Genomic DNA, 57,671 nt, shown 5'->3' with positions numbered 1-57,671 from the left:
ATTTGGCTGCTACGTATTAACCGAATGGCATCACAAAGCGCCGTTTATGAGACCGCAATTATTAGGCCGACGCAATCTAGGTATTGGTTCTGTACTGCTTACCATGTTGTTAGTGGTGTTGATGTCGGGCTCAATGTTGCCCTCAACCCATTTAGCCAGTTTGCATAGCTATAGAGCACTACAGCTAGCACCAGTAGGGTTATTAATTGCGCTACCACAACTTGTACTTGGCTCGGTAGTGGCACTGCTTTTATATAAAAAATGGGTAGATGCCCGCATTGTGATGTCAATTGGATTATTTTTAATTGCGCTGGCCTGTTTTAGCGGCGCACAAATTACGCCTTTATGGCATCGCGATCAATTTATCACAGCGCAGCTGTTGCAAGCATTTGGCCAGCCCATGGCTGTGGTCTCTATTTTATTTTTAATGACCAGTGTACTAGACCCAAGCGAAGGGCCGTTTTTTTCGGGAACCATAAACACATTACGTGTGTTTGGCTCGCTTATTGGCGGGGCTGTTGTGGGGCAGCTATTAACGGTGCGCAGTCATTTTCATAACGAAATGCTATTAGATCGCGCCTCACTGGTCGGTAACTCATTGGCAAACACCATACCTAATGATCAATTAGGTGGCGTTATTGCCCAGCAATCGTTAGTGATGTCGGTAGGTGATGCCTACTTGGTGCTTGGTGTGTTAGCACTTGTATTAATTCCGCTGGCGCTATGTATGAACTTTGTACCAGCCCCGAATCTTAGTAAATCTTAAATTTTAATCGTTGAGTAATATATTATGGCCTTACCAAAAGTAGTTAAATTAACCGTTGCAGCAACTATACTTGCCGTTGTTGCAGGCAGTATTATTTATCTTAATAAACCGGAGTCGCAAAGTGCAACTCAAACAACTGACGATGCCTACGTGCAAGCCGACTTTACCTTTGTGGCGCCTCAGGTATCTGGCACGGTAGATCAAGTACTCATTAAAGATAACCAGCGAGTACAAAAAGGCGATTTAATTGCCACCATAGATAATCGCGATTTTGTAGTGGCCCTAGATTCTGCTAAAGCCCAAGCTAATAGTGCTAAAGCAAGTGTAGCTAGCTTGCAAGCTAAGTTAACTTATCAAGATTCGTTGGTACAACAAGCGCAAGCTGCGGTAGAGGCCGACACTGCATCACTTAAATTAGCGCAGTTAAATTTAAAGCGTTATACCAACTTAGCAACCGATGGCTCAGGCACTGTGCAAGCACGAGAAGAAGCACAAGCAAAGCTGGCTATTCAAAAAGCAAACTTGCATAAAAACCAAGCAGGCCTTGCGGCAGCAAAGCAGCAGATTGAAATTTTACGTGCCGATATTGAAAAAGCCAAAGCTGTGCTTGTACAAGCTAAAGCACGTGTAGTAGATGCCGAACTTAAGTTATCGTACACCCAAATTACAGCGCCTATTGATGGCATAGTTGGCCAAAAATCGGTGCGTGTAGGGGCGTATGTAAACCCAGGCAGCCCGCTATTGGTTGTTGTACCCCTTGATAAAGTGTTTGTTAGTGCAAACTACCGTGAAACTCAACTAGCTAATGTAAAAGTAGGCCAAGAAGTTGAAATAAAAGTAGATGCACTACCAGGGCAAATTTTACGTGGCCACGTTGATAGCCTAAGCCCTGCCAGTGGCGTGAGCTACTCAGCCATTGGTGCACATAACGCCACGGGAAACTTCACCAAAATTGTGCAGCGTTTACCGGTTAAAATTAGCTTAGATGCAAACCAGCCGGCGCTTAAGCAGTTACGAGTAGGTATGTCGGTGGTGCCAAGTATTTCAATAACGCAGTAGCACATTGCGTTAATTACAGGGCCAGTAACCATGTTGCTGGCCCTTAAAATTAGTTACTCCTTCCTTTTGCATACAAAGCCAAGATATTTTTGAGTTAGATAGCACACTTTTATACCGACTCCTGTTACAATTGCCACTATTAAAAAATTAGCTATATGGCGTTAATTGTTGTCAATTTATTCACACTAAATTGCTCAAAGCCCAGTTAATAACGATCAACTTAACGGGTTGCCTTGCATACACTCAATGTTATGCATGTAACTTGGCATCAAACTAAAAGAACTTATTAATGGCAGACCAGAATATTATCAACGAAATTAGCAAGCGAAGGACTTTTGCAATCATATCGCACCCGGATGCTGGTAAAACCACCATCACCGAAAAAGTACTTTTGTTCGGACAAGCGATTCAAAAAGCCGGTACTGTAAAAGGCCGTGGCTCTAATCAGCATGCAAAGTCTGACTGGATGGAAATGGAAAAAGAGCGTGGTATATCGGTTACTACCTCTGTAATGCAGTTTCCGTATAACAATGCGCTGGTTAATTTACTTGATACCCCTGGACACGAAGACTTCTCAGAAGATACTTACCGTACATTGACCGCGGTAGATTCGTGTTTAATGGTTATTGATGCCGCAAAAGGTGTAGAAGAACGTACCCGTAAGCTAATGGAAGTTACGCGCCTACGTACCACGCCTATTGTTACCTTTATGAATAAGTGTGACCGTGATATTCGTGACCCAATGGAACTACTTGATGAAGTAGAAACAGAGCTAAATATTGCCTGTGCGCCTATTACTTGGCCAATTGGTTGTGGTAAAGAGTTTAAAGGTGTTTATCACATTCATAACGACGAAGCGGTTTTATACAAAACAGGCCAAGGTCATACTATTCAAGAAGTTCGCACTGTAAAAGGCCTAGATAACCCAGAGCTTGATACCGCCATTGGTGAAGAACTCGCTGAGCAATTACGTGAAGAGCTAGAGCTGGTAATTGGTGCCTCAAATGAGTTTGATCTTGAATTGTTTTTAGCGGGTGAGCTTTCACCGGTGTACTTTGGTACAGCCCTTGGTAACTTTGGTGTAGACCATGTACTTGATGGTTTAACGCAATGGGCACCAACGCCATTACCGCGAGAAACAGATGACCGCCAAGTAATCGCAACAGAAGAAAACTTTACCGGTTTTGTGTTTAAAATTCAGGCAAACATGGACCCTAAACACCGTGACCGCATTGCCTTTATGCGTATTGTGTCGGGCAAATACAGCCAAGGCATGAAAATGAACCACGTACGCCTTGGTAAGCAAATTAGTATTTCTGATGCGGTAACCTTTATGGCGGGCGATCGTGAGCGTGCAGCAGATGCATATGCGGGCGATATTATTGGTTTGCATAACCACGGTACCATTCAAATTGGCGATACCTTTACGCAAGGCGAAAAGCTTAAATTTAGCGGTATTCCTAACTTTGCGCCTGAGCTATTTCGTCGTATTCGTTTGCGCGATCCGCTTAAGCAAAAGCAGTTATTAAAAGGCTTAGTACAACTTTCTGAAGAAGGTGCTGTACAGGTATTTAGACCGCTTACTAACAACGATTTAATTGTAGGCGCGGTAGGTGTACTACAGTTTGATGTAGTTGTAGCGCGCTTAAAAGCTGAGTACAACGTAGATGCAATTTACGAAGGCGTAAATGTAAATACGGCACGTTGGGTAAGCAGCGACGATGTTAAAAAGTTTGAAGAGTTTAAACGTAAGTGCGAAAGCAACTTAGCACTCGATGGTGGCGATAACTTAACTTACATAGCACCGAGCCGTGTAAACCTTAACTTATCGGTAGAGCGTTACCCAGAGGTAACCTTTAACCATACGCGCGAAAACTAGAATCGACTGACTAAAGTTAACTGAAAGCCTGCTATGGCGGGCTTACAAAGGTAAATAATATAATGAACATTCGTACTATTTTAGTAGAAAAAGCCATTGCCGCCATGACCGCAGCAGGCCTACCAGAAGACACAAACCCAGCTGTTACACAAAGCACACGCCCACAGTTTGGTGATTACCAAATTAATGGTGCAATGGGCGCCGCTAAAAAAATGAAAAGCAACCCACGTGAGCTTGCGCAAAAAATTATTGATAACCTAGATGTAACCGACATCGCTGAAAAAACAGAAATTGCCGGCCCTGGTTTTATTAATATTCATTTAAAGCCTGAGTTTTTAGCCAACAGTGTAAAAGCAGCAAACAACGATGCAAAACTGGCTGTAAACGAGCACGCAAACCCGCAAACTGTCGTGGTAGATTACTCATCACCTAACCTTGCAAAAGAAATGCACGTAGGCCATTTGCGTTCAACCATTATTGGTGATGCCATTGTACGTGCGCTTGAATTTAGAGGCGACAAAGTCATTCGTCAAAACCACATGGGCGATTGGGGCACACAATTTGGTATGCTAATTGCGCATTTAGAAGATCAAATTAGCCAAGGCGTAGACTTAGAGTCGGTAGCGCTTGCTGATTTAGAAACGTTTTACCGCGATGCTAAAAAGCGTTTTGACGATGAAGAAGGCTTTGCCGATAAAGCCCGTGACTATGTAGTTAAACTACAAGGCGGCGACGCGCACTGTGAAAAGCTATGGAAGCTATTTATAGCGACCTCTGTTAAGCACTCTGAAGAAGTTTACAAACGTCTAAATGTAACGCTTACCCAAGACGATATTATGGCTGAAAGTGCTTACAACAGTGAGCTTAACGATATTATTAGCCTGTTAAAAGATAAAAACATAGCGGTAGAGTCGCAAGGCGCACAAGTGGTCTTTTTAGATGAACTTGCTAATAAAGATGGTGAGCCATCGGCGTTTATCGTGCAAAAATCTGGCGGCGGCTTTTTATATGCAACCACCGATTTAGCCGCGTGTAACTACCGCTCAAATACCTTAGGCGCTGAGCGTATTTTAATATTTGTTGATGCACGCCAAAGCCTTCACTTTAATCAAGTGGAGCTTACCGCACGTAAAGCAGGCCTTTTACGCGATGAAACCAGCTATGAGTTTTGCCCGTTTGGCACCATGATGGGCGCCGATGGTAAACCATTTAAAACCCGTACAGGTGGTACAGTAAAACTTGCTGATTTACTTGAAGAATCAATTAGTCGTGCAGCAACAAAACTTGCTGAGCGTGAATCTGATTTATCAGATCATGATCGCAGCGAAATTGCGCGTAAAGTAGGTATTGGCGCTGTTAAATACGCTGATCTTTCTAAGCATCGTACCAGCGATTACATATTCAACTGGGACACCATGTTAAGCTTTGAAGGCGCAACAGCACCTTACTTACAATATGCTTATACTCGTGTGCGCAGTATTTTCCGTAAATCAGGTGTCGATGCCGCTACGCTAAATGCAGATGTAGCTATAGCTGAGCCGCAAGAAAAAGCACTCGCGCTTAAACTGCTTCAGCTTGAAGAAGTCCTTGATTTAATGATCTCTGAGGCTACTCCGCACGTACTATGTAGCTACTTATACGAGCTAGCTAGCCTATACATGACATTCTATGAAGCCTGCCCAGTACTAAAAGAAGGCGTAGAGCCAAGCGTACGTGACAGCCGTTTAGTGTTATGTAATTTAGTGGCAGATACACTAAAAACAGGATTGGATCTGTTAGGCATTGAAGTCATGGAGCAAATGTAATCACCGTCGTATTTTAACCTAATACTGCGTTATCCACCCCAACTTACCCTAATCACATACAAATCGTATGCTCATAGGGATAAGTAGGAGGTGGATGCCTTGTCTTAGGCTAAACTACATAGGTGATCCTTCTGCTGCGTGTAGTTCGCTTTGACTGCGTTGTCGTGCTTTTTTAGCCTAAGTCACATACTAACTGTATGCTCCTTGGCATAAAAAAGCACTTCGCCTTGTCAGCACTCCTACACTTGCAGATATATAGGTTTGCACCGTAGGTTGGGTTGAGTGAAACGAAACCCAACATTAACCAAGCACTAACCCAAAATATAAAATTGTTCTTATTACTGATTACTATTGATTGCCTGACCTTAACTTACCCACATACGCTTTAATAAACAGAGAAGGATTTGTTTATGAAACTCGAAGACATCCGCCGTGAATACCTGCAAGACGCGCTAAGCGAAGATAACTTGCAAGATGATCCATTCAAACAATTTGAAACGTGGCTTGAGCATGCTGTGGGCAGTAATATCCCAGACCCAACGGCCATGGTTGTGGCAACGGTTGATGAAACCGGGCAACCTTCACAGCGTATTGTATTGTTAAAACATTTAGATGATAACGGGTTTGTATTTTTTACTAATACCGGCTCACGTAAAGCGCAAGAGCTAAAAGGCAATAACAAAATATCGCTGCATTTTCCGTGGCATCATATGGAGCGCCAAGTGATTGTATACGGCGAGGCAAAACCATTACCGACGGCTGCAGTCGCTAAATATTTTTTATCGCGCCCTAAAGAAAGCCAATTAGCAGCATGGGCCTCAGCGCAAAGCAGGCCAGTCTCATCGCGCAAAGTGCTTATGGAAACCTTTGCTAATATGAAGAGTAAATTTGCTAATGGTGAAATTCCATTGCCTGATTTTTGGGGCGGTTACTGCGTAGTCCCTTCTAAAATAGAGTTTTGGCAAGGTGGCGCACATCGTTTACACGACCGCTTTATATATCAGCGCCAAACCGATAATAGCTGGCAAATAACACGTTTAAACCCTTAACCGGTTTACGCTGTGAAGTTTATAGACTCCCACTGCCACCTCGATTTTACTGAGTTTGACGCAAAGCGCGAATCACTCATAAAAGAGTGTATGGCTAAAGGTGTTGAGCGCTTTGTTGTGCCAGGTATTAGCTTGGTGCAATCTCAGCAGCTAATTGAATTAAAAGCTAAATACCCACAAGTACATATTGCCGCAGGGCTTCACCCTTACTTTTTAGATGAGCATAAAGATGCTCACTTAGCGCAGTTATTCGATTTTGCAAAAACCAATAAAAAACAGCTGGTGGCAATAGGGGAGTGCGGGCTTGATAGAAGTATTCATGACCTTGAAAAACAAACCAGCCTATTTGAGCAACACATTACCCTTGCTAACGAGCTCCAGCTGCCGCTTATTGTGCATCACAGGCAAAGCCATGATTTAATTGCGCATGCGTTTAAGCGCTGCAAGCCAAAATATGGCGGGGTGATACATGCATACTCAGGCTCCATGCAACAAGCACAGTATTATATTAAACAGGGCTTTAAATTAGGCGTGGGTGGCGTTATTACCTATGAACGTGCAGCTAAAACCCGTGATGTAATTGCTCAAATAGAACCGCAGCATTTAGTGCTTGAGACGGACGCGCCCTCAATGCCATTAAGTGGCCATCAGGGAAAAATTAACACCCCTGCGCATATTCCTGCTGTATTTGAAGTTTTATGCAGCTTAAAGCCAAATACTAATAAAGCCGAGCTTGCTCAGCAGCTTTACGATTCTTGCTCTGAGGTTTTTTGCATATAGCGATTTACCTGCCAACGTTTTAGGCCTCGCCCTAGCTGCCATGTAAAAATACAGGCTATTACTAGCATTAATAAAACTTGCCTGCCTAAATCATGAAAGTGATTGTGGCTGTCAGATATCGCCGCGCGGGTTAAATAAGTAATAGATACAAAGCCTAAAGGCTTATCTATGTCGCTTACAACAGGCTCAACAAATGGGGTTTTTAGTTTACTAATCCCTGGGGTAGACTCTGGCAATTGGCCAAATATGTGGTGCGATTGCCAGTGATCGCTGCTGGCTATAAGTACGCCTTGCTGATCGTAAATTGTGGCTGAAAGTACAAACTCGTCTTTGCTTATATCATTACACAAAGCTCTAAGCTGTGGCTTATTTTTAGCAAGCAATGGCTCTTTAGCATTAAGTGCCATAAATGAGGTTAAGCTTTTGGCAGTATTATCGGCACTATTATAAAGTAGTTGGTGGCTTTCAAAGCTACTGTTAACACCTACAAAACTCAGTAATACAAAACAGCCCGCAGCCAATAACAAGCGAACGATTCGCTTTCTTTGTGATGCAGACAAAGGGCTTTTTATATGGTTATTTTTCATAGTCACCGTATATGCTACTGACAGCATTTTGATTTGATGTTACAACTACGCTAACTATAACCTTAAATCTACCCCGATGGCGAATTTAGCGTTATGAATACCCTAATTGATACGCCAAATTAGAAAAATAAATAACAAACACGGAGAACCCATGTCGCAAATGAACATGGCACAGCCAGCTGCTGAGCAAGCATTACATTCTTTAACGCTAAACACATGGTTTGATTACAAAGAAGGGAGTTTTACTCCTGCTCAAACAATACCAGATAAAACCGTTGGGTTATTTAGTATTGCGTTTGCGGGCGATTTCGAACTAAAGCATGTAACGAGCATTATCGACTTTTTAAAAACGCACGCGCTTAAAGTAACCGCTGTATGTCAATATCAGCCCGACTTAGGGTTAGCCCCAGCTCTGTGTTTTTATAGCCCAGAGGCAGAGCAAAAAATTAACCCGCTTGCACTAAGAGAGTTTGCAAACACGCTTGATTTTCAGCTAGTGCAAGTTACAACGCCACCCAACCTATATGAGCCAGGGCTGCTGGTTATGGATATGGACTCTACCGCCATCACCATAGAGTGTATTGATGAAATTGCACGTTTAGCAGATGTATATGACGATGTGGCTTCGGTGACCGCGCTTGCAATGGCGGGCAAACTAGATTTTAGCGAAAGTTTAAATCAGCGTGTAGCAAAGTTAGCCGGCATAGAGCAAAGCTTAATTGAAGATTTAAAAAACACCTTACCATTAATGCCTGGTATTAAAGCGTTATGCCAAATATTAAAGCAGCATAATTGGTATCTTGCTATAGCATCAGGCGGGTTTGTGCCCTTTGCCGAGCGTGTGCAGCAGCTGATTAATTTAGATGAAGTACATGCTAATGTGCTTGAATTTGCAAACGATAAACTCACAGGAAAAGTCTCTGGTGCCATTGTTGATGCGCAGCAAAAAGCGGTTGTTTTAGAAACACTGCAGCAAAAGCTGGGCTTAGCAAATACGCAAACGGTAGCCATTGGCGATGGTGCAAACGATTTGCTAATGATGGAAAAAGCAGGGTTAGGTGTTGCCGTACATGGTAAACCAAAAGTGGTGGAGCAAGCTCAAGCGGCTATATGTCAGGGCTCGTTACTGCAATTGTTGTATATGTTGGCTATTCCCTTAAAGAAGTAACCTGAGAATAACCACCAAAATAAGTTATACCAATCGGGTTAAGTTATTTAGATATTTATAGCGACAGATAAATAGCGTGATAACAAGGCATAAATTTCGACATGTAGTTGTTCTATTTGAGAAGTTTATAACGCCGCTAACGCTTTATTTAGCACGCTATAAACTTTTAAGTCGATTGGTATTAAGCCGCTTAGCGCAAGCGGTTTAACCATAACAGCTTTCTGCGGCCCATTTGAGCGACCTGCTTTTGATCTAACTCTAAATGGCTAAGCGCTTCGTCGGTTATATCTACAATATCACCCACCCCAGATACTGCCCACAGCGCTTCTTCTATGTCTTTTGCTTTGTGCATTGCATATTGGCTTACATATTTAAGTTCGTTTGATAGGTAGTCTGTATCTGGGCGACCCGTTCGCGATAAGTACAAGCGCATAACAAATACCAGCTCAGATTTAACGCCTGCGCTAATTTGCTCACTAAAGCTTGAATAGCTTTCCCCTAGTACGCATTGGCTCGTCACAGCCTTTTCAATGTTATCTTGTTTAGGGTCAAAATTAATTGCGAGTGTAAACGGCAAAGGCGGGTCTTGTCGGCTACGATCTTTAATGCTTGGGGTGATCACATCAATAATTTGTTGCTGCGTTAAAATATGGCTTAGGTCAGTTTTATTATTTAATAAGCCAAAATTTTGTAAAATCACGTGAATTGGGCTGGCATATAAACCAAAACCTATGGCACCTGGAATAAAGTGGCTTGCTTCTTTATGTAAATAAAGCGGGAATTGGCACACACTTTTGGTCACCATATTTCTCAGTGCGGTAGAAAGGCCTTCTATTTTAGGGGCTTCTTCAGACACTTTTAATTTATCTTTATTACTTTGAATTAATTGGGTAAAAAAGTTAACCCCTGCATGTGGTAAGTCAGCAACTCTGTTGGCTTTTAAATTAATGGTCGTTAACGACTTACTAATTGCCATCACTTCGTATTTAAGCTCACTTAAATTATGCTTTTTAGTTATTTTTTGTAAATCGGGGAAAGACAGTAAAACAATATCGCCTTTTTTAAAGCTAACCGGCGAGGCTGACTCTAATTGCAAGCCCATAACCGAAAAATCCCGAGTATGAGCCTGATACTGCTTATCCTCAAACGTAAGCTCGGCAGGTGTTTTATATAAGTAACGTTTGTGAGAGCGTAAATTTACATACTCTAGTGGCACAATATCTAAATAAGGAGGCTTATTATGCTTAGCGTGGCCAAAATGTTTAAGCTGGTTAACTAACGCCTTATCGTAGGGCTGCTTCTTATAGTGCGCTTGTTCTTCACTGTTGCCAATGGCGGTTAAAACCGCAATGTATTTTACATCTTTTATAAGGCCAGCCACTCTTGGAGAAGGTGGCTTATTTAGCTTTTCTATGTTTTTACCCGCCGAATTAGGCAACGATAATGGAATAAACGAATCATCAGGGTGGCTTGGCATAACTTGTAATTTAAAGCATTGCCAGCTGTCTTTTTGGCTACCAAACCCTAAAAATAGGTTTCTTAATTTAGGGTTGTTATTAAGCTCTGTACGCGTGGCTGAGTAGTAATAAATTTTTCCTGCAGAAACATGAGTAAACGTATATAAGTAATCTTCTTTTACTGCGTTTACTTGGGTAAGCATTTGGCTAATACGTTGATTATTTAAAATGCTATATAAGCAGGGCACTTTTCGTTCATCAGTAAAATAGCGCTGAATAAAAATATTATTTTCAGTGGTTAGGCTTAAACTAGGAACAATTTGTTCGCCTTTTTTACTTAAAAATAAGTATAAAGAGGTAACGCGCGGAATATAATATTGCTCATAACCCTTTGAAACAACAGCATCTAGGGTGTTATCTAAGTTCACTTTATAGCGGCGTTTATTACCGTTTATAAAGCTATCTAAAAAATTATCGAATGCTTCATTTTTTTCTATAAAAGTACGCTTTAAACGAATGTGGTTATATTCACGAGATATACTTTCAACTGCAACTACTTCATATTGAATGCCATTTTTAAGGCCTAGCTCAAAATCTTGCTCAAGCCCTACTAGCCGCATGGCAATTAGCTGCCCTTTTTTTATAATTTGGCGGGTAGGAAGCTTAATTTTACAACCACTCAAAGAGATATCTGAGGTACTCGCGGCAATGTTTTTCTTATCGTTGTACTCAATTTTAACTTTAATCGAGTAGTTCATTCGCTCCTCAGAGCGGCTTTCATAAGAGGCAAATTTTATTACGCTAGTAGTCAGAGTGTCGTTTTCAACTTGTGTATCACTTTGCTCTTGTGCTTGTTTTTGTAGTACGCGATGGTTGTTTTCGGTATTCATTACCGCTTCGTATACCGCTAAAGTATAGCCGCCGTGTTGTTTTAAGGCTGCCTCAAATACTTCTATGGCGGTGTCATCCATAAAGTGTTGTTTACCATTGTGCTCATACGGGCGAACTTGGCCCGTTACTAAACCTCGCAGGTCAACAAAACGGGCAACTGGCTGAGATAGGCGCGACATTTCCATTTTCATTAAAAACTGCTCAGGCTTTGTTAAACCTGCCGTTTTAGATTTAAAAATTAGGTCGAACTTTGCGTTACCTAAATAGGTTTTTAGCTCATTTACGAGGTCTTCGTGTTTGAGCAGTATGTCTTCAGCCATTTATAAATCGTCACCGTCTAATTGAAAAGTAGGTATACTGTAAAGTCCATTTATTTGAAAAATTCAATAAACGTAACATCGTGCTATGTTATTAATATAGGTACGATTTTTCGTGTAAGTACAGTTTAACTCTTGTTATTATGTGTTAAATGCCAATTTGTTGGCAAGTTACTTTAAAGTATTTAAAAGCAATAAGTATGCCCTAACTTAAAGTAAAAGAGAAAATTACATGTGTTTGTTTCTAATATAGATCCTAGAGTGGCTTTAGCAATGTAGCGCTGCTATGTCGTTCTCCCCATGATAAAATAAACAACTAAATGTATGCATTTTAAATTAAAGAATAGTAGGTAAGGTTATAAATGGCTAAGGCGGCAAAAGTAGAATTTGTTTGTACAGAGTGTGGTATGAACTACCAACGTTGGCAAGGTCAGTGTCGCTGTGGTGCGTGGAACACGTTGGCAGAATTTAAATCCTCTGCAGGGCAAAGTAAAAAAGCCGCTGCGCGAGCAACCGTTGGTGGTTATGCAGGTGGCATTGGTGGCGGCTCTAAAAAAATTGATGATGTAGCCACCACCGAGGCCGAAAAGCAGCTAACAGAAATAGGCGAGCTTGACCGTGTACTAAGCGGCGGCGTAACCACGGGCTCGGTTAATATTATATCAGGCGACCCAGGGGCGGGTAAAACAACGCTGTTATCTGATTTAGTAGCCAGAATGTCGCAGCGTATGCCATCACTTTATTGTACTGCTGAGGAGTCGTTGTCGCAGTTTAAAAACCGTGTAAACCGCTTAAAGCTTAACTATAACGCCGATGAGCTTTATTTACTTTCTGAAACTAGCGTAGAAACCATTATTGAAGAGCTTGATAAAAATAAAATTAAGTTTGCTGTTATCGACTCTATTCAGGCGGTTGTAACCGACACTGCAAATGGCAGCCCTGGTTCGCCTTCGCAAGTAAAAAGTGCCGCACAAGCGCTTACTCAGTATTGTAAGCAAAACGATGTCACTATGTTTATTATTGCCCATGTTAATAAAAATAACGAAATTGCAGGGCCGCAAACATTAGTGCATATAGTGGATGCCTTATTGCACATTGACACGAATGATGGACAGGTACGTACGCTTAGAGCTAACAAAAACCGTTTTGGTGATATTGATACCGTAGGCATTTTTAAAATGTGCGAACGCGGCATGCTAAGTGTTGATAACCCCAGCGAGATTTTTTTATCGGGATCAAGTACTGAATCACCAGGCTCTACTATTACGTGTATCCGAAAAGGTAACCGTAACTTATTGCTCGAAATTCAATGTTTAACCACCGAAACCGAAGCCGAATTTCCGCAGCGTGTGTGCGTGGGTTTAAACATGAACCGAATAAAAATGCTCACTGGTATTTTACGCAAACACACCAAAACTAAAATATTTCACGATACGTTTTTTAATATTGTGGGCGGCTTACGAATCGATGAAACCGAAACCTGTATTGATTTAGCGTTAGTAACTGCGCTTTTAAGCAGCTTAAACGAGTTTGTTGTACCGCGTACAACCTGCATTATGGGTGAGCTTAGTTTAAACGGCGATGTGCGCCCAATCGACAGTGGTGTACCACGGGTTAAAGAAGCGGCTCAGCATGGGTTTACTGAAATATTTATTCCGTTTCGTAATTACCATAAATCGATGGAAGGATTAGGGGCTAAAATTACGCCAGTAAAAACCGTGCACGAGTTACTGAGTTTAATTAATTAACGCTTACAGCGGCTGCTGTGTAATGTTACTCTTGAGCAAACACAATTTATATACAGATCAGAATAAGGAAATAGCATGAAAAAACTCGTAATAGCCATAGCCATTGTTGCAGCTGGCGTAGGCGGTGTTAGCTACGCAAACTATGTAGCAACTCAAGAAGTACGTACCGAAGTAGACAAGCAGCTTGCTTTAGTGAGCGATCAAACCGGTGCAACATTTAAATACGCGGGTTTATCGGCAAGTGTTATTTCTCAAAGTGTTGAAATTACTAACATGGAAGTAATTAGCCCTGAAGGTGATAACGTAGCGCATATTCAAAGTATTGAAGTAACCGGTTACGAAACCGATAAAATATCGCCACATACATCGTTTACAGTAAAAAGCTTTCAGTTTGATAAGGACTTTGTAGCAAAACTACCTGCTGATACAAACGAAATGCTTGCCTCTGCAAGTTACGACTTAAGCTCATCGCTCGATTACGATGAACAATCTGGCGACAGCGACGTAGTTTTAAAGCTTGATGCAAAAGATATTGCTAGTTTTAATATGGATGTAGGACTTGCTAACTCTAAAGCATTAATGGACGCATCCCTTGCTATAAGCAAAGCGCAGCAAGAAGCAGGTGACACGCCACTTACGTACGAGCAAGAGTTACAACAGCAAACCTTAGTTATGCAAGCTATGAGTAAGCTTGAGCCACGAAATATTAATTTAGTACTTAATAACCAAGGCAAATTAAAAGAGCTATTTGTGAGCGAGCTTGAAAAACAAGGTATGACGCTTGAGCAAATGCAAATGACGCTACAGCAACAGTTACAGCAAGCTCCCGTAACTGAAGAAATAGCACATGCGCTGACTGATTTTGCCAAAGGTTTAAACTCATTAAGCATATCGGCAAAATTGCCTGAAGGTAAAACCATGATGGAAGTTAACCAGCAAATAATGATGTTAGCTGGCCAGCCAGAAGAGCTAGTTAAATTTGTTAATTTAGAAGTTAAAGGCGAGTAATTGCGAACAGCTCTTAGTAGCCAGTTTAATACAAAAAAGCCGTACTTGATTAATCAAGTACGGCTTTTATTATTTTAGCTGATAGCTTAGTGAAGAATACGCGCTCTAATTGTACCTTCTACTGCGCTTAGCTCTTTAAGTGCAACTTCTGACTGATCGGTATCTACGTCAATAACTACATAACCAATTGATTCATCAGTTTGTAAGTACTGAGCGGCAATGTTAATACCGTGCTGGGCAAACGCTTGGTTAATTTGTGTAAGTACGCCAGGGCGGTTGTGGTGTACGTGCAATAAGCGGCTACGGTTAGCAAGCTCTGGTAGCGAAACCTCAGGGAAGTTAACAGCTGTAATAGTTGAACCATTATCTGAGTATTTAGCTAATTTACCGGCTACTTCAATACCAATGTTTTCTTGCGCTTCTTGGGTTGAACCACCAATGTGCGGCGTTAAAATAACGTTGTCGAATTCACGCAGTGGCGATACAAATTCTTCTTCGTTAGATTTTGGCTCAACAGGGAATACATCAATAGCTGCGCCGCTTAGCTTTTTCTCGCTAAGTGCTTCAGCAAGTGCATCAATATCCACTACAGTACCGCGTGAAGCGTTAATTAGTATTGATCCTTGCTTCATTACGGCAAGTTCTGCTGTGCCAATTAGGTTTTTAGTTTGCGGTGTTTCTGGTACGTGTAAACTAATAATATCAGCGCGCTGTAAAAGCTGTGTTAGGTTATGAATTTGTGTTGCATTACCTAAAGAGAGCTTATCTTCAATGTCGTAATACTCTACGTTCATACCTATGTTTTCAGCCATAATACCAAGCTGTGTACCTATGTGGCCGTAACCAATAATCCCGAGCGTTTTACCGCGCGCTTCAAACGAGCCGGTTGCTGTTTTTAACCAGCCGCCACGGTGCGCTGCTGCATTACGCTCTGGAATACCACGTAATAGTAATAGTATTTCGCCAAGTACAAGTTCAGCCACTGAACGAGTGTTTGAAAACGGTGCATTAAATACCGCAATACCGCGCTCGCGAGCTGAGTTTAAGTCAACTTGGTTAGTACCAATACAAAAACAGCCAATGGCTACTAGCTTTTCAGCTGAGTCTAAAACTGCTTGGTTAATATGAGTACGAGAACGAAGCCCTACAAAGTGCACATCTTTAATACGCTCTTTAAGTTCGTCCTCAGGTAGCGATGTTTTTACGTAGTCGATGTTGCTGTAACCATTACGTTTAAGCGTTTCTACTGCGCTTTGGTGAACACCTTCAAGCAAGAGAATTTTAATTTTGTCTTTTGCTAACGATACCTTACTCATAACCTCATCCTATTTAATTTGTGGCCCATTTTTAGTGCCGATAATCACTTTATCAGCGCCGCGCATCGCAAATAGGCCGTTGGTAACTACGCCAACAATTGAATTAATTTGTGTTTCAAGTTGTTTGGCATTACTAATACTTAAATTGTGTACATCTAAAATAACGTTACCGTTATCGGTTACTACGCCTTGGCGGTACACAGGGTCGCCACCAAGTTTTAATAATTCACGCGCTACGTAGCTGCGTGCCATTGGTATAACTTCTACCGGAAGCGGAAAATCGCCCAATGTATCTACTAATTTTGTGTCATCAACAATACAAACAAATTGTTTTGCAACGGCTGCGACTATTTTTTCGCGGGTAAGTGCTGCGCCGCCGCCTTTGATCATTTCGTTTTGGGCATTAATTTCATCTGCGCCGTCTACGTATACATCAAGAGCATCTACATCGTTTAGCTCAAACACTTCAATACCTAACGCGTGTAAACGCGCTGTTGAAGCCTCAGAGCTAGATACCGCACCCGTTATGGTGTCTTTTACTGTGCCTAGGGCATCAATAAAATGATTTACGGTAGAGCCTGTCCCTACACCAACAATGGTGTTTTCTTTTACAAACTCGAGTGCAGCCCACGCAGCTGCTTTTTTTAATTCGTCTTGCGTCATTGTTATGCTCATATTTCAAATGTGTAGTGGGTGTTTATTACCAGTGATAAATTTTATCGGGAGTAATAATGGTTTTAAGTGGAACATCCCACGATTCAATTGGCAGTGCATCTACTTTTTGGCAGCTATGTGCTAAGCCTATAAGTTGCGGTTTTTGCCAATTGTAAGCGTGTAATTGCGCCAGTGTTTTATCGTAAAATCCACCCCCCATTCCTAATCTGTTACCTTGATTATCAAATGCTACAAGTGGCATCAGTAAGTAATCTAAATCAGTTAATGGGCATATTTGAGAGCAGTTCAGCTTAGGCTCCAAGATACCATAGCGATTTGCCCTCATGGGTGAGTTTTTTTCATAGCGTTGAAACAGCAAAGTAGCCCCATTAAATGGGTGTATAACGGGTAAGTAAAGGGTGTGGCCTTGTCGCCATAACTCATTAATTAACAATGATGTATCTAATTCTCCATCGTTACTAAAGTAAATGGCTATATGTTTTTTTGAGGCTGTTTTATCGCTATTTAGCTGTTGAGTAAAATTCAACTTTAACTGTGCTGCGGCTTTTTCTTGCTGTTTTTTTGATAGATTATTGCGTAATTGGCGAATAGATTGGCGTATGTGTGTACGTTTATTGCTCATTGTAATTACGCACCTTTGATTAAATAGACACTAAATCAGGAAAAGCTAAGTAAACAGCAAGCACAATAAGTAGTAAAACGGCAGTGGCAATCAGTGAATATAACAAAGTATTGCTACGCGTTTTAACGGGTTCATCGAGCTGCTCGTCAAGCATTAGATCATCTTCTTGCCACTCATCGCTTTCGTCTGTAGGGCTTTTTAGCTCATTGGTTGGAAGTCTTTGTTCTAGCTCTTCTAGCTTTTCTTCTAGGCGGATCAGGCTGCTCGTTATGTAATCAAGGGCATCAAAAATCCGTTCATCACGCTGACTAGCTGCGCTAGGGCTTTGAGTGGGTAGTTCACCTGTGGCTTGTAACTTACTTTTAATGCCTAGGCTTGCCAGTAATTTGGCCTGCTTTAAGGCTTTGTCTTTATTGCTAGGTGCAAAAAGTGCTTTGCCATTAAAAAACTGAGTTACTTTATCTTCAGACGTTTTTAGCTTACTTGCTAAATTTACGCAGGCCGTTTTAGCCTCAGTGCCCTCGGCGAGCCCTACAAACATAACGCGAAAATTATTGGCCATTTACTTATCCCTTAAGCTTTTATTATGCAAAGAGTATATACCTAAAACCGTACGAAATTCGAGGGCTAGCTAATACCAATTTAATTCAAAACACGATTAGTTTAGCGTATTAAATAGCGCACTGACTGCGTTAAAATTATTTATATAAAATAACTGTACGCCGTAAATTCCTTTGTTATTGCACTATTTACTGGGTGCTATGATAAATAACTAAATTAATGCAATTGATATAAATAGTATAATTAGCCTTTGCTTTAGATATAAAAACGGCCCTTAAAAGGGCCGTTTATTATTTAATGCATTTTGGCTTAAAGGCCAGCAGCTGCGCGAAGTGCGTCTGCTTTATCTGTACGTTCCCATGGGAATTCGTCACGACCAAAGTGACCGTATGCCGCTGTTGGTTGGTAAATTGGGCGCTCTAAATCAAGCATTTGAATTAAGCCGTAAGGGCGTAGGTCAAAGTGCTCACGAATAAGCTCAATTAAACGACCTTCTTCAAGCTTGCTTGTACCAAAGGTTTCAACGCTGATAGAGGTAGGCTCTGCTACACCAATTGCGTAAGATACTTGTAGCTCACACTTATCAGCAAGGCCTGCAGCCACTACGTTTTTAGCTACGTAACGTGCAGCGTATGCAGCTGAGCGGTCAACTTTTGATGGATCTTTACCTGAGAAAGCACCACCACCGTGACGTGCCATACCACCGTATGTATCTACGATGATTTTACGACCCGTTAAACCACAGTCGCCCATTGGTCCGCCAATTACAAAGCGACCCGTTGGGTTAATGAAAAATTTAGTCGCGCTAGTAATAAGCTCGGCAGGAAGTACTGGCTTAATGATGGTTTCCATCACGGCTTCTACTAAGTCATTTTGCGAAATTTCTTCTGCGTGCTGAGTAGAAAGCACAACTGCATCAATACCTACTGGCTTGCCGTTTTCGTATGCAAAAGTTACTTGAGATTTTGCATCTGGGCGTAACCAGTTAAGCTCGCCGCTTTTACGTACTTGCGCTTGGCGCTGTACTAAACGGTGTGAGTAAGTAATTGGCGCAGGCATTAGTACTTCTGTTTCGTTACATGCATAACCAAACATAAGGCCTTGGTCGCCAGCACCTTGTTCTTCTGGGCTAGTACGGTCAACACCTTGGTTAATATCAGGAGACTGCTTACCAATTGTGTTTAAAATTGCACACGAGTCTGCATCGAAACCCATGTCTGAATGCGTGTAGCCAATTTCACGTACTGTTTTACGTGTAATTTCTTCAATATCAACCCATGCGCTAGTGGTAATTTCACCACCAACCATAACCATACCGGTTTTTACGTAAGTTTCGCACGCAACACGGGCATGAGAGTCTTGCTCTAGGATAGCATCAAGTACCGCATCAGAGATTTGATCGGCGATTTTATCCGGATGACCTTCAGAAACAGATTCAGAAGTAAATAAATGTTTTGCCATTGTATTTCTGCTCACAAATATTGCGCTTCACAAACGTCGGTATTAGCGCTAAAAAATTAAGGGGCGTATTTTATCTAAAACAAAACACCTTGCATAGTGTTTTTACGCCTAGACGTCTAAATAAAATGAGTAATAACTTTTTGGTCTTAAAAAATATTCATAATAGCCCATTTTTATAGGGTTTTTAATTGCACACTGCACCCACATTAAGTAAGAATGGTTGCTATAACAGCTCTTAAGTTACTTAAGGGTATTAACGAACACATAAGTACCCGCGCAAATACACATAAAGGTAGGAGAATTCATGCCATCTCGCAAAGAACTTGCAAATGCTATTCGCGTCTTGTCAATGGACGCAGTACAAAAGGCCAAATCTGGCCACCCTGGAGCCCCAATGGGCATGGCCGATATCGCAGAAGTATTATGGCGCGATTATCTAAAGCATAATCCAACTAATCCAGAGTGGGCTGACCGTGACAGATTTATTCTTTCAAATGGCCACGGTTCAATGCTTATCTATTCTCTATTGCACCTAACTGGTTACGACTTACCACTTGATGAAATTAAAAACTTCCGTCAAATGCATTCTAAAACGCCAGGCCATCCTGAGTACGGTTATGCACCAGGAATTGAAACTACTACGGGCCCACTAGGTCAGGGGATCACAAACGCGGTAGGTATGGCGATTGCTGAAAAAGCGCTTGCTGCACAATTTAACCGTGAAGGCCACGACATTGTTGATCACTACACGTATGCATTTATGGGTGATGGTTGTTTAATGGAAGGTATTTCTCATGAAGCATGTTCACTTGCTGGCACATTAGGCCTTGGCAAGTTAGTGGCTTTTTGGGATGACAACGGTATTTCAATCGATGGTGAAGTAGAAGGTTGGTTTAGCGACGATACACCGGCACGCTTTAAAGCATACGGCTGGCATGTAATAAGTGACGTTGATGGCCACGACAGCGATGCTGTTAGTGCTGCAATAGCAGAGGCTCAAAGTGTTACTGACAAACCATCACTAATTTGTTGTAAAACAGTGATTGGTTACGGTTCACCTAATAAATCTGGTAGCCACGATTGTCACGGCGCGCCATTAGGTGATGACGAAATTACAGCGTCTCGCGAATTTTTAGGCTGGTCTGGTGGTGCATTTGAAATCCCTGATGATATTTACGCACAGTGGGATAGCAAAGAAAAAGGTCAACAGCTTGAATCTAGCTGGGACGAAAAATTTGCAGCATACGCAAAAGCATACCCAGAGCTTGCAGCTGAATATAAGCGCCGTATTAACAACGAACTTCCAGGCGATTGGGCTGAAAAATCTCAAGCATACATAGAGCAACTACAAGCAAACCCTGCAAATCCTGCATCTCGTAAAGCGTCGCAAAATGCATTAAATGCATTTGGCCCGTTATTACCAGAATTCATGGGTGGCTCAGCCGATTTAGCTGGCTCAAACTTAACAATTTGGGATGGCTCTAAAGGGCTAACTGCAGACGATGCAAGCGGTAACTACGTTTACTACGGTGTACGTGAGTTTGGTATGTCGGCAATTATGAATGGTATTGCCCTTCATAAAGGCTTTATTCCTTACGGTGCAACGTTCTTAATGTTTGTTGAATACGCAAAAAATGCGGTACGTATGGCTGCACTAATGAAGCAACCAAGCATTTTTGTTTACACGCACGATTCAATCGGCCTAGGTGAAGACGGTCCAACTCACCAACCGGTAGAGCAAATTGCGAGCATGCGTTTAACGCCAAACTTATACAACTGGCGCCCGTGTGACCAAGTTGAGTCGGCAATTGCATGGCAACAAGCTATTGAGCGTAAAGACGGTCCTACGTCACTTATCTTTACTCGCCAAGGTCTTGAGCAACAAGCGCGTGACGCTCAGCAATTAGCAGATGTTAAAAAGGGTGGTTACATCCTTAGCTGTGACGGCGAGCCAGAGCTAATTATTATTGCAACAGGTTCTGAGGTGCAACTAGCACAAGACTCTGCAACAGAGCTACGCAGCCAAGGTAAAAAGGTACGTGTTGTATCTATGCCATGTACTGATGTATTTGAAGAGCAAAGCGCACAGTACAAAGAAAGCGTACTACCGGCAGCCGTTACACGCCGCGTAGCAGTAGAAGCAGGTATTGCTGATTACTGGTACAAGTACGTGGGCCTAAATGGCGCAGTAGTAGGTATGACTACCTTTGGTGAGTCGGCACCTGCTGGTGAGCTGTTTGAGCACTTTGGCTTTACAGTAGAGAACATTGTAAATAAAGCAAACGAACTGTTTTAATAGTTAGCTTTAATATTTAAAAGCCCGCCCTGTGTAAAACAGGGCGGGCTTTTTTGTTTGCTAACTGAGTTATAAAGTGGCGTAGTAGCCTTAAGATACTTGAATCACACTGCTTGAAATACGTAGTACTTTTTTGGCTTAAAGCCTTTTGAGTTTTAATTTCAGATGAGTAATTTTCACAGCGCTTTTCTTGCAAGGCTATGACCTATCAGGCAAGGTGGTGGCCGATTAAATAAAATAATACAACAGGAGTGAGGATGTCTCAGTTTGAAAATGTAAGCGTAATTAAAAAAGCGAACGTGTATTTTGACGGTAAAGTATCAAGCCGTACCGTGGTATTTAACGATGGCACAACCAAAACGCTAGGTTTTATGCAACCAGGTGAATTTGTATTTGACACCAGTAAAAAAGAATTAATGGAGCTATTAGGCGGCCAGTGGGACATTTTATTACCTGGAGAAACGCAGTGGAAAACATTTATCGCAGGCGAATCATTTAATGTTGATGCCAATGTGAGCTTTAAAGTAAAAGTGAGTGATTTTGCTGACTATTGCTGTTCGTACACAGACTAAACGCTAAAGGCTAGACGTCTGAAAGCCCATACTTTATGGGCTTTGCATAAACTTTGCACAACTTATAATTTAAATCAGTTTAAGTAACAAATTAATTTCAAAAATCAGTGCTTTTTCCTTGTGTTAATCTAAATAGCCCCCAATACTATTTATGAGGTAACAAATAAAAGGATACCCTATGAAAATTAATCTTTCTGGTCACCATGTAGACGTTACTAACTCTATTAGAGAGCATATCAACGAAAAGTTTTCAAAAATCGAGAGCCACTTTCCATCACTTATCGCACTCGACATTATATTGTCTAAAGAGCATCACAAAATCCAAGCAGAAATTAGCACAAATTACGAAGGTGCGCGTATATCGGTAAAAGGGGAAAACGAAGTTATGTACCCGGCGATTGCAAGCGCAGCTAAAAAACTCGATGCAGCACTAAAACATCGAAAAGGGCAAATAAAAGCAAATTTACACGAAAAGCCTGTAAGCACAACGCCAGAGATAGCGCACGAAATCATCCAAGAGATGGAACTAAAATAAGATTTAGTCCCAAAGTACTATAAAAAAGAGCCTTACGGCTCTTTTTTATTGCCTTTAATTTAGGTAAGTTATGCAGCCTTCGGTGTTATTAATTATGAAAATTAATAACCAGAGCGAATAACACACATAATTTGAGAAGTTAATGCAGCAAACACACACCTCTTGGAAATCTCGATTGGGCGCACTAGGCCCTGGTATCTTAATGGCAACCGCAGCAATTGGCGGCTCTCACTTAGTTGCATCTACTCAAGCTGGCGCGCTATTTGGCTGGCAACTGTTTTGGCTAATTCTCGTTGTTAACGTATTAAAGTACCCATTTTTTCGTTTTGGTATGGAATACACCCTAGCAACCAAAAACAGTTTAGTAGAAGGCTATAAAAATAAAGGCCCTGTCTATTTTTATAGTTTTATTGGCTTAAATATACTTGCCGCCATAGTTAATACCGCAGGGGTGCTATTACTGACTGCAAGCTTGCTGCATTATGCACTGCCAATAGTGATAGAAGTCACGCTACTGTGTTGGATATTGCTCGGTGTGTGTTTAGCTATTTTATTACTTGGGCACTTTAAAGCGCTCGACAGCGTTGCTAAAGGCATTATGGGACTATTAACGCTTGCTACTGTTATTGCACTGGTTATCGCGTTTAGTAACGGCCCAATGGCGCCAGCTGATTATGTTGGCCCGTCTCCGTACGAGCTGGCTATGCTGAGCTTTATGGTCGCGTTAATGGGCTGGATGCCGGCACCCATTGAAATTTCAGCCCTTAGCTCGCTATGGCTCAAAGAAAAACAAACTCAGCAAACGGTTACTAAAAGCCAAGGCTTATTCGATTTTAACGTAGGCTATTGGCTAACAGCCTGTTTAGCATTGGTATTTTTTAGCTTAGGTGTGCTGGTGCAATATGGGCAAAGCAGCAGTATTGAGCTTGGCGGTGTTGCCTTTGCTAAACAGCTTATTGATATGTACGCACTGACTATTGGCGAGTGGGCAAGGCCACTTGTATCAGCCATTGCTTTTTTATGTATGTTTGGCACTACACTCACCGTGCTTGATGGCTACGCCCGTACACTTAACGAGTCACATAAATTACTTGGTTTTAAGCAATCTAAACACAGTTTAAATATTTGGTTAGTACTGCAGGCTTTTGCCGGTATGGCCGTTATTTTATTTTTTAAATCGGCCCTGGGACCAATGCTTACCTTTGCCATGACACTTGCTTTTGTAACCACCCCCGTTTTTGCATGGCTTAACTTTAGTTTAGTGCGCTCAGAGCCGGCCATTAAACACAGCGTACTATTGCGCAGCTTAACGTGGTTAGGCTTAGTGTACTTAGTTGGTTTTGCTGTTGCGTTTGTGGTTTGGAAACTAGCAGCCTAAAAATAGCTGTTTATTTTAGGGCTTTAATTAAAGCCCTAAAGCATTAAATTCAAGAATTAAATGGGGTGTAAGTGGATATTAGAACAGACGCGCTTTCAAACCCACACATTATAAAGTTACTACAAGCGCATCATAACGATATGCTAAAACACTCACCTCTTGAAAGCGTACATGCGCTGGATGTAACTAAACTCACAAAGCCCGATTTAACTTTTTATAGCTTATCGATTGATAATAATTTAGCGGGTGTTGGCGCATTAAAAGCGCTCAATGCCACGCATGGCGAAATTAAATCCATGCGCACCTCAAGCAACTATTTACGCCAAGGCATAGCCGCTAAGTTACTCACGCATATTATTGAGCAAGCAACACTGCGAGGGTATAAAAAGTTAAGCCTAGAAACTGGAACAGCAAAAGCATTTTTACCTGCGCAAAAGCTTTACACTCAATTTGGTTTTAAAGAGTGCGAGCCGTTCGGTGATTATCAGCTAGATCCGTATAGCTTGTTTATGAGTAAAGTGCTTTAGCTAAAGCAAAAGATACCAGCTGCCGCCCATTTAAAATCTTTAATTGAATTTGTACGCTATCTGCGTATACTTCTATGTATGAAAAGCCTATTTGTTGAATCAAGCATATTTGAAAAGTACCGAGAGCTGTACTTGAGTGATGACGAATATCGTTTATTTCAAGCAGACCTCATGGTTAACCCAAAGCAGGGCGATGTGATTCAAGGAACAGGCGGCTTACGTAAAGTTCGAGTTGCGAGCAAAGGAAAAGGTAAGCGTGGCGGTTCAAGAGTTATATATTATTACTTGGACGACAAAAGACGTTTTTATCTACTCACTATTTACAGTAAAAACGAAGTAACCGATTTAACAGCAGATCAGAAAAAGCAATTAAAAGAATTCTTAGAGGTATGGCGCAATGAGCAAACGTGATTTATTTTCAGAATTAACGACAGCACTTGATGATGCTAAAGCGCATTCACAAGGAAAGCTTACGTTACGTACTCATGCGGTAAATGATATTAACGATCTTGCTATTTCACCCGATGAAATAGTAAATATTCGAGAAACATTTAATATGTCGCGCGGTGTATTTGCAAACATTCTACATACATCAGCAAGAACACTCGAAAACTGGGAGCAAGGGCGTAGTGCACCGAATGGGCAAGCAATTACCTTGTTAAAGCTTGTGCAGCGACATCCTGAAACATTGAATCATATAGCTGAATTGTAGGCCTCTAGCTGCTCTTTTTCTATCATTCTAAGGGACTAAAATGGATAACACTAACTTTATAATACGTGTGCTAAAGTGGGCAACACTACAAGAATAGTTTACTTTTCAGCAACTATGTAAAGCTGTCCAGCTAAATGAAAAAGAGCAGGAGCAGTTAAAACGGTTAATTCATGATAAATCACTTTTGTTTCACTCACACTCATCATTCTATAGTTCGGTAGCTAGACCTGGGTCGGATATTAAATTATTTGCAAGCGCAGAAGATCACTTTAGATTTTTAGAGTATGTAGAGCTTAATGAAGCTAGGGAATCAGCAAAAGGTGCGAATAGGAAAGCTTTATTTGCGATATGGATAGCTATTTTATCTACGGTCGTATCGATTTTTCTATCTATACTGTCAATCAAATCGGATTTAAATATACCGGTTAAGCTATATTCAACCATAAATAAAACAAATAAAAGTGTTTTGGGAGAGCTGACAGAAATTAAGAATGATAATTACGAGCTAAAGGAAAAGTTAATCTCGAATTCTGTTTGTTTAATTAATTCTGACCCTACCTATAAATAACAGGGTAAGTCGGGTTGTTTCTAGTTAATTCATCATTTTTGTCGGATGGCGTGGCTTCGCCACTTATCCGACCTACGTCAAAGGTAGGTTGGTTAAGCCAAAGGCGCCACCCAACAACGTTATAGGTTCACGCCTGAAGCCCCGCTGCTAGTTCTAAGCCTTCGTAAATTAATATTCTAACTCAGCTCTTTTATCGCGTTACTTATTCCATCTAAACTCAGCGGGTACATTCTGTTATCCATCAGCTGCTTTATAAAATCAATGGATTGATAGTAAGGCCAGTGTTCAACGGGTTGTGGGTTGAGCCAGGCTACTTTATCGAAGTGATTGGTAATTCGTTGTAACCATGCACTGCCGGGCTCTTTATTGTAGTGCTCTACTGAGCCGCCGGGGTAGGCTATTTCGTAAGGGCCCATAGTGGCATCACCTACAAATATGACCTTGTAGTCGCTGGTAAATTTATTAATCAGCGTCATGGTGTCGATGATGTTTGAATGGCGCCGCGCATTGTCTTGCCAAACGTGCTCGTATAAGCAGTTATGAAAGTAGTAAAACTCTAAATGTTTAAACTCGCTGTGGGCTGCGCTAAATAGCTCTTCGCAGGTATGAATGTAGTCATCCATTGAGCCGCCAATATCAAACAGCATTAATACTTTAACGGCATTGTGGCGCTCGGGTGCCATTTTTACATCCAGCATGCCGCCTTGTTTTGCAGTAGCGCGAATGGTCTCGTTTAAATCCAGTGTGTCGCTTGCGCCAGTGCGGGCAAACTTACGTAACTTTTTAAGGGCGAGTTTAATAGTACGCGAGCCAATTTCTCTGTCGGTGTCGAGGTTTTTGTATTCTCGTTTATCCCACACTTTTACCGCTTGGCGATTACGGTTACCCTCTTGCCCTATACGCACGCCCTCTGGGTTATACCCATATGCACCAAAAGGTGATGTACCACCAGTGCCTACCCATTTATTGCCGCCAGCGTGGCGTTTTTGTTGCTCTTGTAAACGCTCTTTTAGGGTTTTCATTAGCTCGTCGAGCCCGCCCATGGCTTTTAGCTGGGCTTTTTCTTCATCGCTTAGGTGTTTTTCAAACTCTTTACGCAACCAGTCTTTAGGTAAGTTGTGCTGTTGTTTTAAACTTTCGAGCAAATCAAGGTCGGCAATACCGCTAAAATAGTCGCTGAAGGCTTTGTCGAACCGGTCAAAATGGGTTTCGTCTTTTACCATTATGGTGCGCGCTAAATGGTAAAAGCCATCTACATCGGCAAATATAACGCCTTTTTTTAAGGCGTTAATTAAATCGAGTAGTTCGCGTAGGCTTACAGGTAAACGGTATTTGCGCAGCGTGAAAAAAAACTGTACTAGCATGTTAGCGACGGCTCATAAACGCAAGTTTTTCGATGAGGCTTATGTCTTGCTCATTTTTAAGCAGTGCGCCAAACATCGGCATTAAGCCGCCTTTTTGGGCTTTATCGTGCAGTGTTTTAGCGTCTATATCTTCGGCCATTAAAAGCTTTAACCAATCCAGCAGTTCGCTGGTGGAAGGTTTCTTTTTAAGACCGTTGGCTTCACGTAAGTTAAAAAATACTTCGAGTGCTTGGCGTACTAAATCTTGTTTAACGTTAGGGTAGTGCACATCAACGATTTGCTGCATTTCCTCGCTGCTTGGAAAATCAATATAGTGAAAAAAGCAGCGGCGTAAAAAGGCATCTGGCAATTCTTTTTCGTTGTTTGACGTGATGATCACAATAGGGCGTTCTTTCGCTACAATGCGCTCGTTAGTTTCGTAAACATGAAACTCCATTTTATCAAGTTCGAGCAGTAAGTCGTTTGGGAACTCGATGTCGGCTTTGTCTATTTCGTCGATTAAAAGCACTGGGCGTTTGCCGTTAAGTTCAGCGTAGTTAAACGCTTGCCACAGCTTACCTTTAACAATGTAGTTGCCAATGTTATGTACGCGCTCATCGCCTAATTGGCTGTCGCGTAGGCGCGATACCGCGTCGTATTCGTACAAGCCCTGTTGTGCTTTGGTGGTTGATTTAATGTGCCACTGAATAAGCTCGGTATCTAAGCTTTTAGCAAGCTCTTCAGCCAGCATGGTTTTACCTGTACCTGGCTCACCTTTAATTAATAAGGGCTTTTCAAGCATAATAGCGGCATTTACAGCCTGTTTAAGCGAGCTGCTAGCGATGTAGTTGTCGGTAGAATTAAATTGCACGGGTTCCCCTTGCCTGGTCTGATCAGTGTTGTATGTGATTATAATGCCATAGTTAATCTGCAGCTCCAAGGTAGGCAAAGCGTGGAATAGTGTGTCCATCTTTTTCAACGGTTTCTAAAAACATACTTAGTGGACGTGCCCACATGCCGTACTCGCCATACAGGGCTTGGTATATAACAAGTTGTTCGTCGGTTTCGCTGTGTGTTGCTACGTAAAATACTTTGTATTGTGGACCTTTGTAGTGTTGATATATGCCTGGTTTGAGGGAAAGCGGTTTTATTGCTGTAGTCATGTTTTGATCTCTTGTATAATTGCGTTTGCTTTTTATTATGCCAAAGAATACACCAACACTATGAATTATATTTCGCTCGATGATCACAAAAAAGCCTGGGTTTTTCGTCATAAAGACCTCCTTGTATCTGAAGAAGACGCTGCGCGTATTAAGCCAATGACCAGCGAACGTGCTGCGGTGCTTTGGAGCACTATGGTGAGCCGCGAGTTCGACCACCCCGATTTTTTTGATAAAACTGATTGGTGCGGTAAAGAAGAAAGCTTTAGCGATGAAGTAAATTGGGAAGATGCGTGGGAAAATGGCGACGAAAGCTTACCGCAAGCTATTTTGGATCATTTAGATTGGCAGGCTAATACCACCGTTTATTTTTGTATGGCACGCGATAACGTTATAGAAACCACCTTTGATGTATTTAAACGTAATTGGCAAAACTTTATGTTTTTAGCTGATGGCAGTTTATTAATAGGTAAAAAGCGTAATACCGTGGTGCAATTTTTAGAAAGCGGCATTGCTAAATTAGGTGAAAAGCCAAGTGCTTAAATTGCCAAGTGCGCTTAAAAAATAGCCGCTATTGTGCTATAAAACAGCTACCTAATTGTTTTTTGAGTATAACTATTGGTAGCGAAGAGTCAGCCACTTGCAGCTCAGCAGCAAGAAATATGGCAAAGTGATGCGCAAAAAGTGCTGTATGCACAATTGTGCAATGCGTTTTATCAGCGAGAGGTACAGCGCTTAGTTGCTGAGCCTAATGCCGATAAACTACGCCGCCAATTAAAAAGCTTACCGTATTATATAGAACGGGCGGCGACTTTGGTTGCCAATGGGAGTTCGCCGTTTACGCTCGACTCACAAAATGGCTCTTGGCTTGAAAAACAAAAGCCAACACCGCCAGAGGTTAACGCTCAGGCAAATGAACTTTTTTATAAAAAATATGCCCAAGTGGGGCTAATAGTGCCGGTGTTAATAAATAGCCATGATCAAGTGAGGCTAAGAATAGACAGCATAGATCAAGTAAGCGACAATAAACTGCACTGTAATGAACTAGGCTGGTTTGATTTTTTTGGCAAGGGCCTAGAGCAAGCAAATGCGCAGTTGGTAAAACCCAGTAAAATGAGTTTAACAGCGGCGTGTTGCGGGCATCAGTGGCAATTTTCAAAACGCTGCGCACCTAGGTTGCTTTCACTTAGAGAAATGCTATTAGCGGGTAATATTAATTGGCGTAATATAAAACGCCCACGAGCCTAATTTTATTTAAAAACGAATAGGGAGTGTTAAATGCGGTTTTTTCAGCTTGGCCTGTTGTGCTTAGCACTGTTTATACAATACCGACTTTGGTTTGGTCATAACGGGGTGCAAGACTATACGCGTTTAAAAGCAGCCGTGGCTTCTCATCAACAAACTAATGAAAAACTAATTAAGCGCAATAAAGTACTTACCGCCGACATAGAAGATTTAAAGCTTGGTCAAGAAGGCATAGAAGAGCGCGCTCGTAACGAATTAGGAATGATTAAACCGGATGAAACATTTATACGTGTTTTACCGGGCAAACAACATGAAAAATAATAATTCAATAGCTGCCATTGTACCCGCTGCCGGCGTAGGCAGCAGAATGCAGCACAGTGCACCTAAGCAGTATATTAAATTGGCAGGAAAAACTATTTTAGAGCATACGCTCTGTAAGCTTTCGCAATTACAAAGCTTAAGCCAAATAGTTGTAGCCGTTAGTCAAACTGACCCTTATTTTGACTCGCTTGCGCACATAGACTCGCGAATTTTACGCGCCAACGGCGGGCAAGAGCGAGCAGACTCAGTGCTTAATAGCCTATTATTTTTAGAAAATAACCCTCCTGAATGGGTGCTTGTGCACGACGCAGCCCGCCCCTTAGTCACTATTAACGATATTGAAACCTTAATAGCGCATTGTATAGCCGACGACGAAGGCGGTATTTTAGCAAGCAAAGTAAAAGACACCATAAAGCGTGGTAACACGCATAGCGAGCAAACCGTGCCTCGTGATGATTTATGGCAAGCGCTTACGCCGCAGTTTTTTAAATATGACGAACTTAAAAATGCGTTGCAACGTGCGCTTTGTGAGGGCGTAACTATTACCGATGAAGCCAGTGCCATTGAGTGGGCAAATAAACCCGTTAAGCTAATTGCAGGGCGCAGCGACAATATTAAAATAACCACGCCGGAGGATTTAGACCTAGCGGGGTTTTTATTAAACAAACAACAAAACGAGCAAGCATTATGATTCGAATTGGCCATGGTTTTGACGTACACAAATTTGGTGGCGAAGGCCCAATAACAATTTGCGGCGAAAAAATAGATTACCCGCAGGGCTTTTTAGCACACTCAGATGGCGATGTTGCTATTCATGCATTATGCGATGCTATTTTAGGCGCTTTGGCAATGGGCGATATTGGTAAGCATTTTCCGGATACGGCGAGCGAGTATGAAAATATCGACAGCCGTATTTTACTTCGCCATGTTGTAAGCCTTGCCAAAGAGCAAGGTTATGTACTGGGCAATGGCGATGTCACTATTGTGGCGCAGGCTCCTAAAATGTTGCCACACATTCACGCTATGCGCACTAATTTAGCCAGCGATTTAAATTGCGAGCTTTCACAAATCAATGTTAAAGCGACCACCACTGAAAAGCTTGGCTTTGAAGGGCGTAAAGAAGGTATTTCTAGCCATGCGGTGGTTATTATGAGCAAAGCGCTTGAGAGTACAGCAAGCGCATGAGCGATTTAAATTACCTATACGGTGCACCGCTTTCAAAAGCAGACTTTAAAACCGTTGCTGAAGATTTTATGGTTGATGAAGATCTGGGCATAGAATTTACCGGCAGTGGTGAGCATGTATGCTTACAGGTCGTTAAAAAAGGTGAAAACACGCAATATGTGGCCAAGTTAATTGCACAAAAGGCTGGAGTGTCACCGCGCGAAGTAAGCTATGCCGGCATGAAAGACCGCCACGGCGTGTGTAGCCAATGGTTTAGCGTAAAAGTACCTATTAAAAAGCACATTGATTTTAGTGAACTCAATAGCGACAGCATTTTTGTGGTTTCGCAACAGCGCCACGAACGTAAATTACGCACCGGTTGCCACAAAGGAAACCGATTCACTATTACGCTTCGTAATGTAACCCAGCCGCTTGATATTTTATGCCGCATTAATGCCGTGCGTGCGGGTGTGCCTAACTACTTTGGCGAGCAGCGCTTTGGCCGCGATGGGCATAATTTAGTTATGGCCGAAAAAATGTTTGCCGGCGAGCGCATTCGCGATAAAAAACTACGCGGTATTATTATCTCCGCTGCCCGTTCACATGTATTTAATCAAATAGTGAGCTTACGTGTTAAAGAGCATGGGTTAGCTAAAACCATGCACCGTGAAGTATTTATGCTAAGCGGTAGTAACGCATTTTTTGAAGATGCAATAAGCGATGAAAACATAGCACGTTTAGCCTCTGGCGATATTATGATGTCGGCCCCTATGGTTGGTAAAAGCGAAAAGGGCTTAACTGATCAAGAAAAAATATGGTTAAAACCATACCAAGCATGGTGTGAGGGCTTAGGCGAATTAGGCCTTAAAAATGAGCGCCGTATGCTGCGCCTCATTCCCCAAGATTTAACCATAGAAACACTAGACGAAACGACTTTAAAATTAAGCTTTGGATTGCCTAAAGGGTGTTTTGCTACCGCACTTTTACGTGAGCTGGTGGATTACACCGATGCAAGCCCTAATGAGCGAAAAGAAAAGGATAGTCAAAATGAAGATACTGCTAAGTAACGACGACGGTGTAAACGCTAAAGGGATTGCTGTTTTATACCAGGCTCTTACGCAAATTGCCGATGTAACCCTTGTAGCCCCTGATCGTAACTGTAGTGGTGCCAGTAACTCGTTAACGTTAATAAATCCACTGCGCTCTACCACGCTTGAAAACGGCTTTATATCGGTTAATGGCACGCCTACTGATTGTGTTCATTTAGGGGTTAATCAGTTAGTTGATGAAACGCCTGATTTAGTCGTAGCAGGTATTAACCACGGCGCTAATTTGGGCGATGATACATTGTATTCAGGCACTGTGGCTGCGGCGACCGAAGGGCGCCATTTAGGCTTGCCTGCTATTGCCGTGTCGCTTTGCTCGCACCATGGTGAGCACTTTGAAACCGCAGCAGCTGTGACCGTTAATATAATTAAAGGGCTGGCATCGCACCCACTGCCTAAAGATCAAATTATCAACGTAAATGTACCCGATATTCCTCTAACTGAGCTAAAAGGGGTGCAAGTTACGCGTTTAGGTGCTCGACATAAAGCCGAAACCATGACCAAACAAACGGACCCATGGGGGCGTGATATTTTTTGGTATGGCTCGCTTGGTATTGAAAGCGATGCCGGAGAGGGCACTGATTTTTACGCTGTTAATAATGGCTATGCTTCAGTTACACCGTTAAGCGTTGATATGACAGCAAAAGAAAGTATTGAAGCGGTTGGGCAGTGGTTAGCTGAAATGGAGATAAACCGTGCTGGCTAATTACTCGCGCAGTGCTATTGCGCTTTCTAAGCTATTAGAGCAAGAAGGGGTAGAAGACAAACAGGTATTAAAAGCCATTGCAGATATACCACGTCATGCCTTTATTGATGATGTACTAAAACACAAGGCGTACGAAAACACGGCGTTGCCAATAGGGCAAGGGCAAACTATTTCGCAGCCTTATATTGTGGCGCGTATGACCGAGCTGCTTCATTTGGCTGGCGTACGCGACAAAGTGTTAGAAATTGGCACAGGCTCTGGTTATCAAACCGCAGTGTTAGCCAAGTGTTTTAATAAGGTGTATTCGGTCGAGCGTATAAAAGCACTGCAATGGCAGGCTAAACGCCGTTTACATCAACTAGATTTATACAATGTAACCATGAAACACGCCGATGGCTGGCAAGGCTGGCAATCGCAGGCCCCGTTTAATGGTATTATAGTTACCGCGGCCGCATCAAAAGTGCCCCAAGACTTACTTGCACAACTAGCTGATGGCGGTGTACTCCTTGCCCCCATTGGAGAGCAAAAACAAAAATTAACCATGGTTATTCGCCAAGGCGATAGCTTCACAGAGCATGTTATTGCACCAGTTCGGTTTGTCCCTCTCGTCCCTGGTGATATTGAATAGGAATTCACGTTGAAATTGTTTACTAAGTTATACGATATGGCCCTAGTATGGGCAAAACACCGCTTTGCTGAGCGCTATTTAGCAGCCATGAGCTTTGCTGAGTCCGTTTTTTTTCCGGTACCACCGGATGTAATGCTTGCTCCTATGTCGCTTGCTCAGCCAAGTAAAGCGTGGCGCTTTGCAAGCTTTGCAACAGTTGCTTCAGTACTTGGGGGGATTGTAGGTTACTTTTTAGGTTACTGGTTATTTGAGCCTGTTGTACAGCCCTTTATTGAGCAGATGCACTGGCAAGAAAAGTTTGAAACAGCGCTTACATGGTTTAAAGAGTATGGCGTGTGGGTGGTATTTTTAGCGGGCTTTTCACCTATCCCTTATAAGGTATTTACTATTGGTGCAGGGGTATTACAAATGGCATTTTTACCATTTTTAATAGCGTCTGCCGTTGGCCGTGGTGCGCGTTTCTTTTTAGTTTCTGCTTTAATGAAGTGGGGCGGGGTTAAAATGGAGCAAAAATTACGTCAATATGTTGAAGTACTTGGCTGGGGTTTAGTTATATTAATAGCGGTTGCTTACTTTTTATTACGCTAACTAGCAAAAGTAGTACTTTTTAAATTTCGGAGCAAAACACCTTGAATAGTCAGTACGTATTATATGTAGTTGTATTTATTGCTGTTTTGCTTTCGGGGTGTTCATCTCGCCATATTCCTGCTCCTGTTAGTAGCCTCAATACTAATGTTAATGATTTTCAAAAAGGCATTAACATTAATGGCAATAAATACACAGTACAAAAGGGTGATACTTTATATTCCATTGCCTTTAGTGCAGGCAAAGATTTTAGAACACTTGCAAAAAACAACTCAATTCCATCACCTTACGTTATTTATCCTGGGCAAGTTATTTCGCTTGTAGCCACCAGTAGTCATGCGATTGCTAGCAATTCACCCGTTAAACAAAAAATAACACCCACTAAAATAAAACAAAAAACTAACAAAAAATTAAAGAAAAATCTTGATCAGCCGAAACAACGAGAGTATGTTCAAAAACAAGCCAATAAAATAGTTAGTAATGCTAAACCTTCGTCGAGCAGTAAAGTAAAGTGGTTTTGGCCTGCAAAGGGCAAAGTGACTAAACGCTTTTCTAATAAGGAAAACGGTTACAAGGGTTTACAGATTGCTAACCGTACAGGGGCTTCAGTTTTAGCCGCAGCACAAGGAACGGTGGTGTATGCGGGTAATGCGCTTCGAGGGTATGGTAATTTAATCATTTTGAAACATAATGATGATTACCTAAGTGCTTATGCACATAACTCGAAACTACTTGTTAGAGAAAAGCAGAAAGTTAAGGCAGGACAAAAAATAGCAGAAATGGGCAAGTCAGAATCTTCGGTCACTGCGCTTCGTTTTGAAATTCGCTACCGTGGGCAAGCTGTCAATCCTGCTAAATACCTTCCCTAATTTTTAGGTATTGATAATTGCTCGGGAGAAGGCTTATGGCTAACGCAGCAAAACTTGACAAAAACACCACCGACGAAAAATTTGATGACACCGCAGTAGAAGAAACTGCAGCATTACTTGAAGAGGTTGATAACGAAGAAGAGATATTTGCAAAAGAGGAAGTAACTAAAAACCTTGATGCAACCCAACTTTATTTAGGAGAAATTGGTTTTTCTCCCCTACTTAGCGCTGAAGAAGAAGTCTTTTTTGCCCGCAAATCGCTACGTGGATGTGAAGCATCTCGCAAGCGTATGATTGAAAGTAACCTACGTTTAGTTGTAAAAATTGCCCGCCGTTATAACAACCGAGGATTAGCACTTCTAGATTTAATTGAAGAAGGTAACCTAGGTTTAATTCGCGCTGTTGAAAAGTTTGACCCAGAGCGCGGTTTTAGATTTTCGACTTATGCAACGTGGTGGATACGCCAAACAATTGAACGCGCCATTATGAATCAAACGCGCACAATTCGCCTGCCAATACATGTAGTTAAAGAATTAAATGTTTACTTGCGTACAGCACGCGAGCTGACACAAAAGCTAGACCATGAGCCAACTGCTGAAGAAATTGCTGAAAGCTTAGGTAGACCCGTAGAAGACGTAACTAAAATGCTACGCTTAAACGAGAAAATTGCCTCAGTTGATATGCCAATTGGCGGTGAGAACGACAGCGCACTGTTAGACATTATTGCCGATGAAAAAAGCGCAGGCCCTGAGGGCGAAGTTCAAAACAATGATATTAACAAACATATTGTTGATTGGTTAGGTGAGTTAAACCCTAAACAACGTGAAGTATTAGCGCGTCGCTTTGGTTTACTTGGCTATGAGCCATCAACACTTGAAGATGTTGGCCGTGAAATTGGTTTAACGCGAGAGCGCGTAAGACAAATTCAGGTAGAAGCATTACGTCGTTTAAAAGACATTTTACAACAAGAAGGGTTAAGCACAGAAAGTTTGTTTGACCAGTTCTCGTAACTCCCTTTTATATGTCTATGTGTTTAAAAGCTGAAGGATAAAACCTTCAGCTTTTTTTATGTCTTACGACCCCCAAGAAATACTATTTACAGTGTTATCAGCCTCTTAACCACCGCTCAAGTTACCTATATTCAAAGTAGTGCTTTTAATTTATAAAGAAGTTCGTGTGCTTGACGCGGCGATAGGTTATCAGGGTCAATGGCACCGAGCTGCTCCTCAACTTCAGAAGGCTCAGGCGCAGGTAACTCATTAGCAAATGAAAACGCCTGTTGCTCAGCATTAGGCGCTGTTACACTTTGGTGGTTTTCGAGCAGTTTAAGCTTTTGTTTTGCTTGGGCTATCACGGCTTTAGGCACGCCGGCAAGCGCTGCGACCTGTAAGCCAAAGCTTTTACTTGCTGCACCATCAAGCACAGTATGCATAAATGCAATGGTGTCGTTGTGCTCTATGGCATCTAGGTGTACATTCACCAGCCCGGTTTTTTGCTCGGCAAGTTCCGTTAATTCAAAGTAGTGCGTAGCAAATAATGTTTTAGCAGATATTTTTTGTGCCAGATGATCAGCCGTTGCATAAGCAAGTGACAAGCCATCGTAGGTACTGGTACCTCTGCCAATTTCATCCATTAATACCAAAGATTGCGCAGTTGCATTATTTAATATTGTGGCGGTTTCTGTCATTTCTACCATAAAAGTAGAGCGACCAGAGGCTAAATCGTCGCTTGCACCAATGCGAGTAAATATACGGTCAATATTACCAATTTTTGCACTATCAGCAGGGACATAACAGCCAATATGCGCCATCAATACGATAAGTGCTGTTTGGCGCATATAGGTTGATTTACCACCCATGTTTGGACCGGTAATAATCAACATTTTACGCTGGCTATTTAGCTCCACAGGGTTGGCAATAAAAGGTTCTTTCATTACTTGCTCTACCACGGGGTGGCGACCTTGTTTAATGCTTATATTATCATCATCGCATAGTTGCGGTTTAGCATAGTTAAGCGTTTGTGCTCGCTCTGCTAAGTTATTCAATACATCTAAATCGGCTAATGCGCCAGCCATTATTTGAAGCTGTTCAATATGCGGGGCTATAAACTCAAATAGCTCTTCATATAATTGTTTTTCAAGCGCAAGAGCTTTTGATTGGCTGCCAAGCACTTTGTCTTCGTGCTCTTTTAGTTCAGGTATTATGTAGCGTTCATTATTTTTAAGCGTTTGGCGGCGAATATAATCAGCAGGTACTAAGTGTGAGTTTGCACGACTTACCTCGATAAAAAAGCCATGTACCTTGTTATAGCCAATTTTTAATGTGCTGATCCCGGTGCGCTCGCGCTCTCTAAGCTCTAGTTGCTCAAGTATATCGGTAGCGCCTTTACTCAAGTTTCGCCATTCATCGAGTTCGCTGTTGTAGCCTGGTGCAATAACGCCCCCATCGCGAATTAGTACTGGTGGGTTATCAATAACAGCACGCTCAAGTAAAGCTTGTAGTTCAGGCAGCTCTGGAGAATGGCGAACAATGCTAGCGATACGCTCATCATTAGCATCGTTTAATAATGCGTGCAGTGGTGCGAGTGCTTGTAGGGCACTGCGCAGTCGGGTTAAATCGCGCGGGCGTGCCGTGCATAAAGCAAGCCGTGCTATTACGCGCTCTATATCACCAATTTCTTTTAATGAATCGTGTAACTCGCCATATAACTGCACATCTAAAATAGCGCTAATGGCATTTAAACGTGAGTTAAGCTCATTTTTATTACGCACAGGTGTATGAATGCGGCGTTTAAGTAAACGCGACCCCATGGCCGTAGCGGTTTTATCAAGTACCTGCGCTAAAGTGTTTTCAAATCCGCCCGATAAATTAACGGTTAGTTCTAAATTTTTGCGTGTTGCCGCATCTAATATAACTGCGTGCTCGTTATGCTCAAGCGTAATAGCGCGAATGTGGGGTAGCGCAATACGTTGTGTATCTTTTACGTATTGCATTAAACAACCCGCAGCGACCAAAGCAGCATGCGCTTTATCTACACCAAAACCAACTAAATCTTTGGTGCCAAACTGCTCGCACAGTAAGTGTTGCGCGGTGTCTAGGTCAAACTCCCACTCAGGGCGTCGCCGTGCCCCTTTTATATGCTCAATTAAATGTGTGTTTTCAAAGCTTTCACAGTATAAAAGCTCAGCGGGTGCTAAGCGCTGTAAGGTTGAAGTAAATGCTTCGTCGGTGTTAACTTCAACTACGTTGAAGCGCCCTGAATTTATATCAAGGTAGGCAATACCGTATAGCCCTTTTTTATTTTGCCATACGCTAGTGAGTAAGTTATCTTGGCGTTCTTGCAATAGCGCTTCATCTGAAATAGTACCCGGTGTAACGATACGTACGACTTTGCGCTCTACTGGCCCTTTACTGGTTGCAGGATCGCCAACTTGCTCACATATAGCAACCGATTCGCCCATTTGCACTAAACGAGCTAAATAGTTTTCTACTGCATGATAAGGGACACCCGCCATAGGGATAGGATCGCCGCCGGCTTTACCGCGATGCGTTTGCGAAATATCGAGTAGTTGGGCCGCGCGCTTAGCGTCGTCAAAAAAGAGTTCATAAAAATCCCCCATACGATAAAACAATAAAATATCGCGATGCTCTGATTTTATTTTTAGATACTGCTGCATCATAGGGGTTTGTTGTTTTATAGTGTGCGGTGCATAAAGATCAAACGACATGTATTTACCCAAAGGCTGAATATGGAATTACATCAAGAGATTAAAACACTTGCTGCGCAATTGGGCGTTATTTTAACGGATAAACGCTTATGGATCACTACCGCTGAATCATGTACTGGTGGCGGAGTGAGTTATGCGCTTACAGATACGCCAGGTAGCTCAGGTTATTTGGGCCGCGCATTTGTTACTTATAGTAATGAAGCTAAGCATGAACTGCTTAATGTGGCCAATACTACGCTAGAGCAATTTGGTGCGGTGAGTGAGCAAACAGTAAAAGAGATGGCTTTTGGTGCCGCAAGCGTTGCCAAAGCTGATGTTGCCGTGGCAATTTCGGGCATTGCTGGGCCAGGTGGCGCTACGTCCGATAAACCAGTTGGCTTTGTGTGGTTTTGCATACAAATTGCCAATGAACAATTTACGTTTAAGCAAATATTTAACGGCGATAGAGCGCAAGTTAGAATGCAAGCTATTGAATTTGCATTGAAAAGCACTATCGAGAAGATAAAATTATAAATTTCACTTGATACTGTGATTTCATACAGTATACTTGTTCGCATTAGCCGGATTTGGAGAACAGAATGAACGATAATAAACAAAAAGCGCTGGACGCTGCACTATCACAAATTGAGCGTCAATTTGGTAAAGGATCAATTATGAAACTGGGCGATAACAAAGCCCTAAATATTGATGCTGTATCTACTGGCTCACTTGGGATTGATATTGCTTTAGGCATAGGTGGTTTGCCTATGGGGCGTATTGTTGAAGTGTATGGCCCTGAGTCTTCAGGTAAAACAACGCTTACTTTGCAAGTTATCGCGCAGGCTCAAAAAGAAGGCAAAACATGTGCCTTTGTTGATGCTGAGCATGCTCTTGATCCGGTATACGCACAAAAGTTAGGTGTTAACATTGATGAGCTGTTAGTTTCTCAGCCAGATACCGGTGAGCAAGCACTAGAAATTTGTGACATGTTAGTACGTTCAAGTGCTGTAGATGTTGTTATTGTCGATTCTGTTGCTGCGCTTACACCAAAAGCTGAAATTGAAGGCGACATGGGCGACTCGCACATGGGCTTACAAGCACGTTTAATGTCGCAAGCACTACGTAAGCTTACAGGTAATATTAAACGCTCAAATACGCTATGTATTTTCATTAACCAAATTCGTATGAAAATTGGTGTAATGTTTGGTAACCCTGAAACAACAACAGGTGGTAATGCACTTAAGTTTTACGCCTCAGTACGTATTGATATTCGTCGTATTGGCTCTGTTAAAGAAGGCGATGAGGTAGTCGGTAACGAAACCCGCGTTAAAGTAGTTAAAAACAAAGTTGCACCACCGTTTAAACAAGCTGAGTTCATCATTATGTATGGTGAAGGTATTTCTAAACAAGGTGAGTTAATTGATTTAGGTGTTAAGCACAAAATTGTTGAAAAAGCAGGTGCTTGGTACAGCTACAATGGCAATAAAGTAGGCCAAGGTAAATCAAACTCTATTAAGTTTTTGAAAGAAAACGTAGAAATTGCAGATGAAATTGAAGGTAAGTTACGTGATATGTTGCTATTAAAAGCAACGGTTGAGCCAGAAGATGGCGAAGACGTCTTAGGCGCTGAGTCTGACCTTTAAGTGTAAACGTTCTCTAAGCTTGATTTGACCCGAGCTTTAAAAGGCGCTAACCAGCAATGGTTAGCGCCTTTTTGTGTTTAATGCACGCTAAAACTATAACCTTACAGGCTTTAATAGATGCAGTTTAAATAGCACTTAGCCATATTTATAGTGATGCTGGCTAACAAGTTCGCTTTTTAATTGAGGCGCGTAATAAAAGATGGTATTGCAATTACTTTGCATAAGATAGATAGCGCAAGGAGGGTGATAAGCACTTTAACTTAAAGGGGCTTAAAACAAAAACGGCACTAAAAAGTGCCGTTTAAATTTAAAAGCCGTAATTTAAAAGAGCGACTTATAGCTGCCAGTTTACCGATAGCGCGTAGTTACGCGGCGCACCGTAATAACCTTGAGCCCAGTATAGGCTGTGTAGGTATTTTTCATCTGTGGTGTTATTAACGTTAAAAGTAACCCCAACGTTTTCTGTAATTTTGTAGTTAGCCATTAAATCAAGAATACCGTAAGCATCTTGGTTCGTGGTTACAAGTGCAGCGCCGGTTGCATCTTCAACTTGTACGCGGCTAACCGAGTCTTGCCAACGATAATTTGCACCAAAAGTTAAGCCTTCAACAAATGGTACTTGGTAAGTTGCAGCCAGTTTTAGCTGGTTCTCTGGCGTGTAATCTTCAACTAAATCATCACCATCAATACTTAAATTACTAAAGCTGATGCTTGCACTTAAATCCTCGGTCACTTTACCACTTAATTCAATTTCAAAACCGTCGCTGGTGATACCATCAGCACCATAATAACGAGTATCGCTTGGTAATGAATCAGGTAATGCAACAGCTAGGTTTTCTTGTTTTGCATCAAAGTAAGCAAAGGTTACAAATACTTGGTCGTCTAAAAGCTGTGCTTTTAAACCAATTTCGCTACTTTTACCTGTAATTGGGGCCAATTGCTCAGCATTAATATCAAGCTCTTTTTGTGGCACAAAGGTCTCTGTGTAACTTGCATAGGCTGAAAGCGATTCGTTAAAGTCATACACAGCCCCCACATACGGGATAATTTCGCTGTCGTTACGTGTTTGTTCTACACCATAAGCAGTGCCGGATGTTTCCCAATCAGTGTAACGTACACCTGCTAATACGCTTAGCGGTGCGCTTAATTTAATGCGAGTAGACATATAAGCTGATTGCTGTTTGTTTTCTATGTCACTGCCATTTAAGCCATCAGCAAGGGTTGCTTCAGGTACTACGCCATCCCACGTATCAAGCGAAGGCATTGCTGGGAAGCCGTTGCCCGTGGTGTAATCGTAAAGCGACTGCTCGTTATAGTCCATTTTTGCTTGGCTAACACCAAATGACAGGTCGTGTTCTTGGCCAAATAAATCAAATTTACCGCTGGCGTATAAATCAAATAAATCGTGCTTATCTTCGTAGTCGTAACGGCTTGCGTAACCGGTTAAACCAAGGCCAGTTTCGCTATCTGGTGTGCCATATACGTAAAATAGTTCTGAGTCTTGCTCGTTTTCTATGTGTGCGTAACGCGCTGTTGCAACCCACGTAGCCGATAGGTTTTGCTCAAGTGTTACATATACTTGCTCAGCGCTGTTATCCCAGTAAGACCAATCAGATGCCGTACTTGTAGAGGCGTCGTAGTTTGTTGCTGTGCCATCGGTGTAATAAAGAGGGAGTGCGCCCCAAAGTGGGCTATCGGCATCTTTTTGTTGGTTAACATAGTTGATGCTTAATGTCGTGTCGTCGGTTAGCTTGCCTTCGTAAGCAAGATAAGCAATTGTTTTATCTGTTTCGTAACGATCTAGGTATGACTCCGCTTTTTGCTTGGTAAATACGGCGCGCACAGCGTGGTCGTCGTTAATTGGCGTTGAAACATCTACCTCTAAACGCTTGTTGTTCCATGAACCATACGATGCAGATGCATGCGCTTGAGTAATGTAAGTTGGTTTTTTTAATACCATATTTACGGTTGCAGAAGGGTTACCTGCGCCAGTCATCAGGCCGTTTGCACCACGTACAATTTCTACACGGTCGTAAATAGACGTATCTAAAGTGCCCTGAATAGAGCCTGAGCTTTGAGGGATGCCTAAACCATCAACCTGAAAGTTTGTTATTTCAAAGCCACGGGCTTTAAAATAAGTACGGTCAGTTTCTATTTGCTCTACAGTTACACCGGGGGTGCTCTCTAGCACTGAGTTAATATCATCTAGTGAAAAATCATCCATTAAAGCGCGAGAAACAACAGAAATACTTTGTGGGGTTTCTTTGATTGTTAGGCCTAATTTTGTAGCAGATTGCGCATCTTCTGTGATGTAGTTTTTATGATGCTGGCCATATACTGCTATTTTTTCTAATGAGTCATCTGTATTTGTTGTAGTTTCTTGTGCAAATGCATGACCAGATAAAACAAGTGAAGTAATAAGGCTTAGCTTAGATAAACGCAAAATTTGTTGGGACGACATGTGTTTTTCCAATAGGTTCAAAAAAGAAGTGCATAACATAATCTAAATGAGAGTGATTTTCAATAACATGTTTGTTGTTTGTGCAAAATAATTAGTAGTTATCCGAAATTGTGGGGATTTAGTGGATTTTAGCAACTAAATAACCGCTTAGTTTAGCGCTAAGGTAATATCCCTTAATCGCAAAGAGAGTGTTATTTCTGTGCAAACTTTTATCTGAGCTCTTCCAAATGCTGCTATTTAAGCTTGTTTAAGCGCTAACCGTGTTTAATTTACTGAAAATCTCAGACAAAAAAGCCCCCTTAAGTACCATTACTATCACAGTACTATTAAACCTTTTAAGCAGAGTTCAAGTTGTATAGCTAAAAAAAGCGGCCTAAGCCGCTTTATTGTGATCACTATGTTTAATTAAAAATTGTATTTTACAGAAAATTGTAAGCGCTCTAAATCGCCGTCAATACCACTTTCTGTTTCGCGCTCGGCATGTTTAAACTCTGCACCAAATGTTAAACGCTTAACCGGTGAGTATAAAATGTTTGCACTAAAGCTTTGGCTTGATTCAACAGGGTCGCCTGATATTGTTAATAGATCGGTGTTGTTGTCAGCACTAAAGAAAGAATATAAGAAAGTTGAGCGCCACTGGCTTGTCCATTTATGTTGATAAGCAACAAAACCAGATGTTGAGTCTATTGCATCTAGTTCATCGCCATTAAGCACTGCACCATGGGCAACATTTAAGCCCACGTAACGGCCAAGGCCTTTACCTTGAGTAAGCATAAATTTAAGGTAGTCTTCGCCAAAATTTACACGGCCCGAAGCGCTAATACCAAACGAGGTTTCATCAGCGTCAACATCGCCTACTTTATAAGTAAGTTGGCGAGCAAGTGCGGCAACTACAAAGTTACCCCAATCGGCATTGTGTGTGTAGCGCGCAGTAAAATCAGGAAGTGACGCATCATCTGTTTCTACGCGAGCGCCACCTTGAGTGGTAATTGTGCTTTCTGGGTTTTCTAGTGAGAACGACCAAGCACCGGTTGTGTACTTAATTTGTGTTTGGCGAACAAAAACAGTGCCTTCAGCAGGGCCTACAAAATCAAGTGTTTCTGCAAGTGCACCCACGTTTTGAAAGTTTGACCATGTTTGACCAAATAACCAGCCATCGTAAGTTACAAATGCATGGCGAATACGTGGCGCATAAGAGTTTGATACGCGCTCGTTACCGCCAGGGGCTGAAGCTAAAAAGTCTAACTCAATTTTAGTTTTAACTGTTTTACCGTTATCCATTAACGTTGACGTACCAAAGTTAAAACGTGACTCACGTGCATGCATATCAAATACGGCATCCGAATCATCGTCATCGCCTACTGGCAGTGTACTTGGTACGTAAAAATCACGCCCTACATTTGAGCCATCAGGAGCGCCTGCAGAGTAATCACTCCACATTGTATCTAGCTTAATGTATCCGCCGTAAGTAAATTCGGTGTTACCTACTTTAGCTGCAGTTGCCGCATAAGCTGTGCTTGTTAAAGCACATAATACAGCACTCGCTGCAAGAGTTTTTAATGGGGTAAATTTCATTGTGGTGTCCTTTAAAGGCTACTTGTTGTTTGTTGCTTTTTAAACGTTCAAATGTATTACTTGCTACAGGTATTACTTACGAATAAAAATTTATTTATCTTGCATCACGCTACGAGTTCGTTAAATAAGTGTTTAACTTGCATGGCTGCATCATTATTTTAATGTCCGAAAACCACTTTTAAATATGTGCAAAATTTACTCAATTACCTATTGGTCTATAAGACGAAGGTTTAAGAGTAATTCAATGGCCACTTACTTATATTTAACATACTGTATTTCTATGTAAAAAAGTCATGAGCGGCGAGATTATAAACCACAAAATGTTAATTAGAAGGGTTGTACAACTAAGGTCTAATACTTAATAAAGTACTGCTGAGTAATCCTTTAATCATGGCAAGTTATTAAAATGGAGACTGAGATGTCACAAAGTATCTATCCTGTTCCTGCACATATTGAAAAAACGACGTTAGTTGATAACGAAAATTATAATACACTCTACAAACAGTCGATTGATGACCCACAAGGGTTTTGGCGTGAACATGGCCAGCGCTTAGATTGGTTTACTCCGTATACTAAAGTAAAAAACACCTCATTTGATAAAGGCCATATCGATATAAAATGGTACGAAGATGGCGTTTTAAATGCCTCTTATAACTGTATTGACCGCCATTTAAAAACCAAAGCCGATAAAGTTGCGCTTATTTGGGAAGGAGACAACCCAAACCAAAGTGAAAACATTACCTACCAACAATTACATGATGAAGTGGCGCGCTTTGCTAATGGTTTAAAAAAACTGGGTGTACAAAAAGGTGACCGAGTTGCTATTTATATGCCGATGACGCCGCAAGCCATTTACGCCATGCAGGCCTGTGCACGTATTGGTGCTATTCACTCGGTTGTATTTGGTGGTTTTTCTCCCTCTGCCATTGCAGATCGAATTAAAGACTCAGGCGCTAAAGTGGTGATCACATCCGATGAAGGCCGCCGAGCTGGTAATTGTGTTCCTTTGAAAGCGAATGTTGATGAAGCCGTAGCACAAGAGTCGGTGACAAGCATTGAACACGTTATTGTACATCAGCTAACCGGTGGCGAAGTTGATTGGAACGAGCACGATATTTGGTGGCATGAGCTTGTAGCTGACCAACCGGCGCAGTGCGAACCGGAGCCAATGAATGCAGAAGATCCACTCTTTATTTTATATACTTCGGGCTCTACCGGCCAACCAAAAGGGGTTGTGCATACTACAGGGGGTTACTTAGTTTACTCATCAATGACCCACGAATACGTATTTGATTTACAAGAAGACGACGTATATTGGTGTAGCGCCGATGTAGGTTGGATCACCGGCCACAGCTATATAGCTTATGGCCCACTGGTTAATGGCTGTACGCAAGTGGTATTTGAAGGCGTGCCTACCTACCCAACCGCAGGGCGCATGGGGGAGGTGATTGATAAGCACGGCGTAACCATTTTATACACTGCACCAACCGCTATTCGAGCGTTAATGGCCAAAGGCGATGAGCCAACCGCGTCATCTAATCGTCAAAGTTTACGCATTTTAGGCTCAGTGGGTGAACCCATCAACCCTGAAGCATGGACGTGGTATTACGAAAATATTGGTAATGCTAACTGCCCAATCGTAGATACGTGGTGGCAAACCGAAACGGGCGGCATTATGATCACCCCGCTTCCTGGTGCCACCCAAACTAAACCAGGCTCAGCAACGCATCCGTTTTTTGGTATTGCGCCGGCTCTATTTGATGCAGAGGGTAATACACTAGAAGGTGCCGTTGACGGTAATTTAGTGATATTAGATAGCTGGCCTTCACAAGCGCGTACTGTTTATGGCGACCACGAACGTTTTGAACAAACCTATTTTAGTGCTTACCCCGGTGTTTACTTTACAGGTGACGGCTGTCGTCGTGATGAAGATGGCTATTACTGGATCACAGGGCGTGTTGATGACGTGCTTAATGTATCAGGGCATCGCTTAGGCACCGCTGAAATAGAAAGCGCGCTAGTAGCTCACGAAGCTGTAGCAGAGGCCGCCGTAGTCGGTTATCCGCATGATATTAAAGGCCAAGGTATTTATGTTTACATTACGCCAAATGAGGGCGTTACTGTAAGTGATGAGCTGACAACTCAAGTACGTAATTGGGTACGTAAAGAGCTAAGCCCAATAGCTTCCCCTGATATGATTCAATGGTCGCCAGGCCTACCAAAAACGCGTTCAGGTAAGATTATGCGTCGAATTTTACGTAAAATAGCCGCAAATGAACATCAACAGCTAGGGGACACATCAACACTTGCAGACCCAACCGTGGTAGATGAGCTCATAGAAAACCGATTAAATCGTTAAATGCGCGTTAAAAACTTGATTACAAGTTGATTCTAAACGTAGTATATCGGCTGTCAGTAAGTACTTTATACCTTATTGGCAGCCGAATTTATTAGGAGCGAACCATGAGTCAGTTTTTAATAGCGGATGATCATCCGTTATTTCGCGAGGCACTAAAAGGAGCATTAAGTGCTAAGTTTGACGATTTAGAGGTATTTGAATCATCAGATTTTGACAGCACATTGCAAGTACTTAGCGAACAAGAAGATCTTGATATATTACTGCTAGATTTACACATGCCAGGTAATGGCGATTTATATGGCCTGATCCGCATTCGCGAAGACTACCCAAGCTTACCCATAGCGGTTGTCTCAGGAAGTGAAGACATAAACATAGTGTCTAAGGTAATGGGTTATGGCGCAATGGGCTTTATTCCTAAGTCATCATCTTCAGATGATATTGCTAATGCTATAAACCAAATACTAGAAGGCGATACGTGGCTTCCAAAAGAGTTAAAGAATAAAGTAGCCGAAATAGAAGGAGAAGACAGAGAAATTGCCGCGCAGGTTGCATCGTTAACGCCGCAGCAATATCGTGTATTGCAATACCTTCATGAAGGGTTACTAAATAAACAAATAGCGTACGAACTACATATTTCTGAGGCAACAGTCAAAGCACACATTACCGCAATTTTTAGAAAACTTGGCGTTTATAACCGTACCCAAGCCGTTCTTATTGCAGCTAAATTACAGCTAGAACCAATAGAGCAAGCTTAAAATATTAAAAGCGCTAAAATTTGTTTATCGTTTAAAAATAAATTTACAGCCGTATGTTTGGTGTTTAGGCAAAGCCGTGCCTAGCTAATGTGCTTATTGCCAGTTAATAGGTGATAAGCGCTTAAAAATACCAGATATGCGCTGCTCTCGGTGATATGGCAAGACTGAAAAAACTTCAATCCACAAAGGCCAATACACTCAAGCAGCGCTTTTTAAACTTAAAACCTACACGTCATTTACCTTTTATACATGATCTCTTTTGCAAACAATGCTAGGTTAGCGCAATTTTGTAATTTATAGAGCCAAGTATGACAGACTCCACACACTCACCTAATAATCAACCTAAAGACAATAACGGCTTATTTAATCGCTTTTTAGCAACCGTTGAGTTTTTAGGAAATATGCTTCCTCATCCCATTACTTTATTTGCGATATTTGCGGTTTCAATTGTGCTAATAAGTGGTATTGCCGATTGGTTTGGGCTAAGCGCAATTGACCCAAGACCGATTGGGGCAGCAGGGCGTGCGCCTGATGGAGTAATTGAAGTTGTTAGTTTACTCAGTGCTGAGGGGCTACAGCGTATTATGGCTGGCTTGGTTACTAACTTTACCGGTTTTGCGCCTTTAGGCACTGTTTTAGTGGCACTACTTGGGGTAAGTGTTGCAGAGCATTCAGGGTTACTCTCTGCTGCTATGCGTGGCATGGTTATGGGCGCGTCAAAGCGTTTAGTTACCTTTATGGTGGTGTTTGCGGCCATAATGTCTAACACAGCTTCTGAGCTTGGCTATGTGGTGTTAATTCCGCTTGCAGCCATGATATTTCATAGTTTGGGGCGCCACCCTTTAGCTGGCTTAGCGGCTGCCTTTGCCGGTGTTTCTGGCGGCTATAGCGCTAATTTACTACTTGGCACAATAGACCCATTATTAGCAGGTATAACTACGCCTGCAGCACAAATGATTGACCCAACGTACGAGGTTGGCGCCGAGGCTAACTGGTATTTCATGATGATATCAGTATTACTTATTGCCGCACTGGGTACACTCGTAACCGAAAAAATAGTAGAGCCGCGTTTAGGTAAATATAACCCCGATGAAGCCAGTATCGACTTGTCACAAAACAATATTGATACACTTACCGCGTTAGAAAAAACCGGTCTAAAATGGGCGGGTGTTGCTCTATTAGTGGTGCTGTCGTTATTTGCTTGGACGATTATTCCTGCCGATGGTATTTTACGCCACCCAGAAACAGGCCAAGTGGCAGGCTCGCCTTTTTTAAAAGGAATAGTCGCAATTATATTTGTAACTTTTAGTGTGCCAGGCTTTGTTTACGGGCGTGTTGTTGGCAGCATGAAAAACGATAAAGACATTATTAACGCAATGAGCAAAAGCATGAGCTCAATGGGTTTATATATAGTATTAGTATTTTTTGCAGCCCAGTTTGTGGCCTTTTTTAAATGGACTAATTTAGGCACTATTTTGGCAATTAATGGTGCAGCACTATTACAAGCGTTAAACCTTACTGGCCCAGAAGTGTTTGTATTGTTTATATTAATGTGTGCAATGGTTAACTTGAGTTTAGGCTCGTCATCGGCGCAGTGGGCGATTACAGCCCCTATTTTTGTGCCTATGCTTATGCTTATTGGTTACGCGCCAGAAACCATTCAAGCGGCGTATCGTATTGGTGACTCTGTGACTAACTTAATCACCCCAATGATGAGCTATTTTGGCTTAATTTTAGCGGTGGCAGTTAAATATAAAAAAGACATGGGTATAGGAACGTTAGTGGCCACCATGCTGCCATACAGTATTGTGTTTTTTATCGGTTGGGTCATATTATTTTACGTATGGGTGTTTGCTTTAGGCTTGCCAGTAGGGCCTGAGTCACCTATTTATTACACACCTTAATGGTGGATGCCAATTTACAATTAAATACGGTGTCGGATAAAACACAGCACAGCTAATATCTGACTCTAATTAAGCTGTTAGGCATAAAAAGCCAGCAAAAGGGGGAAACCCTGTTGCTGGCTTTATAGTATGTAAAAAGGGGTCTTAGCTAAATACCACGGTTTTATTACCGTTAATAAATAGTTTGTGTTCAGAAGCTAGTTGTAAGGCTTTACTAAACACGGTTTTTTCTACGTCTTTACCCATTTTAGCCATCATTTCAGCGGTGTTAGCGTGCGTTACGCTGGTAACGTCTTGTAAAATAATAGGGCCTTCATCTAGCTCATTATTTACAAAGTGAGCCGTAGCACCAATAATTTTTACGCCGCGCTCAAATGCTTGATGATACGGTTTAGCGCCAATAAAGGCCGGTAAAAACGAGTGGTGAATATTAATAATTTTGTTCTCAAAGCGACCCACAAACTCAGGACTTAGTATGCGCATGTATTTTGCCAAGCCAATAATGTCAGGGTTATAAGAGGCAATTAAATCACCTACTTTTTCATCATGCTCGGCGCGACTTAGGCCTACGTGCGAAACAACATGAAAAGGCACATCAAAGCCTTTTGCTAATGGCTCTAAATCTGGGTAGTTGGCAATCACAGCTAATACTTCAATATTTAACGCTTGCTCAAACTGTTTAAGTAATACAGACCCTAAGCAATGTGCTTCTTTTGTTGCAAGCAGTACCACTTTAGTTTTTGTATCATCATGTAGAGCAAGTTGTGCACCCTCAGGTAATAAAGCGCGTAATTGCGATAAAAAGTCACTTTGTGGCTCGCCGGTTAGTTCAGTGCGCATAAAAAAGCGCTTGGCGTCTTTATCTACAAATTCGTTATTACGTGTAATATTTAAATTGTGCGCGTGGCAAAGCCCTGTAATTTTGGCAATTAGGCCTACATCGTCGGCACATTGGGTGGTTAGTATATAGCTCATTTTCCTCATTCTTACCCAGTTTATAATTGCTTCATTATTTGGTTTTTAACGCATAAAGCAAGGGGTTTATGCGTAAATTTAGAATTAATCGGTCAAATAGGTATAAATGATTCAATAAAGTGAAGGACAATTAAAAATACGTTAATAATAAGGCAGATAAACACCATAAATTTTAACAAGCTGGTATTTAAAAAAAGGTTTAGCGGTAAGTATTTGGTGCGCACACGGTTTGTAACCTAGTTGCCTAGACTAAAAACCGTGGCGCAGTTTAGCTTTTACAAATATAGCAAAGCGATTATTAAGCTTTAGGCTCTGGTGTTAAGTTCTCTTCTTGCCTTAGGTAACCAGCGGCCTCTTCATCCTCTTTTGTTATAGCTTGCTGAGTAGGTATTGCACGGGTTTGTTGGTTTAATTGATGTATTTGCGATGCATTACCTAAATCGCGCTCACTGGTAATTGAGGCAATCGATTCGCGGTCTTTTAGAAAGGCAATTACATCATTTTTAATGGCTTGTAATTGACCTTCATCTTTGTGCATTTCCATTATATGGCGAGGATGTTCAAGGTTTTTCATACCGGTGGCAGCAAACGTGCTCGTAATAACACGAGAGACAATGACCCATGGCGTGATACTGCTGCGCACTAAGGTGTTTTCTGAGCGGGTGCTGTCGTGAATACCTGTCCCCGTTGAAATTTTAGATTCTGTAAATGTACCTTCACATTTAAAGTACACAAGTAATGATTCAAACTGCATTTCGGCAAAAAATAAATGAGCACAGTTAGCCAATAAACGAGCAAAGGCTTTAATAATCACTGCTATTATTAAAATATGAACACTGCTCATTAGTAAGCTACTAAACTGTATAACGTTTTGATTATTAAACGCTTGCTGTAAATTATTAATATTAGCGCTATCTATGTAGTAATAAATATCTATTAATGAATAGGCTAACCACACCGTTAATGCTAACGCCACAATATAAAGTAAATTAGCACTTATTAGCGCGACTAACCTGGCTAGGGTAAAGTTTTTACCTAGCTCCACAGCGTGTAGTTTAGGCTGAACCTCTTGAATCATTTCGCCTTTAAAACCGCCTTTACCCTCTATTTGCTCTTGCAATTTTGGGTCTAGCTCTCGGTAAACTCTATTAGGCACTTCTTTGTAGCGTCTATTTGCCATGACAAGATTATCAAGGTTTATAAATACTTCATCAGGGTGAACAGACTCTTGCCAGTTTTCACGTAATTCTGACACTTCGGCGGTAGGGGTCACTGCGTTTAAGCGTGCTTTGATCATTGTAAATACTAATGCGCAGCTTAACGTTGCTAATATAATAATGGCAATGAGGTATATGCCAGCATGCAAGTTTGGCAGTTGCGCCAGCCACGCGTCTATTTCTTGTTTGCTGATATGTTGCTCTTGCATTAGCCACGACATAGAAAGGCCAATAACAATAGGCAAAATAAACGACAACGAAATAATTTTAGCTAATGTACCGCCTCCCAGCGCTTCAATGTTTCTTTCAGCATTGCGAGAGATAGGTTTGCTACTTGAGCGCCAAGAAAAAAGCACATAAAACATTAAAATAGCACTGTAAACCGGAAAGGCTAATTCGCCGGCTTCCCCAGTAAAGCCCGACAGCGAAACAAACGCAACTAGCCCATAAGCAACTAAAGCAACAAGCGTGCTCACCCATGAGCCAAATAATCGCTGCGCAACATTTCGAATTGGGTAAGGTAAAAATAACAGTTTGGGAATTAAGCTGTGTAACAAACGAGATAAAAATCCGTTAGGCTCTTTAAAGGTACTGTTTTTACGACCAACCAGCATTTCTTCGAGTGATTGGGCGTTATAGGCTACTTCTTTTTTTTCTTCTTGCGCGGTAGAGCTCTCAGACTTACTAAAATTATACGCAAGCGATGTAGGGTGGTTTCTGCCTACAAAGTACTTTAAGGTGGCATAAATACCTGATGATAAAGAGCGAATACCCAGCGCTAAAATAAACATGCCAAATAGCATTAAAATCCAGCCTGCGGTGGTACTTTCTTTCACCGAGCTTGCAGCTATAACAAGTAAACTTACGCCTGCTACCGACTCAATAATACCTCTTAGCGCGGTTACTTTACCTTCCAACTTAAAGGGGTTTTTTAACCCAAGATCAATAGAACCATAATCAAATGCCATTGTATGCTCCTTGTAAACAGCACATTATTTAAGGGGGGTTACCAGTTTTGCAATAATACTTAATCATTTGCGGGACCAAACCTAGTGTTAGCTATGTTTTTCCGGGCTCAAATAGACTAATTAATTAAGCGAGTTGGTATTATTATCCGTGTATATTTTGGCCAAAATGAGCATAGCTAAACGGTACCAAAAGGTGCAGTTTATATACTTAAGCAGGTAATTAAACTAAACGGATTTTTATATTATTGTTCAATTTTTGATTATATATCAATAACGTTGTTCAGTTTAAGGTTATTTTACAGTGATACCTTTATTGATGATGGTTTAAGTTGCTAGGAGCATAAATGAAACTAATCTACGTCGATGATAATTTACCCGGTATAACCCGTAAGCGTAAAAACAAAACGTGGCTGTACTTTGACCCAATAGGAAAGCAAATCACCGATCAAAAAGTGATTGATCGTTTAAATGCGTTAGCGTTTCCGCCCGCCTACAAAAATGCTTGGTTTTGCCCTGAAGAAAATGGCCATATTTTAGCAACCGGGGTAGATAGTAAAGGTCGTAAGCAATACCGCTACCATGAAGATTTTAGAGCTCAACAAGAGGCGAAAAAATACCAAGCCTGTGGGGTGTTTGGCAATAAGCTGCCATTACTGCGTGCCCGTTTAGAAAACGATTTACAAGGGGATGAGCTCAGCGTAGAGCGCACATTAGCTGCGGTAGTTAGGCTTATGGACTTAGGTGCATTGCGGGTAGGTAACGAGCGAAATGTAAAGCAAAACAAAAGTTTTGGCGCCACAACCCTGCGCAATCGCCATGCTAAGCTTACGGGTAAAAATATACAGCTACGGTATCGGGCTAAATCGGGCAAAGAGCGCGAGGTAAACATAACCGACAGAGTGCTTAGCCATGTAATTAAAGACCTACAAGATTTACCCGGTCAGCATTTGTTTCAATATATAAGCGATGGAGAGCGCACAAACGTAACCTCTAGTGAAATTAACCAGTATATTCAACAAATAATGGGTGAGGACTTTAGCGCTAAACACTTTAGAACCTGGCGAGCCAGTGTTATTGCCTTTAAGCAGCTTGTAAAAGCAAAAGGCGCACTTAGTTTAAAAAGTATGCTCGAGAGCGTGTCTGAGCAGCTAGGTAACACGCCCGCTATTGCACGTAAATCGTATATTCACCCGGATTTAATTGCCTTGTGTAAAGAGAATGAGCAAACCCAAACAGCGTGGCGAGAGTCGCTTTCTTTACCGCGAAAAACAAAATACTTGAGTCGTTATGAACGTGGCTTTTTAGCCTTTTTAAAAGACTAATTGCTATAGCAACTTTACACACTACAGCAACCAAATTACATAATTGCGTAGTTGAAGTGTTTTTTAATTACCATGTAAAAGTTTAAAAAGTTATTAAATTTCAGTGTGTTGTGACTTTATTTTATTTTGGCACCTGCATTGCACCTTCAAATTACTGTTAAGCAGTAAGTACAAAAGCATTTATCAATGATATTTAGCGAGGAGGTACAAAGTGAAGGGGTTATTTTCAAAGGCATTGTCTACAAAGGTAAAGCACATTACGTTACACGCTACGCTTGCAGGCTGCGTTAGCGCCATGCTAACAGGGCAAGCGCTAGGCAGTGCAGATCTTGAAAGTGTGGCACTTGCCAGCTCTTCATTGACCACTTACAACTCGCAACAACAATTGCAAAATGGCGATTATTATTTTGATCAAAATGCAGCACAGTTAATAGCGCGCACCGAAAAAGCAATTAACTGGTACACAGAAATAGTTAACAGTGGCGGGTTTACCCCTTTATACACTAATGAGTTGCTTGAACTTGGCAGCACTAGTAAAGCGGTGAGTCAGTTGGCGCTGCGTTTGTATCAAGAGCGTGACTTAACCAGCAATGTATGTGACACCGCAATGTGCACATTTGATAAAACCATTGAGCAGGCTGTGCAACAGTTTCAGCGTCGCCACGGTTTAAAGGTTGATGGGCGAGTAGGAAAGCGCACCTTAGCTAAGCTTAATGTACCCGCTAAGAAAAAATTGGCTAAATTAAAGCTTAACTTTTACCGCATAACTAACTTCGCAGGCTCAAGTGATTCGCAGTATGTGTATGTAAACATACCTGAGTACACATTGCGCTATGTAAAAGCAGGCGAAGTAAAACTACAAAATAACGTTATTGTGGGTAAGCCGAGTTGGGAAACACCTGCCTTTAGTGACGAAATCGAAAAATTTGTAGTAAACCCTGAGTGGCGCATACCAACCTCTATTGCAACCAAAGAAATAGCACCAAAGGTGGCAAAAGATCCTCAGTACCTTGCTAAAAATAATATCGAAGTTAGAAAAAACAGCTACCTAGATTCTAAAACAGTTAACCCCAGCAATATTGATTGGCAGGCTATTAAGCCCTATCAGTTTGATCACTTTTTAGTTAAGCGGGCAGGGGATGAAAACCCACTTGGCGAAGTGAAATATCTGTTTCCAAATCCTGAAGCCATTTATGTTCACGATACTCCAGCAAAGCAGCGTTTTAACCAAGCGCAGCGTGCGTTATCACATGGCTGTATAAGGGTTGAAGAGCCATTTTCATTGGCGCGTGAAATAATTAAGCACCAAGGTGAAGAGCGCACCCTTAAGCAAGTGGATAAAGCCAGAGATACCGATACCACTCAAACTTTTTATTTAAATGAGCCCTTACCTATTCATTTAGTGTATTGGACGGCGTGGGTTGATGAAGACATGCTCGTTAATTTTAGAGACGATATTTATCAACACGACGCAAAAGCATTACTTAAAAACGAAGATCAGTCAGTCATTGCTGCATTGATTAAATAGACTATGAGAGGATTTATGCCGTTTATACCGTGTATTTTAGGGGGCATATTAGCGCTTTGCGTAAGCGTAGGTAGTTATGCCGCCGAGCCCGTGAAAAAAGCACACCCAAGCGTTGATATTCAAAATAAAGCAAATTTTGAAGATGCAGAGTTTAGCCTAAAAATTAACGACATAGTAATGCCGTATTCGGTGTTTTCTGTATTTGTGATGCCTAATGAGGCAGTTGAATTTGAAGTGCTTTACGCACAATCAAAACGACCCTATTCATTTATTAATAACCATAGCAACGCCACCTTAACTGATACAAACCGCTGGCAGTGGCAGGCGCCTAAAAAGCCTGGCTTAACACGGGTAATTATTGAATCCCCCGACAAAAAGCAACGTATGACAATTAATGTGTTTGTTAAAGTACCTGCAGATGAAGTACAAGGTGGAAAGCTTAAATATTACCACATTGGCCATTACCCAACGCCCTCACAAATTAAAGATAGTAAGCATTACATAGTGCCCGATGGTTTTGTAAAGGTGACCCCAGAGAACGAAAATATAAAAATATCACCGCATTTTTCTCTTAAAGAATTTGTGAGTAAGCAACGAAGTAAGCACCCTAAATACTTATTTTTACAAAATAAGTTGTTACTTAAACTTGAAAAAATACGCAAAGAGCTGATTTTAGAAAACATACCGGTTAAAAATATGGTGGTAATGAGCGGTTACCGCACCCCTTATTACAACAAAGCCATTGGTAACGTAAAGCTTAGCCGCCATGTGTTTGGCGACGCTGCCGATATATTTATAGATAACGACGGCGACTACCGTATGGATGATATAAACAACGACGGCAAGCACTCTATTGGCGATGCACAAGCTATGGCTGGTATAGTGGAGTCGCTCGCTAAGCGAGAATCATTTAAAGGCTTACTTGGCGGTTTAGGTGTTTACGGGCCAAAATCGCATCGCGGTGCATTTGTACATGTTGATACGCGTGGTTTTAAAGCGCGCTGGGTGAGTAAATAACCACATAGCTTTTTTGTGTTGGTAAAAAATGATGCGAGTAAAAAGCCAAACTCTTTTCCACGTTAAATTTGGCTAGTGTTGCTCTTAACTTAAAATATTGATCACTTACATGTGATCAATATTTTCTCGCTCTGCTATAAGTTTAATAACTCGCTTCTCTTTCATCATAGCACTACTTTCTTCAAGTAATACATCGCTAAAGGCTGGGTCAAATATTTTAGGCTTGTTGAAGTTGCGTAGCATAGAGACAACCCAAGTAGATGATGTATCACAATAATTTTCTTCTGAAGCTTTCATCTCCAAATTTTTTAAAAGTTTATAAACTTCAATTGCACGCTCCGGATACGTGTAATCATCAACTGCTATCCAAGCTTCACGCAACTCTTGAAGTGAATAATTTAAATAATTAATTTCCATAATATATTCCATTAAATATAGAGAAACTCAGTACGTTTTCAGTCACGTAAAAGAAGACGACTTTTATACCGCTTTTATAATATATTATTGCAGCATAAAAGTTTCGTACTCAAGCTCTTCAAATTGTTTTGATAGCCAATAAAGACCAATTACAGATGTAATTATGGTCGAGAGCGCAAAACCGTAACCATAAAACTGTGGCCCTAATGCAATTGAGGCAATCGTAAATACGATATTGATAAACAAAAACAGCCCAGATAAAAATAATACGGTGGCACGCTTATCTAAGTAAAATAAAATATTTAAAATAGACAAAAATATAACCTGTACACCTACACCCACCACATCAATAAACAGCAGTGTTTTATAGTTAGGGTCTATGCCTATAAAGGTCAGTATTTGCTCGCCCCACAGTAATAAGCACGCAACGGTTATACCTTGGATTTTAAATATATCGTAAAGGCCGCCTTGCGCTGTTTGCACCATTTTATCTTTTAGGTAAAAAATTTCTTCAAGCGATGAGCCACCTCTAATGGCGGTATAAAAACGGTCGTATTGTTCTACAAAGTCGGTTTCCATTCTGACTAAAAATACCGCCATTCCTGGAATAATGGTTAAATAGGCTAAAAATATAGGCAAGTCGTAAATAGGGCTTGCTCTTAATGTGCCTATAATTTGAATAGAGGTAGCGGGGGAGTACCAAAAAATAATTTTATCGGCCCACACGCCTATGTTGTAAAAAAGCCCACAAAAAAATAGGCTGTAATACACTTTTTTGTTGTTTAAAAAATCAAAACTAATGAGTTTACCGCCAGGGTAGCGACGAATAATCATAAACAAAAAGCTAAAAAAGAGCAGCGCTTCACCGGCAAAAAAAGCAAAAAACAACCCGTCTATTTGCCAGTCGCGCAGTAAAAATGCCAGTAACACCATAAAGCTGTAACCGCTTAACATGGTCAC

Annotated in this window: 52 protein-coding genes (2 of these 52 cut by a window edge); 35 read left to right on the top strand and 17 right to left on the bottom strand. The window is 41.5% G+C overall.

Features of this window, described 5'->3' with window-relative positions; translation table 11 throughout:
* From AN395_RS08740 to AN395_RS08715, 6 genes are all read left to right on the top strand, one after another.
* A protein-coding gene (locus tag AN395_RS08740; protein ID WP_054982740.1) for an MFS transporter crosses the window boundary here: on the top strand, nt 1–766 show its final stretch. 779 nt of this gene lie to the left of the window's left edge; 766 of the gene's 1,545 nt are visible here — the last part of the coding sequence; the start codon falls outside the window, past its left edge; the stop codon is at nt 764–766.
* Between the two features lie 24 nt (nt 767–790).
* Nucleotides 791–1,825: an HlyD family secretion protein gene (locus AN395_RS08735; RefSeq protein WP_054982739.1), complete on the top strand. Its 1,035-nt coding sequence runs from the start codon at nt 791–793 to the stop codon at nt 1,823–1,825.
* Between the two features lie 289 nt (nt 1,826–2,114).
* Nucleotides 2,115–3,704 (top strand): peptide chain release factor 3, encoded by a 1,590-nt coding sequence (gene prfC, locus AN395_RS08730; RefSeq protein WP_004586154.1) that lies wholly within the window; start codon nt 2,115–2,117, stop codon nt 3,702–3,704.
* A gap of 62 nt (nt 3,705–3,766) precedes the next feature.
* The gene (argS, locus tag AN395_RS08725; protein WP_054982738.1) at nt 3,767–5,509 is read left to right on the top strand and encodes an arginine--tRNA ligase; all 1,743 of its coding nucleotides are present in this window, start codon (nt 3,767–3,769) and stop codon (nt 5,507–5,509) included.
* Between the two features lie 410 nt (nt 5,510–5,919).
* The gene (pdxH, locus tag AN395_RS08720) at nt 5,920–6,558 is read left to right on the top strand and encodes a pyridoxamine 5'-phosphate oxidase (protein WP_004586156.1); all 639 of its coding nucleotides are present in this window, start codon (nt 5,920–5,922) and stop codon (nt 6,556–6,558) included.
* A gap of 12 nt (nt 6,559–6,570) precedes the next feature.
* Nucleotides 6,571–7,338: a TatD family hydrolase gene (locus tag AN395_RS08715; protein ID WP_054982737.1), complete on the top strand. Its 768-nt coding sequence runs from the start codon at nt 6,571–6,573 to the stop codon at nt 7,336–7,338.
* On the opposite strand, the gene AN395_RS08710 is transcribed toward AN395_RS08715, so the two are convergent.
* A complete protein-coding gene (locus tag AN395_RS08710) occupies nt 7,305–7,925 on the bottom strand; it encodes an AhpA/YtjB family protein (RefSeq protein WP_004586158.1) in 621 nt (206 codons plus the stop codon). The genes AN395_RS08715 and AN395_RS08710 overlap by 34 nt on opposite strands.
* 151 nt (nt 7,926–8,076) lie before the next feature.
* Here AN395_RS08710 and serB point away from each other — a divergent pair, with 151 nt between their 5' ends.
* Nucleotides 8,077–9,093 (top strand): phosphoserine phosphatase SerB, encoded by a 1,017-nt coding sequence (gene serB / locus AN395_RS08705; RefSeq protein WP_054982736.1) that lies wholly within the window; start codon nt 8,077–8,079, stop codon nt 9,091–9,093.
* A 190-nt stretch (nt 9,094–9,283) separates the two neighbouring features.
* Here the strand turns inward: serB and AN395_RS08700 are convergent, their stop codons facing one another.
* The gene (locus AN395_RS08700; RefSeq protein ID WP_054982735.1) at nt 9,284–11,761 is read right to left on the bottom strand and encodes a PilZ domain-containing protein; all 2,478 of its coding nucleotides are present in this window, start codon (nt 11,759–11,761) and stop codon (nt 9,284–9,286) included.
* Between the two features lie 359 nt (nt 11,762–12,120).
* Between AN395_RS08700 and radA the strand changes: the two genes are divergently transcribed.
* Complete coding sequence (radA, locus tag AN395_RS08695; RefSeq protein WP_054982734.1) at nt 12,121–13,506, top strand: DNA repair protein RadA; 1,386 nt, start codon at nt 12,121–12,123, stop codon at nt 13,504–13,506.
* Nucleotides 13,507–13,581: 75 nt separating this feature from the next.
* Nucleotides 13,582–14,514, top strand: coding sequence for a hypothetical protein (locus tag AN395_RS08690; protein WP_054982733.1), 933 nt, complete (start codon nt 13,582–13,584; stop codon nt 14,512–14,514).
* 86 nt (nt 14,515–14,600) lie between these two features.
* On the opposite strand, the gene serA is transcribed toward AN395_RS08690, so the two are convergent.
* The 5 genes from serA to metK all read right to left on the bottom strand — a co-directional run bounded on the left by serA (nt 14,601) and on the right by metK (nt 19,149).
* A complete protein-coding gene (gene serA, locus AN395_RS08685) occupies nt 14,601–15,830 on the bottom strand; it encodes a phosphoglycerate dehydrogenase (protein WP_004586164.1) in 1,230 nt (409 codons plus the stop codon).
* Nucleotides 15,831–15,839: 9 nt separating this feature from the next.
* Nucleotides 15,840–16,493: a ribose-5-phosphate isomerase RpiA gene (gene rpiA / locus AN395_RS08680; protein ID WP_004586165.1), complete on the bottom strand. Its 654-nt coding sequence runs from the start codon at nt 16,491–16,493 to the stop codon at nt 15,840–15,842.
* Nucleotides 16,494–16,530: 37 nt separating this feature from the next.
* Nucleotides 16,531–17,127: a 5-formyltetrahydrofolate cyclo-ligase gene (locus AN395_RS08675; RefSeq protein WP_024033134.1), complete on the bottom strand. Its 597-nt coding sequence runs from the start codon at nt 17,125–17,127 to the stop codon at nt 16,531–16,533.
* A 19-nt stretch (nt 17,128–17,146) separates the two neighbouring features.
* Entirely contained in the window at nt 17,147–17,689 is a 543-nt protein-coding gene (locus tag AN395_RS08670) for a hypothetical protein (protein ID WP_029774274.1), read from the bottom strand.
* Between the two features lie 308 nt (nt 17,690–17,997).
* Nucleotides 17,998–19,149, bottom strand: coding sequence for a methionine adenosyltransferase (gene metK / locus AN395_RS08665; protein ID WP_004586168.1), 1,152 nt, complete (start codon nt 19,147–19,149; stop codon nt 17,998–18,000).
* Nucleotides 19,150–19,453: 304 nt separating this feature from the next.
* On the opposite strand from metK, the gene tkt reads away from it, so the two are divergent.
* The 7 genes from tkt (at nt 19,454) to AN395_RS08625 (ending at nt 25,169) form a co-directional block, all read left to right on the top strand.
* Nucleotides 19,454–21,445: a transketolase gene (gene tkt, locus AN395_RS08660; RefSeq protein WP_054982732.1), complete on the top strand. Its 1,992-nt coding sequence runs from the start codon at nt 19,454–19,456 to the stop codon at nt 21,443–21,445.
* Nucleotides 21,446–21,702: 257 nt separating this feature from the next.
* Nucleotides 21,703–22,017 (top strand): pyrimidine/purine nucleoside phosphorylase, encoded by a 315-nt coding sequence (locus tag AN395_RS08650; protein WP_024033130.1) that lies wholly within the window; start codon nt 21,703–21,705, stop codon nt 22,015–22,017.
* A gap of 178 nt (nt 22,018–22,195) precedes the next feature.
* A complete protein-coding gene (gene hpf, locus AN395_RS08645) occupies nt 22,196–22,552 on the top strand; it encodes a ribosome hibernation-promoting factor, HPF/YfiA family (protein ID WP_024033129.1) in 357 nt (118 codons plus the stop codon).
* Nucleotides 22,553–22,694: 142 nt separating this feature from the next.
* A complete protein-coding gene (locus AN395_RS08640; RefSeq protein WP_054982730.1) occupies nt 22,695–23,930 on the top strand; it encodes an NRAMP family divalent metal transporter in 1,236 nt (411 codons plus the stop codon).
* A 71-nt stretch (nt 23,931–24,001) separates the two neighbouring features.
* On the top strand, nt 24,002–24,457 hold the full coding sequence (locus tag AN395_RS08635) for a GNAT family N-acetyltransferase (protein ID WP_054982729.1): 456 nt from the start codon (nt 24,002–24,004) through the stop codon (nt 24,455–24,457).
* Between the two features lie 78 nt (nt 24,458–24,535).
* Nucleotides 24,536–24,868: a type II toxin-antitoxin system RelE/ParE family toxin gene (locus AN395_RS08630; RefSeq protein ID WP_054982728.1), complete on the top strand. Its 333-nt coding sequence runs from the start codon at nt 24,536–24,538 to the stop codon at nt 24,866–24,868.
* The gene (locus tag AN395_RS08625) at nt 24,855–25,169 is read left to right on the top strand and encodes a DNA-binding transcriptional regulator (RefSeq protein WP_004586175.1); all 315 of its coding nucleotides are present in this window, start codon (nt 24,855–24,857) and stop codon (nt 25,167–25,169) included. Before AN395_RS08630 ends, AN395_RS08625 begins: the two co-directional genes overlap by 14 nt.
* A gap of 744 nt (nt 25,170–25,913) precedes the next feature.
* Here the strand turns inward: AN395_RS08625 and AN395_RS08615 are convergent.
* The 3 genes from AN395_RS08615 to AN395_RS08605 are packed head-to-tail and all read right to left on the bottom strand — an operon-like array spanning nt 25,914 to nt 28,243.
* The gene (locus tag AN395_RS08615) at nt 25,914–27,101 is read right to left on the bottom strand and encodes a VWA domain-containing protein (protein ID WP_054982726.1); all 1,188 of its coding nucleotides are present in this window, start codon (nt 27,099–27,101) and stop codon (nt 25,914–25,916) included.
* Nucleotide 27,102: 1 nt separating this feature from the next.
* The gene (locus tag AN395_RS08610; protein ID WP_004586178.1) at nt 27,103–27,951 is read right to left on the bottom strand and encodes a MoxR family ATPase; all 849 of its coding nucleotides are present in this window, start codon (nt 27,949–27,951) and stop codon (nt 27,103–27,105) included.
* A 52-nt stretch (nt 27,952–28,003) separates the two neighbouring features.
* Nucleotides 28,004–28,243 (bottom strand): DUF1653 domain-containing protein, encoded by a 240-nt coding sequence (locus AN395_RS08605; protein WP_029774266.1) that lies wholly within the window; start codon nt 28,241–28,243, stop codon nt 28,004–28,006.
* 60 nt (nt 28,244–28,303) lie between these two features.
* Here AN395_RS08605 and AN395_RS08600 point away from each other — a divergent pair, with 60 nt between their 5' ends.
* From AN395_RS08600 to rpoS, 11 genes are all read left to right on the top strand, one after another.
* Nucleotides 28,304–28,783 (top strand): DUF2947 domain-containing protein, encoded by a 480-nt coding sequence (locus tag AN395_RS08600; RefSeq protein ID WP_054982836.1) that lies wholly within the window; start codon nt 28,304–28,306, stop codon nt 28,781–28,783.
* A gap of 75 nt (nt 28,784–28,858) precedes the next feature.
* Nucleotides 28,859–29,488 carry a hypothetical protein gene (locus AN395_RS08595; RefSeq protein ID WP_024033119.1) on the top strand — a complete coding sequence of 210 codons (630 nt, stop codon included), beginning with the start codon at nt 28,859–28,861 and terminating at the stop codon, nt 29,486–29,488.
* A 30-nt stretch (nt 29,489–29,518) separates the two neighbouring features.
* Nucleotides 29,519–29,806: a cell division protein FtsB gene (gene ftsB, locus AN395_RS08590; RefSeq protein WP_004586182.1), complete on the top strand. Its 288-nt coding sequence runs from the start codon at nt 29,519–29,521 to the stop codon at nt 29,804–29,806.
* Nucleotides 29,796–30,497 carry a 2-C-methyl-D-erythritol 4-phosphate cytidylyltransferase gene (ispD, locus tag AN395_RS08585; protein WP_054982725.1) on the top strand — a complete coding sequence of 234 codons (702 nt, stop codon included), beginning with the start codon at nt 29,796–29,798 and terminating at the stop codon, nt 30,495–30,497. Before ftsB ends, ispD begins: the two co-directional genes overlap by 11 nt.
* Nucleotides 30,494–30,991 carry a 2-C-methyl-D-erythritol 2,4-cyclodiphosphate synthase gene (gene ispF, locus AN395_RS08580; RefSeq protein WP_054982724.1) on the top strand — a complete coding sequence of 166 codons (498 nt, stop codon included), beginning with the start codon at nt 30,494–30,496 and terminating at the stop codon, nt 30,989–30,991. The genes ispD and ispF overlap by 4 nt, the downstream gene beginning before the upstream one ends.
* Nucleotides 30,988–32,037, top strand: coding sequence for a tRNA pseudouridine(13) synthase TruD (gene truD, locus AN395_RS08575; RefSeq protein ID WP_054982723.1), 1,050 nt, complete (start codon nt 30,988–30,990; stop codon nt 32,035–32,037). Before ispF ends, truD begins: the two co-directional genes overlap by 4 nt.
* Nucleotides 32,018–32,782, top strand: coding sequence for a 5'/3'-nucleotidase SurE (surE, locus tag AN395_RS08570; RefSeq protein ID WP_054982722.1), 765 nt, complete (start codon nt 32,018–32,020; stop codon nt 32,780–32,782). The genes truD and surE overlap by 20 nt, the downstream gene beginning before the upstream one ends.
* Nucleotides 32,772–33,410 (top strand): protein-L-isoaspartate(D-aspartate) O-methyltransferase, encoded by a 639-nt coding sequence (locus tag AN395_RS08565; RefSeq protein ID WP_054982721.1) that lies wholly within the window; start codon nt 32,772–32,774, stop codon nt 33,408–33,410. The genes surE and AN395_RS08565 overlap by 11 nt, the downstream gene beginning before the upstream one ends.
* Nucleotides 33,411–33,419: 9 nt before the next feature.
* A complete protein-coding gene (locus AN395_RS08560; RefSeq protein WP_004586188.1) occupies nt 33,420–33,998 on the top strand; it encodes a YqaA family protein in 579 nt (192 codons plus the stop codon).
* Nucleotides 33,999–34,039: 41 nt separating this feature from the next.
* Nucleotides 34,040–34,864, top strand: coding sequence for a peptidoglycan DD-metalloendopeptidase family protein (locus AN395_RS08555; protein ID WP_054982720.1), 825 nt, complete (start codon nt 34,040–34,042; stop codon nt 34,862–34,864).
* 35 nt (nt 34,865–34,899) lie between these two features.
* Entirely contained in the window at nt 34,900–35,874 is a 975-nt protein-coding gene (gene rpoS, locus AN395_RS08550) for an RNA polymerase sigma factor RpoS (RefSeq protein ID WP_024033114.1), read from the top strand.
* Between the two features lie 131 nt (nt 35,875–36,005).
* Here rpoS and mutS read toward each other — a convergent pair whose 3' ends face one another.
* Complete coding sequence (mutS, locus tag AN395_RS08545) at nt 36,006–38,591, bottom strand: DNA mismatch repair protein MutS (RefSeq protein ID WP_054982719.1); 2,586 nt, start codon at nt 38,589–38,591, stop codon at nt 36,006–36,008.
* A gap of 21 nt (nt 38,592–38,612) precedes the next feature.
* Here mutS and AN395_RS08540 point away from each other — a divergent pair, with 21 nt between their 5' ends.
* A complete protein-coding gene (locus tag AN395_RS08540; RefSeq protein WP_004586192.1) occupies nt 38,613–39,104 on the top strand; it encodes a CinA family protein in 492 nt (163 codons plus the stop codon).
* Between the two features lie 65 nt (nt 39,105–39,169).
* On the top strand, nt 39,170–40,213 hold the full coding sequence (recA, locus tag AN395_RS08535; protein WP_004586193.1) for a recombinase RecA: 1,044 nt from the start codon (nt 39,170–39,172) through the stop codon (nt 40,211–40,213).
* 334 nt (nt 40,214–40,547) lie between these two features.
* Here the strand turns inward: recA and AN395_RS08530 are convergent, their stop codons facing one another.
* Together AN395_RS08530 and AN395_RS08525 are read right to left on the bottom strand one after the other, a co-directional pair.
* Nucleotides 40,548–42,674 carry a TonB-dependent siderophore receptor gene (locus AN395_RS08530; protein ID WP_054982718.1) on the bottom strand — a complete coding sequence of 709 codons (2,127 nt, stop codon included), beginning with the start codon at nt 42,672–42,674 and terminating at the stop codon, nt 40,548–40,550.
* A gap of 405 nt (nt 42,675–43,079) precedes the next feature.
* Nucleotides 43,080–44,249, bottom strand: a complete 1,170-nt coding sequence (locus AN395_RS08525; protein ID WP_004586195.1) for a DcaP family trimeric outer membrane transporter — start codon at nt 44,247–44,249, stop codon at nt 43,080–43,082.
* A 418-nt stretch (nt 44,250–44,667) separates the two neighbouring features.
* Here AN395_RS08525 and acs point away from each other — a divergent pair, with 418 nt between their 5' ends.
* The 3 genes from acs (at nt 44,668) to AN395_RS08510 (ending at nt 49,267) form a co-directional block, all read left to right on the top strand.
* Nucleotides 44,668–46,608 carry an acetate--CoA ligase gene (gene acs, locus AN395_RS08520; RefSeq protein WP_054982717.1) on the top strand — a complete coding sequence of 647 codons (1,941 nt, stop codon included), beginning with the start codon at nt 44,668–44,670 and terminating at the stop codon, nt 46,606–46,608.
* Between the two features lie 104 nt (nt 46,609–46,712).
* Nucleotides 46,713–47,363, top strand: coding sequence for a response regulator transcription factor (locus tag AN395_RS08515; protein WP_004586197.1), 651 nt, complete (start codon nt 46,713–46,715; stop codon nt 47,361–47,363).
* A 308-nt stretch (nt 47,364–47,671) separates the two neighbouring features.
* Nucleotides 47,672–49,267: an AbgT family transporter gene (locus AN395_RS08510; RefSeq protein ID WP_054982716.1), complete on the top strand. Its 1,596-nt coding sequence runs from the start codon at nt 47,672–47,674 to the stop codon at nt 49,265–49,267.
* Nucleotides 49,268–49,411: 144 nt separating this feature from the next.
* On the opposite strand, the gene purU is transcribed toward AN395_RS08510, so the two are convergent.
* A complete protein-coding gene (gene purU / locus AN395_RS08505; protein WP_024033106.1) occupies nt 49,412–50,242 on the bottom strand; it encodes a formyltetrahydrofolate deformylase in 831 nt (276 codons plus the stop codon).
* A gap of 298 nt (nt 50,243–50,540) precedes the next feature.
* Complete coding sequence (locus tag AN395_RS08500) at nt 50,541–52,427, bottom strand: hypothetical protein (protein ID WP_054982715.1); 1,887 nt, start codon at nt 52,425–52,427, stop codon at nt 50,541–50,543.
* Between the two features lie 344 nt (nt 52,428–52,771).
* On the opposite strand from AN395_RS08500, the gene AN395_RS08495 reads away from it, so the two are divergent.
* From AN395_RS08495 to AN395_RS08485, 3 genes are all read left to right on the top strand, one after another.
* Nucleotides 52,772–53,749, top strand: a complete 978-nt coding sequence (locus AN395_RS08495; protein WP_029774554.1) for a DNA topoisomerase IB — start codon at nt 52,772–52,774, stop codon at nt 53,747–53,749.
* Between the two features lie 211 nt (nt 53,750–53,960).
* Complete coding sequence (locus AN395_RS08490; protein ID WP_054982714.1) at nt 53,961–55,277, top strand: murein L,D-transpeptidase; 1,317 nt, start codon at nt 53,961–53,963, stop codon at nt 55,275–55,277.
* A gap of 15 nt (nt 55,278–55,292) precedes the next feature.
* On the top strand, nt 55,293–56,294 hold the full coding sequence (locus AN395_RS08485) for a D-Ala-D-Ala carboxypeptidase family metallohydrolase (RefSeq protein WP_054982713.1): 1,002 nt from the start codon (nt 55,293–55,295) through the stop codon (nt 56,292–56,294).
* A 105-nt stretch (nt 56,295–56,399) separates the two neighbouring features.
* Here AN395_RS08485 and AN395_RS08480 read toward each other — a convergent pair whose 3' ends face one another.
* Both AN395_RS08480 and pelG read right to left on the bottom strand, forming a co-directional pair.
* Nucleotides 56,400–56,711 carry a hypothetical protein gene (locus AN395_RS08480; protein WP_054982712.1) on the bottom strand — a complete coding sequence of 104 codons (312 nt, stop codon included), beginning with the start codon at nt 56,709–56,711 and terminating at the stop codon, nt 56,400–56,402.
* Nucleotides 56,712–56,795: 84 nt separating this feature from the next.
* Nucleotides 56,796–57,671, bottom strand: the 3' portion of a protein-coding gene (gene pelG, locus AN395_RS08475; protein WP_024033100.1) for an exopolysaccharide Pel transporter PelG. 489 nt of this gene lie beyond the right edge of the window; the window shows 876 of its 1,365 coding nt (coding positions 490–1,365); the start codon falls outside the window, past its right edge; the stop codon is at nt 56,796–56,798.

It is taken from the genome of Pseudoalteromonas sp. P1-30 (assembly GCF_001400005.1).
Taxonomy (GTDB): domain Bacteria; phylum Pseudomonadota; class Gammaproteobacteria; order Enterobacterales; family Alteromonadaceae; genus Pseudoalteromonas; species Pseudoalteromonas atlantica.
This window is presented reverse-complemented; position numbering and strand designations above follow the sequence as displayed.

Bases quoted from the DNA above. Each gene is read 5' to 3' on its own strand.
- AN395_RS08510 (WP_054982716.1), top strand. From the start codon at position 47,672: ATGACAGACTCCACACACTCACCTAATAATCAACCTAAAGACAATAAC.
- rpiA (WP_004586165.1), bottom strand. From the start codon at position 16,493: ATGACGCAAGACGAATTAAAAAAAGCAGCTGCGTGGGCTGCACTCGAG.
- AN395_RS08625 (WP_004586175.1), top strand. From the start codon at position 24,855: ATGAGCAAACGTGATTTATTTTCAGAATTAACGACAGCACTTGATGAT.
- metK (WP_004586168.1), bottom strand. From the start codon at position 19,149: ATGGCAAAACATTTATTTACTTCTGAATCTGTTTCTGAAGGTCATCCG.
- AN395_RS08670 (WP_029774274.1), bottom strand. From the start codon at position 17,689: ATGGCCAATAATTTTCGCGTTATGTTTGTAGGGCTCGCCGAGGGCACT.
- rpoS (WP_024033114.1), top strand. From the start codon at position 34,900: ATGGCTAACGCAGCAAAACTTGACAAAAACACCACCGACGAAAAATTT.
- hpf (WP_024033129.1), top strand. From the start codon at position 22,196: ATGAAAATTAATCTTTCTGGTCACCATGTAGACGTTACTAACTCTATT.
- AN395_RS08630 (WP_054982728.1), top strand. From the start codon at position 24,536: ATGAAAAGCCTATTTGTTGAATCAAGCATATTTGAAAAGTACCGAGAG.
- truD (WP_054982723.1), top strand. From the start codon at position 30,988: ATGAGCGATTTAAATTACCTATACGGTGCACCGCTTTCAAAAGCAGAC.
- tkt (WP_054982732.1), top strand. From the start codon at position 19,454: ATGCCATCTCGCAAAGAACTTGCAAATGCTATTCGCGTCTTGTCAATG.
- AN395_RS08495 (WP_029774554.1), top strand. From the start codon at position 52,772: ATGAAACTAATCTACGTCGATGATAATTTACCCGGTATAACCCGTAAG.
- AN395_RS08675 (WP_024033134.1), bottom strand. From the start codon at position 17,127: ATGAGCAATAAACGTACACACATACGCCAATCTATTCGCCAATTACGC.
- mutS (WP_054982719.1), bottom strand. From the start codon at position 38,591: ATGTCGTTTGATCTTTATGCACCGCACACTATAAAACAACAAACCCCT.
- AN395_RS08735 (WP_054982739.1), top strand. From the start codon at position 791: ATGGCCTTACCAAAAGTAGTTAAATTAACCGTTGCAGCAACTATACTT.
- serB (WP_054982736.1), top strand. From the start codon at position 8,077: ATGTCGCAAATGAACATGGCACAGCCAGCTGCTGAGCAAGCATTACAT.
- ispF (WP_054982724.1), top strand. From the start codon at position 30,494: ATGATTCGAATTGGCCATGGTTTTGACGTACACAAATTTGGTGGCGAA.
- AN395_RS08700 (WP_054982735.1), bottom strand. From the start codon at position 11,761: ATGGCTGAAGACATACTGCTCAAACACGAAGACCTCGTAAATGAGCTA.
- AN395_RS08500 (WP_054982715.1), bottom strand. From the start codon at position 52,427: ATGGCATTTGATTATGGTTCTATTGATCTTGGGTTAAAAAACCCCTTT.
- AN395_RS08640 (WP_054982730.1), top strand. From the start codon at position 22,695: ATGCAGCAAACACACACCTCTTGGAAATCTCGATTGGGCGCACTAGGC.
- recA (WP_004586193.1), top strand. From the start codon at position 39,170: ATGAACGATAATAAACAAAAAGCGCTGGACGCTGCACTATCACAAATT.
- AN395_RS08615 (WP_054982726.1), bottom strand. From the start codon at position 27,101: ATGCTAGTACAGTTTTTTTTCACGCTGCGCAAATACCGTTTACCTGTA.
- ftsB (WP_004586182.1), top strand. From the start codon at position 29,519: ATGCGGTTTTTTCAGCTTGGCCTGTTGTGCTTAGCACTGTTTATACAA.
- acs (WP_054982717.1), top strand. From the start codon at position 44,668: ATGTCACAAAGTATCTATCCTGTTCCTGCACATATTGAAAAAACGACG.
- AN395_RS08605 (WP_029774266.1), bottom strand. From the start codon at position 28,243: ATGACTACAGCAATAAAACCGCTTTCCCTCAAACCAGGCATATATCAA.
- prfC (WP_004586154.1), top strand. From the start codon at position 2,115: ATGGCAGACCAGAATATTATCAACGAAATTAGCAAGCGAAGGACTTTT.
- AN395_RS08650 (WP_024033130.1), top strand. From the start codon at position 21,703: ATGTCTCAGTTTGAAAATGTAAGCGTAATTAAAAAAGCGAACGTGTAT.
- argS (WP_054982738.1), top strand. From the start codon at position 3,767: ATGAACATTCGTACTATTTTAGTAGAAAAAGCCATTGCCGCCATGACC.
- ispD (WP_054982725.1), top strand. From the start codon at position 29,796: ATGAAAAATAATAATTCAATAGCTGCCATTGTACCCGCTGCCGGCGTA.
- AN395_RS08515 (WP_004586197.1), top strand. From the start codon at position 46,713: ATGAGTCAGTTTTTAATAGCGGATGATCATCCGTTATTTCGCGAGGCA.
- AN395_RS08600 (WP_054982836.1), top strand. From the start codon at position 28,304: ATGAATTATATTTCGCTCGATGATCACAAAAAAGCCTGGGTTTTTCGT.
- surE (WP_054982722.1), top strand. From the start codon at position 32,018: ATGAAGATACTGCTAAGTAACGACGACGGTGTAAACGCTAAAGGGATT.
- radA (WP_054982734.1), top strand. From the start codon at position 12,121: ATGGCTAAGGCGGCAAAAGTAGAATTTGTTTGTACAGAGTGTGGTATG.
- AN395_RS08690 (WP_054982733.1), top strand. From the start codon at position 13,582: ATGAAAAAACTCGTAATAGCCATAGCCATTGTTGCAGCTGGCGTAGGC.
- AN395_RS08710 (WP_004586158.1), bottom strand. From the start codon at position 7,925: ATGAAAAATAACCATATAAAAAGCCCTTTGTCTGCATCACAAAGAAAG.
- serA (WP_004586164.1), bottom strand. From the start codon at position 15,830: ATGAGTAAGGTATCGTTAGCAAAAGACAAAATTAAAATTCTCTTGCTT.
- purU (WP_024033106.1), bottom strand. From the start codon at position 50,242: ATGAGCTATATACTAACCACCCAATGTGCCGACGATGTAGGCCTAATT.
- AN395_RS08525 (WP_004586195.1), bottom strand. From the start codon at position 44,249: ATGAAATTTACCCCATTAAAAACTCTTGCAGCGAGTGCTGTATTATGT.
- AN395_RS08480 (WP_054982712.1), bottom strand. From the start codon at position 56,711: ATGGAAATTAATTATTTAAATTATTCACTTCAAGAGTTGCGTGAAGCT.
- AN395_RS08485 (WP_054982713.1), top strand. From the start codon at position 55,293: ATGCCGTTTATACCGTGTATTTTAGGGGGCATATTAGCGCTTTGCGTA.
- AN395_RS08540 (WP_004586192.1), top strand. From the start codon at position 38,613: ATGGAATTACATCAAGAGATTAAAACACTTGCTGCGCAATTGGGCGTT.
- pdxH (WP_004586156.1), top strand. From the start codon at position 5,920: ATGAAACTCGAAGACATCCGCCGTGAATACCTGCAAGACGCGCTAAGC.
- AN395_RS08530 (WP_054982718.1), bottom strand. From the start codon at position 42,674: ATGTCGTCCCAACAAATTTTGCGTTTATCTAAGCTAAGCCTTATTACT.